The 56,560-nt window shown below is 63.6% G+C and carries 52 protein-coding genes and 1 pseudogene (2 of these 53 running past the window's edge); 32 read left to right on the top strand and 21 right to left on the bottom strand.

Annotated elements, in window-relative coordinates:
* From kdpC to CSQ92_RS17245, 4 genes are all read left to right on the top strand, one after another.
* On the top strand, positions 1-160 hold the end of the coding sequence (gene kdpC / locus CSQ92_RS17260; RefSeq protein WP_099394880.1) for a potassium-transporting ATPase subunit KdpC. It extends 416 nt beyond the left edge of the window; only the last 160 of its 576 coding nucleotides appear in the window; its start codon lies off the left edge, out of view; its stop codon occupies positions 158-160.
* A 152-nt stretch (positions 161-312) separates the two neighbouring features.
* Entirely contained in the window at positions 313-3,054 is a 2,742-nt protein-coding gene (locus tag CSQ92_RS17255) for a DUF4118 domain-containing protein (protein ID WP_099394879.1), read from the top strand.
* The gene (gene kdpE / locus CSQ92_RS17250) at positions 3,051-3,749 is read left to right on the top strand and encodes a two-component system response regulator KdpE (protein WP_034746496.1); all 699 of its coding nucleotides are present in this window, start codon (positions 3,051-3,053) and stop codon (positions 3,747-3,749) included. The genes CSQ92_RS17255 and kdpE overlap by 4 nt, the downstream gene beginning before the upstream one ends.
* 132 nt (positions 3,750-3,881) lie before the next feature.
* Positions 3,882-4,631: a TorF family putative porin gene (locus CSQ92_RS17245; RefSeq protein WP_099395090.1), complete on the top strand. Its 750-nt coding sequence runs from the start codon at positions 3,882-3,884 to the stop codon at positions 4,629-4,631.
* A gap of 55 nt (positions 4,632-4,686) precedes the next feature.
* Here the strand turns inward: CSQ92_RS17245 and CSQ92_RS17240 are convergent, their stop codons facing one another.
* Genes CSQ92_RS17240 through CSQ92_RS17230 form a run of 3 tightly spaced genes read right to left on the bottom strand, consistent with a single transcriptional unit; the run spans position 4,687 to position 6,549 of the window.
* Positions 4,687-5,229, bottom strand: a complete 543-nt coding sequence (locus CSQ92_RS17240; RefSeq protein ID WP_099394878.1) for a ParA family protein — start codon at positions 5,227-5,229, stop codon at positions 4,687-4,689.
* Positions 5,207-6,244 (bottom strand): 4-hydroxy-tetrahydrodipicolinate synthase, encoded by a 1,038-nt coding sequence (gene dapA / locus CSQ92_RS17235; RefSeq protein ID WP_099394877.1) that lies wholly within the window; start codon positions 6,242-6,244, stop codon positions 5,207-5,209. Before dapA ends, CSQ92_RS17240 begins: the two co-directional genes overlap by 23 nt.
* Entirely contained in the window at positions 6,241-6,549 is a 309-nt protein-coding gene (locus CSQ92_RS17230) for a hypothetical protein (RefSeq protein WP_225317423.1), read from the bottom strand. The genes dapA and CSQ92_RS17230 overlap by 4 nt, the downstream gene beginning before the upstream one ends.
* Before the next feature lie 212 nt (positions 6,550-6,761).
* On the opposite strand from CSQ92_RS17230, the gene CSQ92_RS17225 reads away from it, so the two are divergent.
* Together CSQ92_RS17225 and CSQ92_RS17220 are read left to right on the top strand one after the other, a co-directional pair.
* The gene (locus tag CSQ92_RS17225) at positions 6,762-7,769 is read left to right on the top strand and encodes a gamma-glutamyl-gamma-aminobutyrate hydrolase family protein (protein WP_176376516.1); all 1,008 of its coding nucleotides are present in this window, start codon (positions 6,762-6,764) and stop codon (positions 7,767-7,769) included.
* Entirely contained in the window at positions 7,766-8,845 is a 1,080-nt protein-coding gene (locus CSQ92_RS17220; protein ID WP_099394876.1) for an alginate lyase family protein, read from the top strand. The genes CSQ92_RS17225 and CSQ92_RS17220 overlap by 4 nt, the downstream gene beginning before the upstream one ends.
* Here CSQ92_RS17220 and CSQ92_RS17215 read toward each other — a convergent pair whose 3' ends face one another.
* From CSQ92_RS17215 to CSQ92_RS17185, 8 genes and pseudogenes are all read right to left on the bottom strand, one after another.
* A complete protein-coding gene (locus tag CSQ92_RS17215; protein ID WP_143450381.1) occupies positions 8,846-11,317 on the bottom strand; it encodes a TonB-dependent siderophore receptor in 2,472 nt (823 codons plus the stop codon).
* Positions 11,318-11,573: 256 nt separating this feature from the next.
* Positions 11,574-12,353, bottom strand: a complete 780-nt coding sequence (locus CSQ92_RS29430; RefSeq protein WP_244965494.1) for a FecR family protein — start codon at positions 12,351-12,353, stop codon at positions 11,574-11,576.
* 54 nt (positions 12,354-12,407) lie between these two features.
* Positions 12,408-12,890 (bottom strand): annotated as a pseudogene (locus tag CSQ92_RS29425) (sigma-70 family RNA polymerase sigma factor); the annotation flags it as partial.
* 354 nt (positions 12,891-13,244) lie between these two features.
* The gene (locus CSQ92_RS17205) at positions 13,245-14,375 is read right to left on the bottom strand and encodes a YbdK family carboxylate-amine ligase (RefSeq protein ID WP_034780287.1); all 1,131 of its coding nucleotides are present in this window, start codon (positions 14,373-14,375) and stop codon (positions 13,245-13,247) included.
* Complete coding sequence (locus CSQ92_RS17200) at positions 14,376-15,563, bottom strand: cation:proton antiporter (protein WP_034780723.1); 1,188 nt, start codon at positions 15,561-15,563, stop codon at positions 14,376-14,378.
* A gap of 311 nt (positions 15,564-15,874) precedes the next feature.
* Positions 15,875-17,044, bottom strand: coding sequence for a vWA domain-containing protein (locus CSQ92_RS17195; protein ID WP_070256030.1), 1,170 nt, complete (start codon positions 17,042-17,044; stop codon positions 15,875-15,877).
* Positions 17,038-17,688, bottom strand: coding sequence for a GNAT family N-acetyltransferase (locus CSQ92_RS17190; protein WP_099394873.1), 651 nt, complete (start codon positions 17,686-17,688; stop codon positions 17,038-17,040). Before CSQ92_RS17190 ends, CSQ92_RS17195 begins: the two co-directional genes overlap by 7 nt.
* Positions 17,689-17,697: 9 nt before the next feature.
* Positions 17,698-18,567 (bottom strand): AAA family ATPase, encoded by an 870-nt coding sequence (locus CSQ92_RS17185; protein ID WP_099394872.1) that lies wholly within the window; start codon positions 18,565-18,567, stop codon positions 17,698-17,700.
* Between the two features lie 234 nt (positions 18,568-18,801).
* On the opposite strand from CSQ92_RS17185, the gene CSQ92_RS17180 reads away from it, so the two are divergent.
* Together CSQ92_RS17180 and CSQ92_RS17175 are read left to right on the top strand one after the other, a co-directional pair.
* Complete coding sequence (locus CSQ92_RS17180) at positions 18,802-19,131, top strand: c-type cytochrome (protein WP_034746524.1); 330 nt, start codon at positions 18,802-18,804, stop codon at positions 19,129-19,131.
* 11 nt (positions 19,132-19,142) lie between these two features.
* Positions 19,143-19,484, top strand: coding sequence for a c-type cytochrome (locus tag CSQ92_RS17175; RefSeq protein ID WP_034780283.1), 342 nt, complete (start codon positions 19,143-19,145; stop codon positions 19,482-19,484).
* A 154-nt stretch (positions 19,485-19,638) separates the two neighbouring features.
* On the opposite strand, the gene norR is transcribed toward CSQ92_RS17175, so the two are convergent.
* Positions 19,639-21,195 (bottom strand): nitric oxide reductase transcriptional regulator NorR, encoded by a 1,557-nt coding sequence (gene norR, locus CSQ92_RS17170; RefSeq protein ID WP_099394871.1) that lies wholly within the window; start codon positions 21,193-21,195, stop codon positions 19,639-19,641.
* 150 nt (positions 21,196-21,345) lie between these two features.
* On the opposite strand from norR, the gene nirK reads away from it, so the two are divergent.
* The 3 genes from nirK to CSQ92_RS17155 are packed head-to-tail and all read left to right on the top strand — an operon-like array spanning position 21,346 to position 25,834.
* Entirely contained in the window at positions 21,346-22,830 is a 1,485-nt protein-coding gene (gene nirK, locus CSQ92_RS17165; RefSeq protein ID WP_070281580.1) for a copper-containing nitrite reductase, read from the top strand.
* A 26-nt stretch (positions 22,831-22,856) separates the two neighbouring features.
* Positions 22,857-23,534 carry an iron-sulfur cluster repair protein YtfE gene (gene ytfE, locus CSQ92_RS17160; protein ID WP_099394870.1) on the top strand — a complete coding sequence of 226 codons (678 nt, stop codon included), beginning with the start codon at positions 22,857-22,859 and terminating at the stop codon, positions 23,532-23,534.
* 14 nt (positions 23,535-23,548) lie between these two features.
* The gene (locus CSQ92_RS17155) at positions 23,549-25,834 is read left to right on the top strand and encodes a nitric-oxide reductase large subunit (protein ID WP_099394869.1); all 2,286 of its coding nucleotides are present in this window, start codon (positions 23,549-23,551) and stop codon (positions 25,832-25,834) included.
* 135 nt (positions 25,835-25,969) lie between these two features.
* Here CSQ92_RS17155 and CSQ92_RS17150 read toward each other — a convergent pair whose 3' ends face one another.
* From CSQ92_RS17150 to CSQ92_RS28790, 3 genes are all read right to left on the bottom strand, one after another.
* Complete coding sequence (locus CSQ92_RS17150) at positions 25,970-26,392, bottom strand: DUF1841 family protein (RefSeq protein WP_070281576.1); 423 nt, start codon at positions 26,390-26,392, stop codon at positions 25,970-25,972.
* 59 nt (positions 26,393-26,451) lie between these two features.
* Positions 26,452-26,919, bottom strand: a complete 468-nt coding sequence (locus tag CSQ92_RS17145; protein ID WP_099394868.1) for a DUF1203 domain-containing protein — start codon at positions 26,917-26,919, stop codon at positions 26,452-26,454.
* 139 nt (positions 26,920-27,058) lie between these two features.
* The gene (locus CSQ92_RS28790) at positions 27,059-27,256 is read right to left on the bottom strand and encodes a hypothetical protein (RefSeq protein ID WP_143450380.1); all 198 of its coding nucleotides are present in this window, start codon (positions 27,254-27,256) and stop codon (positions 27,059-27,061) included.
* 132 nt (positions 27,257-27,388) lie between these two features.
* Between CSQ92_RS28790 and mqo the strand changes: the two genes are divergently transcribed.
* A complete protein-coding gene (mqo, locus tag CSQ92_RS17140) occupies positions 27,389-28,987 on the top strand; it encodes a malate dehydrogenase (quinone) (RefSeq protein WP_034780274.1) in 1,599 nt (532 codons plus the stop codon).
* A 102-nt stretch (positions 28,988-29,089) separates the two neighbouring features.
* On the opposite strand, the gene CSQ92_RS17135 is transcribed toward mqo, so the two are convergent.
* Positions 29,090-29,722, bottom strand: a complete 633-nt coding sequence (locus tag CSQ92_RS17135) for an RNA pyrophosphohydrolase (protein ID WP_034780273.1) — start codon at positions 29,720-29,722, stop codon at positions 29,090-29,092.
* A 203-nt stretch (positions 29,723-29,925) separates the two neighbouring features.
* Between CSQ92_RS17135 and CSQ92_RS17130 the strand changes: the two genes are divergently transcribed.
* Together CSQ92_RS17130 and CSQ92_RS17125 are read left to right on the top strand one after the other, a co-directional pair.
* Entirely contained in the window at positions 29,926-31,665 is a 1,740-nt protein-coding gene (locus CSQ92_RS17130; protein ID WP_099394867.1) for a proline--tRNA ligase, read from the top strand.
* Positions 31,662-32,288, top strand: a complete 627-nt coding sequence (locus CSQ92_RS17125; RefSeq protein ID WP_099394866.1) for a lytic transglycosylase domain-containing protein — start codon at positions 31,662-31,664, stop codon at positions 32,286-32,288. The genes CSQ92_RS17130 and CSQ92_RS17125 overlap by 4 nt, the downstream gene beginning before the upstream one ends.
* 186 nt (positions 32,289-32,474) lie before the next feature.
* Here CSQ92_RS17125 and CSQ92_RS17120 read toward each other — a convergent pair whose 3' ends face one another.
* A complete protein-coding gene (locus tag CSQ92_RS17120) occupies positions 32,475-32,870 on the bottom strand; it encodes an SWIB/MDM2 domain-containing protein (RefSeq protein WP_071653383.1) in 396 nt (131 codons plus the stop codon).
* A gap of 77 nt (positions 32,871-32,947) precedes the next feature.
* On the opposite strand from CSQ92_RS17120, the gene CSQ92_RS28785 reads away from it, so the two are divergent.
* Complete coding sequence (locus tag CSQ92_RS28785) at positions 32,948-33,145, top strand: hypothetical protein (protein WP_139144128.1); 198 nt, start codon at positions 32,948-32,950, stop codon at positions 33,143-33,145.
* 161 nt (positions 33,146-33,306) lie between these two features.
* On the opposite strand, the gene ffh is transcribed toward CSQ92_RS28785, so the two are convergent.
* On the bottom strand, positions 33,307-34,674 hold the full coding sequence (ffh, locus tag CSQ92_RS17115) for a signal recognition particle protein (RefSeq protein ID WP_034780269.1): 1,368 nt from the start codon (positions 34,672-34,674) through the stop codon (positions 33,307-33,309).
* Between the two features lie 239 nt (positions 34,675-34,913).
* On the opposite strand from ffh, the gene CSQ92_RS17110 reads away from it, so the two are divergent.
* From CSQ92_RS17110 to CSQ92_RS17040, 15 genes are all read left to right on the top strand, one after another.
* A complete protein-coding gene (locus tag CSQ92_RS17110) occupies positions 34,914-35,423 on the top strand; it encodes a sigma-70 family RNA polymerase sigma factor (RefSeq protein ID WP_099376517.1) in 510 nt (169 codons plus the stop codon).
* Entirely contained in the window at positions 35,420-36,412 is a 993-nt protein-coding gene (locus CSQ92_RS17105) for a FecR domain-containing protein (RefSeq protein WP_180277044.1), read from the top strand. The genes CSQ92_RS17110 and CSQ92_RS17105 overlap by 4 nt, the downstream gene beginning before the upstream one ends.
* Positions 36,413-36,524: 112 nt before the next feature.
* Complete coding sequence (locus CSQ92_RS17100; RefSeq protein WP_099394865.1) at positions 36,525-38,723, top strand: TonB-dependent siderophore receptor; 2,199 nt, start codon at positions 36,525-36,527, stop codon at positions 38,721-38,723.
* Between the two features lie 116 nt (positions 38,724-38,839).
* Entirely contained in the window at positions 38,840-39,121 is a 282-nt protein-coding gene (locus CSQ92_RS17095) for a hypothetical protein (RefSeq protein ID WP_092607777.1), read from the top strand.
* Positions 39,118-40,821, top strand: a complete 1,704-nt coding sequence (locus CSQ92_RS17090; RefSeq protein ID WP_099394864.1) for a PepSY-associated TM helix domain-containing protein — start codon at positions 39,118-39,120, stop codon at positions 40,819-40,821. Before CSQ92_RS17095 ends, CSQ92_RS17090 begins: the two co-directional genes overlap by 4 nt.
* Positions 40,818-41,159 carry a DUF3325 domain-containing protein gene (locus CSQ92_RS17085; RefSeq protein ID WP_070281569.1) on the top strand — a complete coding sequence of 114 codons (342 nt, stop codon included), beginning with the start codon at positions 40,818-40,820 and terminating at the stop codon, positions 41,157-41,159. Before CSQ92_RS17090 ends, CSQ92_RS17085 begins: the two co-directional genes overlap by 4 nt.
* A 91-nt stretch (positions 41,160-41,250) precedes the next feature.
* The gene (locus CSQ92_RS17080) at positions 41,251-42,438 is read left to right on the top strand and encodes an efflux RND transporter periplasmic adaptor subunit (protein WP_052139997.1); all 1,188 of its coding nucleotides are present in this window, start codon (positions 41,251-41,253) and stop codon (positions 42,436-42,438) included.
* Between the two features lie 5 nt (positions 42,439-42,443).
* Positions 42,444-44,438 (top strand): MacB family efflux pump subunit, encoded by a 1,995-nt coding sequence (locus CSQ92_RS17075; protein WP_052139996.1) that lies wholly within the window; start codon positions 42,444-42,446, stop codon positions 44,436-44,438.
* 152 nt (positions 44,439-44,590) lie between these two features.
* Complete coding sequence (locus tag CSQ92_RS17070; RefSeq protein WP_373606049.1) at positions 44,591-45,580, top strand: ABC transporter substrate-binding protein; 990 nt, start codon at positions 44,591-44,593, stop codon at positions 45,578-45,580.
* Between the two features lie 229 nt (positions 45,581-45,809).
* Positions 45,810-46,613 (top strand): cytochrome C assembly family protein, encoded by an 804-nt coding sequence (locus CSQ92_RS17065; RefSeq protein ID WP_034780265.1) that lies wholly within the window; start codon positions 45,810-45,812, stop codon positions 46,611-46,613.
* Positions 46,610-46,870, top strand: coding sequence for a PP0621 family protein (locus CSQ92_RS17060; protein WP_034780264.1), 261 nt, complete (start codon positions 46,610-46,612; stop codon positions 46,868-46,870). Before CSQ92_RS17065 ends, CSQ92_RS17060 begins: the two co-directional genes overlap by 4 nt.
* A 111-nt stretch (positions 46,871-46,981) precedes the next feature.
* Entirely contained in the window at positions 46,982-48,052 is a 1,071-nt protein-coding gene (locus CSQ92_RS17055; RefSeq protein WP_099394863.1) for a sigma 54-interacting transcriptional regulator, read from the top strand.
* Positions 48,030-48,641 carry a 1,6-anhydro-N-acetylmuramyl-L-alanine amidase AmpD gene (gene ampD / locus CSQ92_RS17050; RefSeq protein ID WP_034780263.1) on the top strand — a complete coding sequence of 204 codons (612 nt, stop codon included), beginning with the start codon at positions 48,030-48,032 and terminating at the stop codon, positions 48,639-48,641. The genes CSQ92_RS17055 and ampD overlap by 23 nt, the downstream gene beginning before the upstream one ends.
* Before the next feature lie 391 nt (positions 48,642-49,032).
* Positions 49,033-51,996, top strand: a complete 2,964-nt coding sequence (locus CSQ92_RS17045; protein WP_099394862.1) for a ribonucleoside-diphosphate reductase subunit alpha — start codon at positions 49,033-49,035, stop codon at positions 51,994-51,996.
* Positions 51,997-52,114: 118 nt separating this feature from the next.
* Positions 52,115-53,266: a ribonucleotide-diphosphate reductase subunit beta gene (locus CSQ92_RS17040; RefSeq protein WP_034780261.1), complete on the top strand. Its 1,152-nt coding sequence runs from the start codon at positions 52,115-52,117 to the stop codon at positions 53,264-53,266.
* Between the two features lie 85 nt (positions 53,267-53,351).
* On the opposite strand, the gene CSQ92_RS17035 is transcribed toward CSQ92_RS17040, so the two are convergent.
* Both CSQ92_RS17035 and CSQ92_RS17030 read right to left on the bottom strand, forming a co-directional pair.
* The gene (locus CSQ92_RS17035; RefSeq protein WP_099394861.1) at positions 53,352-54,128 is read right to left on the bottom strand and encodes an SDR family oxidoreductase; all 777 of its coding nucleotides are present in this window, start codon (positions 54,126-54,128) and stop codon (positions 53,352-53,354) included.
* Positions 54,125-54,454 carry a nuclear transport factor 2 family protein gene (locus tag CSQ92_RS17030; RefSeq protein ID WP_180277043.1) on the bottom strand — a complete coding sequence of 110 codons (330 nt, stop codon included), beginning with the start codon at positions 54,452-54,454 and terminating at the stop codon, positions 54,125-54,127. The genes CSQ92_RS17035 and CSQ92_RS17030 overlap by 4 nt, the downstream gene beginning before the upstream one ends.
* Before the next feature lie 121 nt (positions 54,455-54,575).
* Between CSQ92_RS17030 and CSQ92_RS17025 the strand changes: the two genes are divergently transcribed.
* Both CSQ92_RS17025 and CSQ92_RS28780 read left to right on the top strand, forming a co-directional pair.
* On the top strand, positions 54,576-55,496 hold the full coding sequence (locus CSQ92_RS17025) for a LysR family transcriptional regulator (protein ID WP_070255965.1): 921 nt from the start codon (positions 54,576-54,578) through the stop codon (positions 55,494-55,496).
* Positions 55,497-55,554: 58 nt separating this feature from the next.
* Complete coding sequence (locus CSQ92_RS28780) at positions 55,555-55,884, top strand: hypothetical protein (protein ID WP_143450379.1); 330 nt, start codon at positions 55,555-55,557, stop codon at positions 55,882-55,884.
* A gap of 512 nt (positions 55,885-56,396) precedes the next feature.
* Here the strand turns inward: CSQ92_RS28780 and CSQ92_RS29080 are convergent.
* A protein-coding gene (locus CSQ92_RS29080; protein WP_180277042.1) for a hypothetical protein crosses the window boundary here: on the bottom strand, positions 56,397-56,560 show its 3' end. 832 nt of this gene lie beyond the right edge of the window; the window shows 164 of its 996 coding nt (coding positions 833-996); the start codon falls outside the window, past its right edge; the stop codon is at positions 56,397-56,399.

Raw genomic sequence — 56,560 nt, 5'->3', positions numbered from 1 at the left:
GTACCAGGCGCCGCGCGTGGCCCGCGTGCGCGCCATGCCGCTGGCGCAGGTGGAAAACGCCATCGCCAAGGTGCAGAAAACTGCGTATATCGGCTTTTTCGGCGAACCACGCGTGAATGTGCTGGAACTGAATCTGGCGCTGGATGCCATGGCAAAGTAAGCTGACAAAGGTTGGTTGGCCGGCGTAGGTCGGCGTAGGTCGGCTTAGCGCAGCGTAAGCCGACATCACCACCGGCCAGGCCAACGATGTCGTCGGATTACGTGCTAGCGCGCTAATCCGACCTACAATGCCCAGGAAGATTAAAATACAACATGCTCCCCAACGACAGCCAACGCCCCGACCCTGATGCCCTGCTGGCGCAAGTGCAGGCACAGGAAAAGAAAGCCGCGCGCGGCCGGCTGCGCATCTATTTTGGCGCCTCGGCCGGCGTCGGCAAGACCTATGCGATGCTGGCGGCCGCACGCAAATTGCTGGCCGATGGCCAGGACTTGCTGGTGGGGGTGGTGGAGACGCATGGGCGCCAGGATACGGCGGCCCAGCTTGACGGCTTGCCCGTGCTTTCCCTGAAGGCCATCGAGTACCGGGGCAAGACCCTGTTCGAGTTCGACCTGGACGAAGCGCTGCGGCGCGCGCCGGCGCTGATACTGATGGATGAACTGGCCCACTCGAACGTGGCCGGTTCGCGCCATCCGAAACGCTGGCAGGATGTCGAGGAATTGCTGGCGGCCGGCATCGACGTGCTGTCGACCGTCAACGTGCAGCACCTGGAAAGCCTGAACGACGTGGTGGGCGGGATCACGGGCGTGCGCGTGGCGGAGACTTTGCCCGACACGGTATTCGACCGCGCCGATGAGGTGGTGCTGGTCGATATCCCGGCCGATGAACTGCTGCGCCGCCTGAAGCAGGGCAAGGTGTATCAGCCGCTGCAAGCCGAGCGGGCATCGCAGCATTTTTTCCGCAAGGGTAACCTGATCGCCTTGCGCGAACTGGCCTTGCGCCGCACGGCGGACCGGGTGCAGGACGACGTGCAGGCTTACCGCGTCGAGAAATCCATCAATCCCGTGTGGAAGACGGGCGCCGCGCTGCTCGCCTGCGTGGGACCGCACGCGGGTGGCGAGCACGTGATCCGCAGCACGGCGCGCCTGGCCAGCCAGCTGAATGCGGAATGGCATGCGCTGTACGTGGAAACACCGCGTTTGCAGCGCCTGCCGGCGGTCCAGCGCGAGCGCATCCTGAAAACCCTGAAACTGGCGCAGGACCTGGGCGCGCGCACGGCCATTGTGCCGTCCGCCGACATCGCCGGCGCCGTGGTCGAGTATGCGCGCAACGCGAATATCTCGAAAGTCATCGTGGGCCGTGGCCGCGCCGGCACGCTGACGCGCCTGTGGCACACGCCGCCAGCCGCGCGCATGGCCAGCCTGGCACCCGATATCGATTTGATCGAGGTGGGCTTGCCGCCTGCCGATGCGGCGCCCCGGCGCGCGGCCGGCGAAGATGCGGAGGCGCCGCGCCGGCCCCCGCGCCATTGGCGCTACATATTGGCCGCCGGCGCCAGCCTGGCCACGGCGCTCGCCTCCGTCCCCCTGCAGCCCTATCTTGACCTGGCCAATATCGCCATGCTGTCCTTGCTGACGGTGGTGCTGGTAGCCGTGCGCCTGGGGCGCGGGCCGGCGGCATTGGCCAGCCTGGTGGGCGTGGCCTGCTTCGATTTCGTCTTCGTGCCACCGCGCTTCTCGTTTGCCGTGGGCGATTTCCAGTATGTGATCACCTTTGGCGTGATGCTGGCCGTGGGCCTGATCACGGGCCACCTGACGGCGGGCCTGCGCTTCCAGGCGCGCGTGGCCTCGCACCGCGAAGCGCGCGCCCGCGCCCTGTATGAATTCTCGCGCGAGCTGTCTGGCGTGCTGCAGACGGAGCAGATTTTCGACATCACGAAAAGCGCCATCGAACGGGCTTTCCGCGCGCGCGCCACCCTGCTGCTGCCCGATGACGAGGGCGGCTTGCAGGCCCCGAACGGCGGCGAGGCGCTCGATATCGGCATTGCGCAGTGGGCCTTCGACCATGCGCAGGCGGCGGGGACGGGGACCGATACCTTGCCGGCTTCGCCCGTTTTCTACCTGCCGCTGATCGCGCCGATGCGCACGCGGGGCGTGCTGGCGCTGCTGCCGCTCGATGGCGCGCAGCGCGGGCGCTGGCTGCTGGTGCCGGAACAGCGCCAGCACCTCGATACCTTTGCCGCGCTGGCGGCCATCGCCCTCGAACGCGTGCACTATATCGACGTGGCCCAGGGCGCGCTGCTGCAGATGGAGTCCGAGCGGCTGCGCAATTCGCTGCTGGCGGCCCTGTCGCACGACTTGCGCACGCCATTGACGTCGCTGGTTGGCCTGGCCGAATCGCTGGCCCTGTCGCGGCCCGCCTTGTCGCCCGCGCAGCTGGACATGGCGCGCTCGCTGCAGTCCGAAACCGTGCGCATGAGCGCCCTGGTGGCGAACTTGCTGGACATGGCGCGCATCGAGAGCGGACAGGTGCGCCTGAACCTGCAATGGCAGGCGCTGGAAGAAGTGGTGGGCAGCGCGCTGCGCGCCAGCGGTCCGCAATTGCAGCAGCATGCCGTGCAGACGCAGCTGGCGCCGGACTTGCCGCTGGTGCGCTACGATGCCGTGCTGGTCGAGCGCGTACTGTGCAACCTGCTGGAAAATGCGGCCAAGTACACGCCGCCGGGCAGCACCATCACGGTCGCGGCCGGGGTGCATGGCCAGTTCCTGCAGGTGGCGGTGTCTGATGATGGCCCGGGTTTGCCGCCGGGCCGAGAAGAAGCCATCTTTGAAAAATTTACGCGCGGCGAGCGCGAGTCGAACAAGCCGGGCGTCGGGCTGGGGCTGGCCATTTGCCGCGCCATCGTCGAAGCCCATGGCGGCACCATCCACGCGCAGCCGCACGCGCCGGGACAGGGCGCCGCCATCGTCTTCAGCCTGCCGCTGGGCACGCCCCCGGCGCCGCCGGAGACCGAGCTCGATGACGCCAACGACCATGAAACAGGAAAACCAACATGAACGAACCTTCCGCCACCGCCTTGCTGGTCGAGGATGAACCGCAAATCCGCCGCTTTGTGCGTGCCGCGCTGGAAGACGAGGGCTGGCAGATTTTCGAATCCGCCACCATGCAGCGGGGCCTGATCGATGCCGGCACGCGCCGGCCCGACCTGATCGTACTGGACCTGGGGCTGCCCGACGGTGACGGCATCGATTTCATCGCCGACATCCGCAAATGGTCGGCCGTGCCCATCATCGTGCTGTCGGCGCGGGTCGACGAGCAGGACAAGATCCGCGCGCTGGACGCGGGCGCCGACGATTATCTGACCAAGCCGTTCGGCGTGGGCGAATTGCTGGCCCGTGTGCGCGCCACCTTGCGCCGCCAGCGCCAGCCCGCCGCCAGCGACGATGGCGTGGTGCAGTTCGGCGACGTGCGGGTCGACCTGAAGGACCGGCTGGTGACGCGCAACAAGCAGCTGGTGCACATGACGCCGACGGAATTCCGTTTGCTGTCGGTGCTCGTGAAGAACGCGGGCAGGGTGGTCACCAATCCGCAGCTGTTGCGCGAAGTGTGGGGGCCGTCGAACAGTGAAAACGGCCATTACCTGCGCATCTACATGGGGCATCTGCGCCAGAAGCTGGAAGCCGATCCTGCCCAGCCGCAGTACCTGTTGACGGAAACGGCCGTCGGCTACCGGCTGCTGCTGCCGCTCTAATACCTGTCAATCCCCTGTTGGAAAACAGGCGCCGCGCGCGCCAGGGGGACGCTTTACCCAAAATTTTTGCAGCGGCGGGCCAGCTGCGCCATGTTGGCAAAGGCCCATACCACCAATGAAGAAGAAAAAACCATGAATAAAATGTTACTTGCACTTGCCGTCGCCACAGCCTTTACGGGCAGCCTGGCCCACGCGGAAGAGGCCAAGCCCGATAATGAAGTCAGCTTCAACGTGGCCGGCGTGTCCGACTACCGTTATCGCGGCATTTCGCAGACGCGTTTGAAACCCGCGCTGCAGGGCGGCGCCGACTATGTCAACAATCCGACGGGCCTGTACGCGGGCGCCTGGGCCTCCACCATCAAGTGGACCAAGGACGCGGGCGGCAGCGGCGACGTGGAAGTGGACCTGTATGCGGGCAAGCGCGGCCAGTTGACCAGCGACGTTGGCTATGACGTGGGCGTGCTGGCGTACGTGTATGCGGACAACGGCTTGAAGCATATCGCCGGCCTGGCCGATGCGGACACGCAGGAAGTCTACGGCCAGCTGTCGTATGGTCCCGCCTACGTCAAATATTCGCACGCCGTCTCGAACCTGTTCGGCATCGTCAACAGCAAGAACAGCGGCTACCTGGACATCGGCGCCACCATCGACCTGACGAACGGCTGGACCGGCAACCTGCATGCGGGCCATCAGAAGGTCAAAAACAACGACGCGGCTAGCTATACGGACTGGAAAGTGGGCGTCACGCGCGACTTCGGTTTAGTGACGGGCGCGCTGGCCGTGATCGGCACGAACGCGGACAAGTCCGCCTATGCCTCGCCCGTGAATGGCAAATTCATGGGCAAGACGGCGCTGCAGCTGACCGTCAGCAAGACGTTTTAATTGACAGGGAGGAGAGGCGGCGCATGCGCCGCCTTTTTTTACGTGATGCGCCAGGCTAGGCCGGCAGGTTGAAAACGGCGCAGTACAGCTGTCCCAGGCTGACTACGCGGGCGGCGGGAATCTGCGCGGCCAGGGCATGGGCGGGTGCAGCCTGCGTGTCCGTTGCCAGCAGGACGCGCAGGCCCGGATTGACGCTGCGCGCGTGCGCGATGCGGCGCGCCAAACCTGATTGCGCGGCGGCGTCGACGACACCGTCGAGCGGCACCACCAGTACGCGCGCGGCGATCAGGGCCGAACGGCTGCCCATGGAGTCGCGGCCTTCGCTGTCGATGACGATGTCATGGTAGCAGTGCACTAGGTGTTCCAGCTCCGGTTGCAAGCCCTTGGCGCTGATGGCGCGCGCCATCAGGCGCGGCCGCGTCAGGCTGCCGTGTATGGCGCCGTCGTGCATGTTCCTGGCTTGCGCCATGGCGCCCTGGCGCGGATCGGCATCGAGCAGCAATACCTTGCGTCCGGCCAGCGCGCGCGAGGCGGCCAGCCGCCCGGCCAGGATGGATTTCTCCATCCCCCCGCGTTCATCCGTGATGGCGATGATCATCTTGGCGTACGGCTGGCATGATGTTGGCAGGGGAGACCAGCTGCAGCAGACAGCCTTCGCGCGGCTCTTCCCTGTCGCTGGCCGTCCATGCCGGCAGCTGCATCAATGGATCGAGTGCCGCGGCCAGGGCGGCCTGGCCGGCGGAAGACATGGGCGTCATCGGCAGGCGCAATGCATCGCGCACCTTGCCCTGCATGGCCAGCGCCGCCTTGACGGGAGCGGGATTCGGTTCGGCAAACAGCAGGCGGATGACGGGCAACATGGTCTTGAACAGCGCGCCGGCGGCGCCGTGGCGGCCCTGTTTGACGAGGTGGTACAGCTGCGCATACAGGTCGGGGCGCACTTGGGCGGCGGCCGACATGGCGCCGTGGCCGCCCATGGACAGGCTGGCCAGCAGCAGCGCATCGTCGCCGCACAAGACGTCCAGGCGCGTGTCGAGCAGCAGTTCGCCCAGCTGCTGCAGCTTGCCGCCCGCTTCCTTGATGGCGACGAAGTGCGAGTCGCGCGCCAGCAGGGCCGCCGTCTGCGGTTCGATGTTGACGCCCGTGCGTGCCGGCACGTTGTACAGCACGATGGACTGGTCGGTGGTGGCGGCGATGGCCTGGAAATGGCGCACGATGCCATCCTGCGAAGGGCGCACATAGGCGGGTGCGGAGATGAGCAGGCCGGCCAGCGGATGGTCGTTGTAGCGCTGCACCGTGGCGACGACGCTGCGCGTATCGCTGCCGCCGATCCCTATCACGACGGGGAAGCAGGGGCCGACGGCTTCGAGCACGCTGTCGAGCAGCATGGTCTGTTCTGCGGCGCTCAGCATGGCCGCTTCACCCGTGGTGCCGCACACCACCAGGCCGTCGATGCCGCTGGCGGCCAGATCGCACGCGAGCTGCTGCGCCGCGTCGAAGTCGATTTCGCCATCGCCGTCACGGAATGGCGTGACCATCGGCACCCAGATGCCCTGGAAGTGCGCGGTGATGCGCGATGAAGACATCGCCTGTTCGCAGGCATACTGGTTCATAGCGATTTCCCCTGGCTGATACGGCCAAATTCCGCCGCCGGCAGCAGGCGCATGACGGCATCCATGGTCAGGCGCAGGGCCGGTTCCGTCACGCACAGCCAGACTTTCATGCGTTCGGCATGGTCGACTGCCTCGACGCGCATGAATGACAGCATGCCGCCGCAGGTCTTGACGACCAGCTGGCGCAGCTCGGCCAGGCAGGCTTTGTCGACCGTGATGTGCATGAGGAAGGTGGGCAGGCGGGGATGGCGGTGGGGCAGTGCTTGATGCGCTTGATGCGTTTGCAGGCGTGAATGGGGTTCCATGGTGGCTTTGCAGCGGTGGTTGAGGTACGTTCAAGATTAGCAGCGGGGGCGTAAAGATTCTCTAAAAAGCGGGGCCGCCAGCGTAAACGGGCCGTATGCGTTGAGCGTGTTGCGTGGATGCCCCGTGCGTATGCTTTTGTTACAAAATTGAATCGTGCTTTCGGGGGCAGGGGTTTATATTGAAAACGTCTCCGCTTTCAGTCAGCCCCGCCATGTCAGACGAAAAAGATCCCCAGCTTCCTCCTTTCACCGATCCCGCAGCGCCAGCATCACCGCCGTCGCGGCCTGACCGGGTGGGCCGCCGGGCACCCGATGATGAGCACCGTGCGCGCGACGCGGCGCCCCGCTACCTGAAGGACAACGATACGCCGCTGGCGCTGGCCTGGCGGGTGATCTCGTCGCGCTACCGCTCCATGCGCGACAAGGCCAGCCGCGATTTCATGCGGCGCACCCTGCGCATCGGCATCTCGGCACGCATTTTCCACCCCGAGCCGGGTGCCACTGGCCTGCGCAGCAAGAACCTGCAATACCTGGAAGAGTCGATCGCCCAGTGGGTCATGTCGCGCGACGTGCTGGTCTTCATGATCCCGACGGTCAATACCAGCGGCCAGCTACACCCGAGTAATATCACCTTGCGCCACTATGCGCGCCACCTGGACGGCCTGGTGCTGCAGGGCGGCGCCGACGTCTCGCCGCAGACGTATTCCGAGGCAGCCACGCGGCCCGAATGGAACGGCGACCGCGCGCGCGACCTGTACGAACTGGAACTGCTGCACGAATTCGTCGATGCGGGCAAACCCGTGCTGGGCATCTGCCGCGGCTGCCAACTCATCAACGTGGGCTTTGGCGGCACCCTGTACCAGGACATCGCCTCGGATGTGGAAGGCGCCACCTCGCACGTCAACGATCTGTATGACCGTCACCGTCACAGCATCGTCTTCCCGAAAGGCTCGTCGCTGGCGGGCATGTTCCCGAAGGCGGGCGAGGCGCTCGTCAATTCCATCCACCACCAGTCGGTCAAGGACCTGGGACGCGACATCACCGTGGAAGCGTATTCGCAAGGGGACAATATCGTCGAAGCCATCCGCTACCAGCGGGCGCGCTTCGTCATGGGCTTGCAATGGCATCCGGAATTCCATTCGGCGGGCGGCGTCGAGCTGCTCGATTGCACGCCCATCCTCGATAACTTTTTGCGCGCGGCGCGGGAGACGCGTTTTTGAGTACGCACCTGATCCGCCGGCGCACTGTGCTGGCGGCACTGCTGGCGTTGCCCCTGGCGGGCTTGCGCGCGGCGCCGCGCCCGCATGAGGGGCCGCTGGCGTTTGCGCTGACGTCCGCCGCGCGCGCCCGCACGCTCAAGGCGCGGGTGGCGCCGGCCATTGCCGAACAGGTGGTCAAGGCGGCACGCAAGGATGCGGCGCGGCCCGAGCACCTGATGGCCGAAGTGCGCACGGGCGGCTTGCTGAAGGGAGAGGGCGGACGCGAGACCAGCCAGCAGGCGCAGGAAGACTGGCGCCAGGCGCGCTTGCAGGCGCTGGCCTGGCGGCTGTCGGGCGAGATGGCGCATTTCGAGGCGGCGCGCCAGCTGCTGCTGGCCTGGAGCGGCAGCTATCAGCCCTCGTTCAGCCCCGTCGACGAGACGGAGCTGGCCAGCCTGCTGATGGGCTATGACCTGGTACAGGAACGCTTGAACGGCGTCGAGCGCGAGCAGGTGCAGGCGTTTTGCCGCACCCTGGCGCACGGGTATTTGAGTGATCCCATCAAGGTGGGCGGCCCGTCCACGGCGCGCAACAACTGGCACAGCCACCGCATCAAGATCGGCACGGCCGCCGCGTATGTCACGGGCGACGCCTTGCTGATCGCGCGGGCGAAGGAACGCTTCCTGGCGCACGTGCCGCGCAATATCGGCGCCGGCGGCGTACCCTTCGACTTCGAGCAGCGCGACGCCCTGCATTACACCACCTACAGCCTGGAGCCGCTGCTGACGACAGCGCTGATGGCGCAGGCGCATGGCGACGACTGGTATGGCGCGCCGGAAGCGCGGCGCCTGGCCGAGGCGCTGGCCTGGCTGGCGCCCTATGCGCAGGGCAGAAAGACGCACGAGGAGTTCGCGAAAAGCGCCGTGCCCTTCGACCGCAAGCGCGTGGCGGCCGGTGAAAAGGGCTTTACGGGGAATTGGGAGCCGAAGGGCGCCGCCAATGTGTACCTGCTGGCGGCGCGCTTCGATCCCGCTTGCCTGTCGCTGGCGCTGGAGTTGCGCCCGCCAGCCTGGGCGCTGGCGCTGTACGGAAGCTGATTAAAACTTCGTGCGCACGGTGAACATCACATTGCGCGGTTCGCCGTAGAAGCCCGTCTGGAACAGACCCAGTCCCGTCAGGTACTTCTTGTCCAGCAGGTTGTTCACGTTGAGGCTGGCCGTGACGTTCTTGCTGATCTCGTAGCGGGCCAACAGGTTGACCAGCGCGTAGCCGCCCTGCTTGATGCGCGAATAGTCCTCGATGGCGGGATTCCAGATATTGCCTTCGTAGCTGCTTTGCCAGTTGACGCCGCCACCGACTGTCAGCTTGTCCAGGCTGGCCGGCAGGCGCCACGTGCCTTGCACGCGGACCAGGTGGGCAGGCTGCGTCGTTTGCAGCATGGTGGAAAACACATCCTTGCCATCCGCGTCGCGCACGTGGGTGTAGGTGTAGCCGGCGCTCAGCTTCACATCCTTGGCCACTTCGCCCGTCACTTCCATTTCCACGCCGCGGCTGGTGACGCCGTCGATGGCTTTATACGCTTCTTCGCCGTTGACTTCGCCCACGGAACTGGCCACGTTGCTTTGACGGATCTGGAACAGGGACGCGCTGGCATTGACCTTGCCGTCGAGGTACTCCGCCTTCACACCCGCTTCCACGCCCTTGCCGCGCACGGGCGACAGGAAGTTGCGGTTGATGTCGCGGTTGCTCTGCGGCGCGAAGATGCTCGTGTAGCTGCCGAACACGGAATAGGTCTTGTCGAGGTCATACACGACACCCGCATACGGCGTGATGACGTTGTTTTCCTCGATACGCGAGGTGATGCGCGCGGTGCCGGCATCGAAGAAAGTGCGGTCCTGTTCCTGCTTGTAGTTGCTGACGCGCGCGCCGACGATGACGGACAGCGCATCGACGGGATGCAGGCGCACGGCGCCATACAAGCCGCTCTGGCGCGTGCTGTCGTTGTCGTCGCCCAGGCGCTTGAATGCCGGTTCCGCATACTGGCCGCGCCAGTCGAAATAGCTGCCTTCCACGGGAGGGTAGACCGATTCGTAGACGGGACCATCCTGCTTTGCCGTCGAACTGGAATAGCCGATCATCGCTTCATGCCGGCGGCCAAATGCCGTGAATGGACCGCTGGCATCCACGTTGACGGTGGTCTGGCGGCGGTCGCCCTTGTATTTGCCCATGAAGAAATACGTGCCTGCGCCCGTGACAGGCGCGGGATTGCCGCCGCTGGCCGAACCGAGCACGCTGTCATGCTTGCTGCGCAGCTGGTTGGCGCTCAATTTCACTTTCCATTCGTTGGCGAACGTATGTTCCAGCGAGGTAAACAGCGTGGTGTTCTGCATGTCGCGGCGGCTCCAGTCCGTGGCCGGGTTCCACGAGGTGGGGAAATCCGTGCGGGTGCCATCGGAAAGCAGGACGGGGAAGCCTGTCCAGGTCGAGCCGCGCGGCTTGTAATCCTGGTGCGTGAAGCCTGCCGTGAGCAGGGTGACGGGTGTCAGGTCCGCCTCGATGATGCCGTAGGCGACGGATTTCTGCTGCGTGTAGCGGTCCAGGTAGGAATGCTTGTCCTGGTAGGCGCCCACCAGGCGGCCGCGCACCGTGCGGCTGGCATTGAGCGGGCCGGAGACATCGGCTTCGCCGCGGTAGTTGTCCCACGATCCCGCGCCCAGGGTGGCCGAACCTTCGAAGCTGGCGGTGGGGCGCTTGCGCACCATGTTGACGGTGGCCGACGGGTCGCCCGAGCCGCTCATCAGGCCCGTCGCGCCCTTCAGCACCTCGATGCGGTCATAGATGGCCATGTCGCTGTTCGTCGTGCCCCAGTCGTAGACGCCGTCATAGATGGCCGACACGCCGTCGTACTGGAAATTGGTGACGGCAAAGCCGCGAGCCTGGAAGCTCCAGCGGTCGCTGTCGTAGTTTTGCACGCTCACGCCATTGACGTTTTTCATGACGTCGGAGACCGCGTTGCTGTTCTGGTCATCCATCTGCTGGCGCGTGACGATGGTCAGCGACTGCGGCGTTTCGCGTTGCGTCAACGCCAGTCCCGTGGCGCCGCTGGCGGGGCCGCCCGTATAGCTGCCAGTGCCGCTGGTGGCGGCGCTGCGCTCGGCGGCCGCTACCACCGTGACGCCGCTCATGATGGCCACGCCGCGGCTATCCGCCGAAGGGGCGCCGGCGCTGGCGGGGATTTTCTGCAGCAGGTAGCCGCCGTTCGATTGCGGTACTGCTTGCAGGCCGCTGCCCGCCAGCAGCACGCTGAAACCCTCCTGCAGGCTGTAGCTGCCTTGCAGGCCGGCGCTGCGCAAGCCTTGCGTGGCCTCGCTGGAGAACGACAATAAAATGGCGCTGTCGCTGCCAAAGCGCGTCAGCACGTCGCCCAGCGCGCCGGCCGGAATGCTGTAGGCGCGTACTTGCCGGGTTTGCGCCTGGGCCGATGCCGGCAGGGCCAGGGCCATGCCGATTTGCGACAGGGCGCAGGCCAGGACGGTGCGGGTAAGGAGGGAACGCGAAGCGTGGTGCATGGAATAAAACCTTTCGTGGATGCGCAAGATGGAGACTGCCTATCTAAGTAACCCTCAATAAGTTATTGTGTTTTTTGACTTGCATAGCCGGCGCTGTGCGGTGTTGCCCGCAGCTAGCAGTGCTCGCACTGCGTCGCTGCAGGCGCCTTGCACAGCATCCGGTTCTGTTCTTCATAAATTCACAATAATTTCCCGAGCATTACTTACCAAGTCACGCGAGCACGGCGAAACAGCTCACTTTGCAGAAAATATTTTTTCAGCGGGCCGCCAGTTCGATGCGCACCACCTGATGGCCCCAGAAGCGCGTGACGGTATTGCGCCGCAGTTGCAGGCTGGCGCTGACGGCGTCGAGGATGGCGCTGACATCGGCCAGCGGGTAGGAACCGGACACGCGCAGGCTGGCGACGGCGGGCGCGCAGGCCAGCGGATGGTCGCTGTAGCGCGACAGCTCGGCGAGGAAATCGGCCAGGCGCATGTCGCGCGCCACCAGCATGCCGTCCAGCCAGGCGCCGCCATAAGGCGCCAGCGCCTGGCGGTGCAAGCCGCTGCCGTCGAAATGGGCGCCTTCCCCGGGACGCAGTACCAGGCGCTGGCCGCCGTCGTCGGCCAGCACGGCGACGGCGCCTTCGAGCACGCCGGCGCTGGCATATTGCTCGTGCAGGCGCACCGTGAAACGCGTGCCCAGCGCCTGCAGGCTGCCATGCGGCGTGTCGACGAAGAACGGCCGCTGTGCCGCATCCTTGCCGGTGGCGATGAAGATTTCACCGGCCAGCAGTTGAATGCGGCGCTGTTCGCCGTTGTAAACGATATTGACGGCGCTGCTGGTGTTGAGCGTGAGCCGCGTGCCGTCATCGAGGGTCACGACGCGGCGCTGGTTGACGGCCGTGCGGTAGTCGGCCGTCAACCAGCGCCATGGGCCGCGTCGTTCGAATGCATACAGCGAGGTGCCGCAGGCCAGCAGCAGGGCCAGCGTCTTGACGGCATGGCGGCGCGGCGCATTCGCCAGCACGCAGGCGCGCAGCAGGGTCGCCTGCATGGCGGGCGGCAGGTGTTCATGCTGCGTTTGCAGCTGCTGCCACGCTTGCGTGGCGCTGGCGGCACGCTGCAGATGGCGTTTTACTGTCGCCAGCGAGATGCCGAGCTGGCGCGCAATGTCTTCCTGCGGCAGCTCGTCGAGCTGGCGCAGTAAAAAAGCCCGTTTCACGGGAGGCGGCAGGCCGTCGAGCATGCGGTCGAGTTCAAACACGGTGGCCAGCAGCAGCGACCGTTCCTCGGGCGATGGCGCATGCCGGGGCAGCAGTTGCGCCAGCACGTCGAGGTAAGCCTCTTCAAGTTTCTGACGGCGGTAATGGTTGAACAGCACGCGCTGCGCCACGGTGGCGAGAAAGGCGCGCGGCTCGCGCGCGGCGACGGCGTCTTCGCGGTCGAGCAGGCGCACGAAGGTGTCATGCGCCATATCGGCCGCGCACGCCGTGCTGCCGAGTTTTTTGCGCAGCCAGCCCTGCAGCCAGCCATGGTGGTCGGCATACAGTGTCGCAATGTCCTGGCGTTGTAGCGGCTCTGCCAGCGGCATCGCATTCCCCTTGCATGGCCGGCCCGGCCGGATCGGTGGATTTAAACAATAATAAGAATCATTCTCACTTATTGTAACAAGCGGGGGCAGGGGCTGTAAATGACGGGGGCGGCGGGTGTGGTTTTTTGGCTTTGCGCTGTTGGGGGAAACGTCACGATGACCGGCAAAACCGTCGCGAGCGGAAGGGAGAGGCGGCCAAGAAGACTGCAGGCCGGATTAGCGCGCAAGCGCGTAATCCGACGCCAGCACTGGCGCTAACAATATTGTCGGATTACGCCCTATGGGCTAATCCGACCTACGCTTCTGATTGCACCCCAAAAGCAAGATCCGGGGTTGGGGTGAACGGGCCAGCCCTCAATAATTCATGGGTTCGCCCCTGAAGCAGCGGATCGCCGAATCGACCATGCCCTCGGCGCTACCCTGCAGGCTGTGCTGCTTGCGCAGGTATTGTGCGTCGCTCCACTGCTTGGCCACGTCCGACAGGTGTTTCAGGGCTGGCGTGCTGCCCAGCGCCTCGGCGTGCGGTTCCATCTTGCGCAGGGTGGTCATGATGTCTTCGCGCAGCGACATCGTTTCGTAGGTTTTCGGGTGAGTGATGGCGCCATCGAGGCCGAAGCGGCAAGCCTGGAAGCGGTTGTAGTTATACACGAGGTAGTCGTCTTCCACCGGCGGCGTTTCGCGGCGTTCGAGCAGGTAGCGGCACAGGGCCTGCAGGTAGGCAGCCAGCGCGGCGGCCCGCTCCACCGTCAGCGGCGTGTCGCACACGCGCAGTTCGATGGTGCCGAATTCCGGCTTGGGACGGATATCCCAGTAAAAATCCTTCATGCTCTTGATGATGCCCGTGTTCTCCATCTTGGCGAAATACTCGTTGGAGAACTGGTCCCAGCTGAGGGTGAACGGCGCGCGCCCGCTCATGGGAAACGCGAACACGGAGTTCAGGCGGGCCGAATCGAACAGGGTGTCGCGTCCCTGCACGTAGGGCGAGGAAGCCGACAGGGCGATGAAGTGGGGGATGTAGCGGTTCAGCGAATGCAGCAGGAACATGGCGTCGTCGCCCGAGGCGCAGCCGATGTGCACGTGCTGGCCGAAGATGGTGAACTGCTTGGCCAGGTAGCCGTACAGTTCCGAGATTTCCTGGAAACGGGGCTTGGAAAAGATCTTTTGCGACGACCATTGCTGGAACGGGTGCGTGCCGCCGCCCGCGATGCCGATATTGAGCTTGTCGCCGGCCGTGATCAAGGTGTCGCGGATTTCCTGCAACTGCTCCAGCAGGGGACCGTGATGCGTGTGCACGCTCGAGTTGATCTCGATCATGCTCTCGGTGATTTCCGGCGTGACGTTGCCGGGGAACGGTTTTTTATTCAGCAGATGCAGCAGGTCGGGGCTGGCGGCCGTCAAGTCATAGTCCGACAGGTTTACCAGTTGCAGTTCGAGTTCGACGCCGAAGGTCAGCGCGGCCGATTGGCCAAAGGGTTCCAGCGGCATTTAGCGCTCCTTGATTTCGTGGGTTTCTTTGGCCAGCATCAGCACGCGCTGCACCAGCACGGGGCCGACCAGTTCCAGGCCCAGGGTGATGGCGGCCAGGGCGTTCAATTCGTCGCCGAAGTTCACGCCATGCTGGCGCGCGTGTTCCAGCAGCAGGATGATGAAGACGGAGACGGGCGTCAGCGCCACGCCCGTCAGCACGCCCTTGCGCCAGGAAATGCCGCTCACATGCGAAAACGCGGCCACGCCGACGACCTTCGTCAGCAGGCGTCCGCCGACGACGGCCAGCGCCAGGCCCGCGCCGGCTGCCACGCTGGCCCATTCCAGGGTCGAGGCGGCATACACGAACAGCAGCACCGTCAGCAGCTCGCCCAGCGCGCCGAAATTGCGCTGCGCCTGGCTGAAGGCGACGCGTCGGTGGCGCGCCACCAGGCCGAAGGTGAGGGTGGCCAAGAGCGGCGACAGGCTGGTGGTGTAGGTGAGGGCGACGAGCAGCATCACCGACAGCGCGAACGCCACGGTGGCATCCTGCGCCATATTGCCCAGGCGGCGCAGCATGGCCGGCACGACGATGCCGAAGACGGTGCCGGCGGCCACGGAGGCGGCCAGCACGGCGGCGCTGCTGCTGCTCGCCTCGATCAGGTCAGTGGAACTCTGGAACATCCAGAAGCCGACGATGATATTGAACGTGAAGACGGCCAGCACGCAATTGAGGGCGGTGAGGTGGACGATGCGTTCCGTGACCTGGCCCGAGCTGCGTTCCTCGTTGATGACGCGCATGATGGTGGCCGGCGACGTGGACATGGCCAGGGACGCCAGCAGAAGCGCCGTCATCGAAGTGCTGCCGAATTCGATGCCGATGAAGTAGACGACGGCAAAGGTCAGCAGGGATTCCACCAGGCCCGTGACGGCGATCCAGGGATTGTTCTTCAGCCAGCGCAGGTTGATGCGGTAGCCCACCTCGAACAGGATCAGGCCGAAGGCCACGTCGGCCAGCACCAGCATGGGGCCGGCGTCCGTCTGCGGCAGGATGCCCACCTGCGTCTGCGCGAGGACGAAACCGATCACGCCGTAAAAACTGATGCGCGGCAGGCCAGTCCAGCGGTGGCCGAATTCGCCCACCACCCAGGCCAGGGTAATGGCGAACGGCCAGGACAGGTCGGCGGCGATCGAGATCAGACTTTGCATGCTCATTCCTTTGAAAATGGCGCTGGCACCGGCCGGCAGCACGGGGCTGGCGCGGCAATGTCGTGGTGCAGCGATGGTGCATTGTTTGCGCAGAGCGATGCGCCGATTCTACCGGAGCAGAAGGCGCGCACGATGTGCGCAATCGAACAGTGTCGCGGCCATGGCGGCCGCGCACAGGATGCAGCAGGTTGGGCAGGGCTGGTATCAGCGTATGGTACCCGCCCGCAGCGGAGATGCTCCGCACGGTAGTGCCGTGTCGCAGTGTACGGCATGGCGGCCCCCTGCCGCCATGGACTTTTTGTTGCGTGCCTTTATTTACTGAGCAGACGCATGCCCCGTTCCAGCCCGTCGATCGACAGGGGGAACATGCGGTTGTTCATCAGTTGCCGCATCACGCCGATCGACTGGCGGTACTGCCATAATCCCTCCGATTCAGGATTGAGCCAGATGAATTTCGGGAACGCCTGGGTAAAGCGGGCCAGCCACGTCGATCCCGCTTCCTCGTTGTTGTATTCGACGCTGCCGCCCGGTTGCAGGATTTCATAGGGGCTCATGGTGGCGTCGCCGACGAAAATCAGCTTGGTGTCGGGCGGATATTTGCGCAGCACGTCCCAGGTGGGAAAACGCTCGGCGTTGCGGCGCCGGTTGTTCTTCCACAGGTAGTCGTAGACGCAGTTATGGAAGTAAAAGAATTCCATGTTCTTGAATTCCGTCTTCGCCGCCGAAAACAGTTCCTCGGTGCGCTCGATATGGTCGTCCATGCTGCCGCCAACATCGAGCAGCATCAGCACCTTGATGCGGTTCTTGCGTTCGGGCCGCATCCTGATGTCGAGATAGCCCGCGTTATTGGCCGTGGCGGCGATGGTGGCGTCCAGCGCCAGTTCATCTTCCGCGCCTTCGCGCGCGAATTTGCGCAGGCGGCGCAGGGCCACCTTGATGTTGCGCGTGCCCAGTTCGCGCTCGCCGTCGTAATCCTTGTAGCTGCGCGCTTCCCACACTTTCACGGCCGTGCGGTTGCCGCCCTTGCCGCCGATGCGGATGCCTTCCGGGTTCGTGCCGCCATTGCCGAACGGCGACGTGCCGCCCGTGCCGATCCATTTGCTGCCTCCCTCGTGGCGCTCCTTCTGTTCCTTCAGCAGCTCGTTCAGGCGGTCCATCAGCTTGTCGTAGCCGAATTTCTCCAGCTGCGCCTTCTGCTCCTCGGACAGCTCGCGCTGCATGCGTTTGAGCAGCCAGTCGAGGGGAATCGCCGCGTTCGTGTCGAAGGCCGCGTTGACGCCCTTGAAGTACTGGGCAAATGCGCGGTCGAACTTGTCGAAATGGGCTTCATCCTTGACCAGGGTCAGGCGCGCCAGATAGTAAAAATCGTCCATCGAAGCGTCGATGACGTTCTTTTGCAGCGCTTCGAGCAGGGTCAAGAATTCCTTGATCGAGACGGGAATCTTGGCATCCTTGAGCGTGAAGAAGAAATCGATCAGCATGGCGCTTCCTCTGGCCCCGCGTCTCCCGCGCGGGGCAGCGCGGCGATGGGGCGCTGCGCCAGCTTGTAGCGCAAATGGGCTGCAATTTCCGGCCACTCGCCGCGCGTGATGCTGTACATGACGGTGTCGCGCACGGTGCCGTCGCGGCGCAGCGCATGGTGGCGCAGCACGCCGTCCTTTTTCGCGCCCAGGCGCTCGATGGCCGCCTGCGAGGCATGGTTGAAATTATCGGTGCGCAGGCCCACCAGCGCGCAGCCGAGCGTGTCGAAGGCGTGCGCCAGCAGCAGCAATTTGCAGGTGGTGTTGACGTGGCTGCGCTGGCAGCGCTTGGCATACCAGGTGTAGCCGATTTCCAGGCGCCCGATGGCTGGCACCACGTCGTGGTAGCTGGTGGTGCCGAGCACCTCGCCGCTGGCCACGTCGATGACGGCAAAGGCGAAGCGCGAAGGGCGCATCTCGATGCCCTTGAAAATGTACTGGTCCACCTGGTCCGGCTCGGGCACGGAGGTGACGCGCAGATTCCACAGCTCGCCGTCCGTGGCCGCCGCGCGCAAGCCGGGCGCGTGGTGCGGCGCCAGCGCTTCGAGGCGGATGCCGTGCAGTTCCAGGGGGACGAAGACCTTGTCCGGGCTGATGTCGTTCACCGGCGCTCCTTAGCGGTTGGTGCGCGACATGAACATCAGGCGCTCGAACAGGTGCACGTCCTGCTCGTTTTTCAGCAGCGCGCCGTGCAGCGGCGGCACGACTGCCTTGTTGTCCTTGCTGCGCAGCGCGTCAAAGGGGATGTCTTCGGCCAGCAGGAGCTTGAGCCAGTCGAGGAATTCCGATGTCGACGGTTTTTTCTTCAGGCCCGGCACGTCGCGCACTTCATAGAAGGTTTGCAGCGCCTGCGCCAGCAATTCCTGTTTCAGGTGCGGGTAGTGGACGGAGACGATCTGCTCCATCGTGTCCTTGTCCGGGAATTTGATGTAATGGAAGAAGCAGCGGCGCAGGAAGGCGTCCGGCAATTCCTTCTCGTTGTTCGAGGTGATGATGACGAGCGGACGGTGGCGCGCCGTGACCATTTCGCGCGTCTCATACACATAGAATTCCATGCGGTCCAGTTCGCGCAGCAGGTCGTTCGGGAATTCGATGTCGGCCTTGTCGATCTCGTCGATCAGCAGCACCACCGGCTCGGGCGCCGTGAACGCCTGCCACAACACGCCCTTGACGATGTAGTTCTGGATGTCGCGCACGCGCTCGTCGCCCAGCTGCGAATCGCGCAGGCGCGAGACGGCGTCGTATTCGTACAGGCCCTGCTGCGCCTTGGTGGTCGATTTGATATGCCATTGCATCAGCGGCATGTTCAGCGCGGCGGCCACTTCCTCGGCCAGCATGGTCTTGCCCGTGCCCGGTTCGCCCTTGATCAGCAGCGGGCGTTGCAGGGTCAGCGCCGCATTCACGGCCAGTTTCAGGTCGGCGGTGGCGACATAGCTGTCGGAACCTTCGAAGCGTTGGCCTTGCTGGGTGTGCTGTGCTTGCATGAGCGGTCTGCCAAAGTAGGGAAATGGTGAGTATAAACAGAACTGTGGCGCACTGCCACGCGGACGGCCTGTGCCTGCCTGCCTACAATGCGGGTTTTATAGGTGGACTTGCAAGAATATCTTGGCTAGAATCGGCAAGCAGCAGATTAATTGTCAACCTTAATTGTCAATACATAAAATCAATAAAAAACCAGCTCTGGCGTTTCTCCGATTACCTTTGTTCACATTGCCACTATGAAAAAAATATTTGCACTTCTCGTGCTTGCCGGCATAGCAAATGCCGTCACAGCGGCTGACATTGTAGGAAACGCCAAGGCAGCCCCTGCCAAGGTGGAAATGTGTATCGGCTGCCACGGCATTCCCGGTTACAAGGCAACCTTCCCTGAAGTATTTCAGGTGCCGATGATCGGCGGCCAGCCGGCAAAATATATCGAGAATGCGCTGCAAGCCTACAAGAAGGGCGACCGCAAGCACCCCAGCATGAAGGGCATCGCCAGCAGCCTGTCGGACCAGGATATCGCTGATGTCGCCGCGTATTATGCGCAACAAGCCAAGACGAACTGAGGACCAGCCAGATGAAAAAACTACTCGCCGCCCTCGTTTGCGCCACCGTCTCGTTCGGCGCCAGCGCCGCCGGCAATATCAACACGGGCAAGGCCCTGGCCGAAAAATACAGCTGCGCCACCTGCCACGGCAAGGATTACGGTTCGCCCATCGATCCGTCCTATCCGAAACTGGCGGGCCAGCACAAGGACTACCTGGAACACGCTCTGACGGCGTATAAACGGGGCGACAAGCCCAATGGCCGCAACAACGCCATCATGACGGGCCAGGTAAAACCGCTGAGCAACCAGGACATCAAGGACCTGGCCGCCTACTTCCACAGCCTGCCGAGCACCCTGGTCACTCACCGCTGAGCGGTATCGCAGGGTCTACTAGTTGTTCTGATACCTGACAAAACCGTAGCGAGCGGCGATGAGTTGTGGCCGAGACGCGGAGCTGTGCGAATGCACGGGGCCGCCGAGGCAGTGAGCATCGGAGGCCGCAAATCACGACGCGCAGTAGGTTTGGTCAGGCTTTCAAGCCCACCCGGCGCGCCAGCTTATGTAAATTGCTGGCGTCCAGCCCCAGCTGGCGCGCGGCAGCGGCCCAGTTATCCTGATGCAGGACCAGCGCTTGCCGGATGGCCTGGCGCTGGCTCGCTTCCACGATCTGATGCATGGACAGTAGCGGCGCCGCTGGCGTGCCGCACGCGGCTGGCGCCACTTGCGGCGCGTCCGCACCGGCCGGCGCTTCCAGCGCATCGAGGTCGAGCATATCCGTTTCCAGGGTCACGATGTCCTTGCGGTCCGCGCCGCGGATCACGGCTTTCAGCGCGGCCCGGCTGATCACATGTTCCAGTTCGCGCACGTTGCCCGGCCAGCGGTAATGGCACAAGGCGTTTTCCGCCGCGGCGGACAGGCGCAGGCTGCGCAAGCCCAGGCGCGCGCGGTTCAGTTCCAGGAAACCACCGGCCAGCAGCAGCACGTCATTACCCCGCTCGCGCAGCGGCGGAATCGGCACGGGATACACGGATAAACGGTGGTACAGGTCGGCGCGGAACGAACCGTCGCGCACATGCTCGCGCAGGCTGCGGTTGGTGGCGGCAATCACGCGCACGTTGACCCTGCGCGGCCGGTCCGCACCCAGGCGCTGGATTTCGCCATTTTGCAAGGTGCGCAGCAGCTTGGCCTGTATCGACAGCGGCAACTCCCCCACTTCATCGAGAAACAGGGTACCCCCTTCGGCCGCCTCGAAACGCCCGGGCCGGTCGCTGACGGCGCCGGAAAACGCACCGCGTACATGGCCGAACAATTCGCTCTCGGCCAGGGACTCGGGCAAGGCCGCGCAATTGACATGGATCAGGGGCTTGCCGGCGCGGCGCGACAGGCGGTGCAGGCGGTGCGCGCACAGTTCCTTGCCGACGCCCGTTTCCCCCAGCAGCAGCACGGGCAGTTCGGAATCGGCGACCACCTGCAATTCGTGCAGCAAGTGCGTGATGGCGCTGCTCTGGCCGACGAAATCGTGTTCCTCGCGCGGCGCTTGCGCATCGGCCAGCATGGCGCCGCCCGACAGGCGCAGGGCGCGGATTTCCGCCTCCAGGCGCGTGACGCGTACGGCCGCCTCGATGGCGCAGGCCAGCTCGCCCAGGTCGCGCTGCGCCTGCGTATCGAAAGTGCCTACCTGCAGCGCGTCGAGCGTGATCACGCCCCAGCGTTCGCCCTCCAGATCCAGCGCCATGCCCATGCAGTCGTGCACGGGCAGCGGCTCGCCGGCCCGCTCGGCGATCAGGCCATCGTAGGGATCGGGCAAGGAACTGTCGTGATGGAAGCACAGCACGCCGCGCCGCTGCAGGATGGCGGCCAGGCGCGGATGGTCGGCGACGGCGAAGCGGCGTCCCAGCGCGTCGCTGGCCAGGCCGGCCATCGCCACGGGGCGCAAGTGCTCGCCATCGAGCTTGAGCAAGGCCACGGCCTCGCAGCCGAAGTGGGCGCGCAGGCTGCCGACCAGGCGCTGCAGGCGCACGGCCACGGGCAGGTCGGCGACCAGGTCGGTGAGCAGCAGCAGGTGGATGGCAGTGGTGGTCATAAGTACCATGCAGGGTACAACGGACCATGCTTTAAAAGGGTCATACCGACCCTGCAATTTTCAAATCGTTGATTTAAAACAAGTTTTTCCTGGCACGTCGTTTGCCTAGGTAAGGGGGCCGAACCGGCATACAAGACCAAGGAAAGCTTGATGAAAACGACTCCCTCTCTCCGCGCCATTGCCGCCGCCGTCTGCGTACTGGCCATGCCCCTGTCCGTGCAAGCCCAGGCGAGCCTGCCGGCCAGCGCTGCCGCCACTGCGGCCAAACCCGCCGCCGCCACGCTCAAGCGCTATGAACTGCAAACCAATATCGTCGACGGCAAGATGGTGTTCATCGATGCCAAGGGCCAGGTCAATCCCGTGCTGGCGGCCAAGGTGGGCGACACGGTCGAACTCGTGCTGAAAAGCGGCGAAGGCGCCGAGCACGACCTGCTGATCCCGGAGCTCAATGTGGCCTCGGCCAAGTTCAGCGCCAATAGCGGCAGCACCACCGTGCGCTTCAAGGTCACGCGCGCCGGCACGTTCACCTATTACTGCTCGATTCCCGGCCACCGCCAGATCGGCATGGAAGGCAAGCTGGAAGTGAGCGGCACCTCGCTGGCTGAAGCCGGGGCACCGAAGGCTGCTGGCGCCGGCAGCGCTGCCAGCGAATCGAGCCAGGCCGCCGCGCTGGCCCTGTACACGCCCGCACCGTCGCCGATGCGCGGTCCTGATCCATCGGCCGTCAGCGTTGCAGCCAATCCGGCCTCCGTGCCGGCCGCCATCGGCGCGCGCGCGCCGCAAACCCTGAAATACCGCATGGAGACGGTGGAACTGCCGGGCAAGCTCGATGACGGCACCAGTTTTACGTACTGGACCTTCAACCGGCAAGTGCCCGGCCCGATGCTGCGCGCGAAGGTGGGCGACACGGTGGAACTGACCCTGTTCAATGCCAAGGACAGCAAGATGATCCACTCGATCGACCTGCACGCCGTGACGGGCGGCCATGGCGGCGGACAGCACACGCAGGTGGCGCCGGGGCAGGAAAAAACAGTCACCTTCAAGGCGCTCAATCCGGGCCTGTACGTGTATCACTGCGCCACGCCCCTGGTGCCGCAGCATATCGCGGCCGGCATGTACGGCATGATCCTGGTCGAACCGGAAGGCGGCCTGTCAAAAGTCGACCGCGAGTATTACGTGATGCAGGGCGAGATGTACACGGGCCGTCCGCACGGCGCGCCCGTGCACCAGGAACCGAACCTGGAAAAAATGGCCAATGAACTGCCCGACTACTACGTCTTCAACGGCGAAGTGGGCGCCTTGAGCAAGACGCACAAATTGCAGGCGAAAGTCGGCGAGACGGTGCGCATCTATTTCGGCGTCGGCGGCCCGAACAAGATTTCATCGTTCCACATCATCGGCGAGATATTCGACAAGGTGTACAGCGAAGGCTCGATCAGCAGCCCGAAACACGACGTGCAAACCACCCTGGTGGCACCGGGCGGCGCGACCATCGTCGAACTCAAGGTACAGCATCCGGGCAGCTATCTGCTGGTCGACCATGCCTTGTCGCGCGCCGGCAAGGGCGCCGTGGGCGTGCTGGAAGTGACTGGCGAACCCGTGCCCGGCGTCTACCACGCGGGCGCCCGCCAATAAACCCTATTCATCATCAAGGAACTGTTATGGAAATGATCGACCAATCACTGGGCCAACTGGCTCGCCGCATCCCTGGCGCCACGCGCCTGTTCGATGCGCACCGCCTGGATTTCTGCTGCGGCGGCAACAAGACCCTGCGCGCAGCGGCCGAAGCGGCCGGCGTGGACACGGCGCCCATCGTCGAGGAACTGCGGCTGCTGGCAGGGCGCGCAGATACCAGCGGCGAGCGTGACTGGCAGGAAGCCTCGGCCACCGAGCTGGTGGAACACATCCTGGCGCGCTACCACGCCGTGCACCGCGAGCAGCTGCCCGAGCTGATACGCCTGGCACGCAAGGTCGAGCAGGTGCATGGCGAGCGCGCCGACTGTCCGCACGGGCTGGCGGAACACCTGTCGGCCATGGCGCAGGAGCTGGAAAGCCATATGCGCAAGGAAGAAGACGTGCTGTTCCCTATGATCGTGCGCGGCCAGGGGCCCCGGGCCGGCGCGCCCATCAACGTGATGCGCATGGAGCACGACGATCATGGCGTGGCCTTGCGCGCCATGGAGGCGATGACGAACGATATCACCGCGCCGGCCGGCGCCTGCACCACCTGGCGCGCGCTGTACACGGGCTTGCGCACCTTCCGTGCCGACCTGATGACGCACATCCACACTGAAAACAATATCCTGTTCGAGCGCTTTGCGCCGGCCGTGGTGCACTGACAAAGGAAAGACCCATGGGTCCCTACAAAAAACTCTGGTTCACCCTGATCGGTGTGCTGATCGTGACGTTTTCGCTGCTCGGCTACTACGGCACGGAAGTCTACCGGCAGGCGCCGCCGATCCCCGCGCAAGTGCTGGCGCAGGATGGCCGGCAACTGTTCGACCGCGAGGGCATCCTCGACGGCCAGACGGCCTGGCAATCCGTCGGCGGCATGCAGCTGGGCTCCATCTGGGGCCACGGCGCCTACCAGGCGCCCGACTGGACGGCCGACTGGCTGCACCGCGAACTGACGGCCTGGCTGGAACTGGCCGCGCAAGAGCTGCATGGCAAGGCGTACGCGGCGCTTGACGGTCCCGCGCAGGCGGCGCTGCGCGAAGCGCTCAAGATCGAATACCGCGGCAACCGTACCGATGATGCGCAAGTGCTGCGCCTGTCGCCGCGCCGCGTGCAAGCCATCGCCAACACGGCGCACTATTACGATCAGCTGTTCTCCGACGCGCCGGCGCTGCAAAAAAGCCGCGAGCATTTCGCCATGAAGGAAAACACCCTGCCCAGTGCCGAGCGGCGCGCGCAGATGACGCAGTTCTTCTTCTGGACGGCGTGGGCCGCCGCCACCGAACGTCCTGGCCAGAAAGTGACCTATACGAACAACTGGCCGCATGAACCGCTGATCGGCAACCAGCCCAGCGGCGAAAACCTCGTCTGGTCGGTCGCCAGCGTGGTGGTGCTGCTGGCCGGCGTGGGCTTCCTCGTCTGGGGCTGGGCCTTCTTGCGCGACCACGACGAAGCGCTGCCGGCCGCCGGTCCGCGCGATCCGCTCACCACGTTCGCCCTGACGCCTTCGCAGCGGGGACTGGGAAAATATCTGTTCCTGGTGGTGGCGCTGTTCACCTTCCAGGTCTTCATCGGCGGCTTTACGGCGCACTACACGGTGGAAGGGCAGCAGTTCTACGGCATCGACGTGTCGCGCTGGTTCCCGTATGCGCTCACGCGCACCTGGCATATCCAGGCCGCGCTGTTCTGGATCGCCACGGGCTTCCTGGCTGCCGGCCTGTTCCTCGCGCCCCTGATCAATGGCGGCAAGGATCCCAAGTGGCAGCGTCTGGGCGTCGATGTGCTGTTCTGGGCCCTCGTCGCCGTGGTGGTCGGCTCCTTCATCGGCAACTACCTGGCCATTGCGCAAGTGATGCCGCCCGAGTGGAATTTCTGGCTCGGCCATCAAGGTTATGAATATGTGGACCTGGGACGTTTGTGGCAAATCGGCAAATATATCGGCATCCTGCTGTGGCTGGTGTTGATGCTGCGCGGCGTGGTGCCGGCCCTGCGCAAGCCGGGCGGCGACAAGAATCTGCTGGCGCTCCTGACCGCGTCCGTCGGCGCCATCGGCCTGTTCTATGGCGCCGGCCTGTTCTACGGCGAACGCACGCATCTGTCGGTGATGGAATACTGGCGCTGGTGGGTGGTGCACCTGTGGGTGGAAGGCTTCTTCGAAGTGTTCGCCACGACGGCGCTGGCCTTCATCTTCTCGACCCTGGGCCTGGTGTCGGTGCGCATGGCCACGACGGCCAGCCTGGCGTCGGCCTCGCTGTTCATGCTGGGCGGGATACCCGGCACCTTCCACCACCTGTACTTTGCCGGCACCACCACGCCCGTGATGGCCATCGGCGCAAGCTTCAGCGCGCTGGAAGTGGTGCCGCTGATCGTGCTGGGTCACGAAGCGTGGGAAAACTGGCGCCTGAAGGAGCGCGCGCCATGGATGGAAAACCTGCGCTGGCCCATGATGTGCTTTGTCGCCGTCGCCTTCTGGAACATGCTGGGCGCGGGCGTGCTGGGCTTCATGATCAATCCGCCCGTGGCCTTGTACTACATCCAGGGCCTGAACACGACTCCCGTGCATGCGCATGCGGCGCTGTTCGGCGTGTATGGCTTCCTGGCGCTGGGCTTTACCTTGCTGGTGCTGCGCTATTTGCGGCCCGACTACCGTTTCAGCCCTGCGTTGATGAAGACGGCGTTCTGGGGATTGAACGCGGGCCTGGTGCTGATGATCTTTACCAGCCTGCTGCCGATTGGCATCATCCAGTTCCACGCCAGCGTGACGGAGGGCCTGTGGTATGCGCGCAGCGAGGCATTCATGCAGCAGCCGCTGTTGCAGAACCTGCGCTGGATACGCACCTTCGGCGACGTGGTATTCATCGTCGGCGCCATCGCCATGGCGCTGCAGGTGGTGCTGGGATTGCTGGGAAGAGGGCCTGCACAGGCATTGCCTCAGCGCATGAAGCAGGCGGCAAAACCGATGTGAGGTAGTACTGGCACAACACCTGGGAAAACCGTAGCGAGCGGCAGCGATTTGTGGCTAAGAAGCGCAACCGTACTCTAGTACGGTGAGCATCGCAGGCCGCAAAGCGCGACGCGCAGCAGGTTTTGACAGGTGTTCCTACCGGCGGCGCACGCAGTCGATATAGGCTTCAGTATCGGGCGGCAAGCCCGAACGTTGCGAAGCCCAGATCATCTGGCCCAGGCATTCCATCACTTCGTGCTGGGCGGCATGGGCCGAATCGAGGCGCTGGGTGAGCTGCTGGACGGCCGGGCGGATGCCGCGCGGCTGGTCCACCTGCACCTGCTCCGTGATCGACAGATGCATGGACAGGTGCAGGAAAGGATTGGCTTGGCCGCCTTCGACGGAGTAATCGCGCGCCAGCGCCGCTTCAACGTCGGAGAGCTCGTTCTCATACTCGGGGTGTTCCAGGATCCAGTCGAGCGCGATGGCTTCCATCGGCGTGAGGATTTCATGGGCGCGATGCTTGCGTAATGTTTCACAAAAGAAACGGCGCACATCGTCGGAAGAAGGGTTGAACATGGCTGAAGGACTATGGCTAAAGGGCAGCCGGCATTGTACCGCGTAGCCGTAATAAGTTCTCAGGCCCGGTCGATCCTGCCCGCATAACAACCACGTTTGGCATTGTGCACGTGGATATAGCTGACAGCCGGGTTCTCAAACAGCCGCGCGATCACGGTTTCAATGGCCGTGCCTTCCACCACATCGGCATCGACCATCATCCCACCTTCCGTATAGCCGCGCAGCGACAGCAGCCGGATGCGCATCGATTCCGGCACCTGGTCGACGGCGTCATAGGCTTGCGTGGCGCCCTCGCGGATAAAGATGGCGTGCGAGGCGCGGTAGGGCGTGTCCGCATCCTGGCAGACATGGTTCAGCAGCAGCACCGTGTCGCCGATCGCCGCGTCGCGCAGTTCGATGCGGTCCGGGTAACCGGGCTGGCTGTCGACCACATGGCGGATAATGCCCAGCGCGGCCAGTTCGGCGTCGGGCAGGCCGAAACAGGCCAGGAAAGGGGCGGGCGACAGGCCGCGGATACGAAAAGACATGGTCAGGCTCCGGTGTGGTCAAAGCGTTATCAGACCATGATGGATGGGGGCTCGCCATCCGTTTCTTGCTCCGTGCATTCCTGCACCAACTGGCTTTTTGACGCCTGGTTACTGCCAAATTAATACTCCACAGTAAGTGTTATCCACGATCCTGGCGGCCCGGCAAGGGCAAATAACGGTGATAAAATCGCTGTTCTTGATATTTGCTATAGACAATCGCCGTGTTGTGAGTTTGGCCCCGCGCGAGGGCAAAAACAGCAGCGGCGCCGTGTTTTCCTTGTCCGCACCATCGCCACTCCATCGCTGCCGCAAGCTGCGGCGCGGCGGCGGCATGCATGCGTCATCACCATCGTTGCCCCTTGATCCGGCCGTTCTTGCGCTGGAGGGATAGCCATTTTCCGATGATCTTGCGCTTGCCGCCCGGGTGGCCTGGAAGAACCAACCCTCAGTATTCATAACGGAGTTACCCATGCGTAAATCGCTATTACTTTTGATGTCGTGCCTGATCCTCGCGGCATGTGACAAGACCCCTCCGGCCTCGTCCGAAAAACCGGTCGACGTGCTGCTGATCGGCGCCGGCACCATGAGCGCCACCCTGGGCAGCATGCTCAAGGAACTCGATCCGTCGCTGACGATGGAAATGGTCGAGCGCCTCGATTCCGTGGCCGCCGAAAGCTCGGATGCGATGAACAACGCGGGCACGGGCCACTCGGCATTTGCTGAACTGAACTACACGCCGGAAGCGGCCGATGGCAGCATCGAGACCAAGAAAGCCGTTGCCATCAACGAGCAATTCGAAATTTCCAAGCAATTCTGGGCTTATCAGGTAGCCAACAAGCACCTGGGCGCGCCGCAAACCTTCATCAACAACGTGCCGCACATGGCCTTTGTCTGGGGCGACGACAATATTGCTTTCTTGAAGAAGCGCTATGCCGCGCTGCAAAAGGAAAACCTGTTCAAGGGCATGCTGTTCTCGGAAGACCAGGCGCAGATCGAACAGTGGGCACCGCTGGTCATGCAAGGGCGGGACAAGGGCCAGAAAGTGGCCGCGACACGCATGGAAATCGGTACCGACGTCAATTTCGGCAATCTCACGCGCGGCCTCGTGAAATACCTGACGGACAGCCATGGCATGGTCCTGCACCTGCGCCACCAGGTGGAAGACATCCAGCGCGGCGCCGATGGCGTATGGAACGTGACGGTGAAAGACTTGAACGCCGGCAAGGAAAAGACCATGCGCGCCAAGTTCGTCTTCATCGGCGCCGGTGGCGGTTCGCTGCCTTTGCTGGAAAAATCGGGTATTCCTGAAGCCAAGGGCTACGGCGGCGTGCCGGTCGGCGGCCAGTGGCTCGTGACGACCAATCCGGAACTGGTGGCGGCGCATGCGGCCAAGGTCTACGGCAAGGCATCCGTCGGTTCGCCGCCGATGTCCGTGCCGCATCTCGATACGCGCATCATCGATGGCAAGAAAGCCCTGCTGTTTGGCCCGTTTGCCACCTTCTCGACCAAGTTCCTGAAAAACGGTTCGTGGATCGATTTGCCTGCCTCGATCGGCACGGGCAATGTGAAACCCATGCTGCAAGCCGGCTATGACAATATTCCGCTGACGAAATACCTGGTCGAACAGGTCATGAACACGCCGGAAGACCGTTTGAAAACCCTGCGCGAATACTTGCCGAACGCCAAGATGGAAGACTGGACCCTGCAAAACGCGGGCCAGCGCGTGCAGATCGTCAAGGATGATCCTGTCAAAGGCGGCTTGCTGCAGTTTGGTACGGAAGTCGTCGGCGCCGCCGATGGCAGCATCGTTGCCCTGCTGGGTGCATCGCCAGGCGCCTCGACCGCGCCGCCGATCATGATCAAGGTGCTGCAAACGGCATTCAAGAGCCGCCTGGCTACGCCGGAATGGCAAGCGAAGATGGTGGAAATGGTGCCGTCGTACGGTCAAAAGCTGAACAATGATCCGGCTCTGGCCAACAAGATCCGCCACTACAGCAGCAATATCCTGGGTCTCAAAGCGATTACCCTGGACGTTCCCGCCGCTGCGCCAGCGCCGGCAGCAAACTAAGTCGGCCTGACCGGCAGGGGAGTTTCCTGCCGGCATGAAAAAAGGGGCAGCCTGTTCAGGCTGCCCCTTTTGCGTGGGAGAGTGCGTTCATGGTGCGGCGGACTACTCCTTGCCTGGCAAAATCAGCTCCGGCGTACACCCTTCGGCGGCAATGCCGTCGCAAGGCTTGGCCAGTGCCGTACCATCCTGTGCCCGTGGCGCATGGGGCTGGCGCAGGTAGCGCGACGTGTGGCGGTGCGCTTGCTGTGCGTTGCCATGCACGGGCCAGGTCAGGAAGCGGGACAGCTCCTGCAAGGCACGCTGGTAGACATCGCGTTTAAATTCAATGACGACATCGAGCGGGACCCAGTATTCATGCCAGCGCCAGGCGTCGAACTCGGGATGGTCGGTCAGGCGCAGATTGACGTCGTTATCGCGCGCGCACATTCTCAGCAGAAACCAAATCTGCTTCTGGCCACGGTAATGGCCACGAATCTCGCGCTTGATGAAGTGGTCTGGCACCTCATAGCGCAGCCAGTCGCGGGTGCGGCCGACAATTTTGACGTGTTCCTGTCTGAGTCCGATTTCCTCTTCAAGTTCGCGAAACATGGCTTGTTCCGGTGTTTCGCCATATTTGATACCGCCTTGCGGAAACTGCCATGAGTGCTCGCGCACCCGCTTGCCCCACCACACCTCGTTCTGGGCGTTTAGCAGGATGATGCCGACGTTGGGCCGAAACCCTTCACGGTCGAGCATAATGCACCTCAAACTTTCTGCGACAGTGCGTCTTTTTTACATAATTACCCACAACTTCGCAAGCCGGTGACCTTTTCGGGGTGCGAAAAGCGCCGGAATCGCACCAATTGAGCGCATTTGTGTAAAGTATGGACGCATCAGCCAGCTAATCCTTTAAAATTAGGTTGATTATAACCCTCTCTTTTTAAAAAGAATTCACCGTTATGCGCGCCTCCCGTTTTTTTATTTCCACACTTAAAGATGCACCTTCTGACGCGGAAATCGTCAGCCACCAGTTGATGATGCGTGCAGGCATGATCAAACGCCTCGGTTCCGGCATCTATACCTACATGCCGATGGGCTTGCGCGTGATCCGCAAGGTGGAAGCCATCATCCGTGACGAGATGAACAAAGCCGCCGGCATCGAACTGCTGATGCCGCTCGTGCAGCCAGCCGAACTGTGGCAAGAGACGGGCCGCTGGACCAAGATGGGCGACGAACTGATGCGCGTGAAAGACCGCCACGGCCGCGAATACGCGATCCAGCCGACATCGGAAGAAGTCATCACCGACGTCGTGCGCACAGAAATCAAGTCCTACCGCCAGTTGCCGTTGAACTTTTATCACATCCAGACCAAGTTCCGCGACGAGCGCCGCCCACGTTTCGGCCTGATGCGCGGCCGTGAATTCACCATGAAGGACGCGTACTCGTTCGACCGCGACCTGGCTGGCATGCAGGCGTCGTACAAGGTCATGTTTGACGCCTACACGCGCATCTTCACGCGTTTCGGCCTGCAATTCCGCGCCGTGGCCGCCGACAACGGCGCCATCGGCGGTTCCGGTTCGCATGAATTCCACGTCATCGCCCACACGGGTGAAGACGCGCTCGTGTACTGCCCGACGTCCGACTACGCCGCCAACATGGAAGCGGCCGAAGCGCTGCCGCCAGCGGGCGAGCGCCCAGCCGCTGCCCAGGCGCTGACGAAAACGGCCACGCCGGACACCGTCAAGTGCGAAACCGTGGCGGCCCTGCTCGGTATCGAGCTGGCGCAGACCGTGAAAACCATCGCCCTGACGGTGGAAACCGTTGGCAAGGATGAAAAAGTCACGAAACAGCATTTCATGCTGCTGCTGCGCGGCGACCATGAATTGAACGAGATCAAGGTCGGCAAGGTTGCCGGCCTGGCCGGCCACCGTTTCTCGACGGAAGCGGAAATCCTGGAAGTCTACGGCACCATTCCCGGCTACCTGGGCCCGATTGCCACCCGCGCCCCCGTCACCGTCGTGGTGGACCGCACGGTTGCCCACATGAGCGACTTCGTCTGCGGCGCGAATGACGCCGGTTTCCACTACACGGGCGCCAACTGGGGCCGTGACGTGGCCGAGCCAGCCATCGTGGCCGATTTGCGCAATGTCGTCGCCGGCGACGCGTCGCCGGACGGCCAGGGCGCACTCGCCATCGAGCGCGGCATCGAAGTGGGTCACGTGTTCCAGCTGGGCACGGCGTACTCGGAAAGCATGAAAGCCACCTTCCTCGACGAAAACGGCAAGCCTGCGCCGCTGCAGATGGGTTGCTACGGCATCGGCGTGACGCGCATCCTGGGCGCCGCCATCGAACAGAACTTCGACGACAAGGGCATTATCTGGCCAGCGTCGATCGCACCGTTTGAAGTCGTGCTGTGCCCGATGGGCATGGACCGCAGCGAACTGGTCAAGGAAGAGACGGAGAAGCTGTACGCGGCCCTGCAAGGCGCCGGCGTGGACGTCATCGTCGACGACCGCGGCTTGCGCCCTGGCGCCATGTTTGCTGACTGGGAGCTGATTGGCGTGCCGCACCGCATCGTTATCGGCGAACGGGGCCTGAAAGAAGGCAAGCTGGAATACCAGGGCCGCCGCGATGCGGAAGCCACCGGCGTGGCGCCGGAAGAGATCGTCGCCTTCATCCAGGGCAAAATGGCGCAGTGAAGCGCTTATCGCCAAGCAAAACGGCTGGCGCGCTCGCGCTGGCCGCTGGCCTGGCCTGCGCTCCCTTTGCGCAGGCCGGCAACCAGAAGGAGGAGGCGCTGGCCGACTCCGTCCGCCTGGCCCTGTCGCACGCGATCCGCGACGAGCGCCCGCCGCAACCCAAATTTGCCACTCCCGCCGACTTGCAGCGCTACCAGCAATGGCTGGCGCAGATGTCGCAACGTCTGCAGCGCAAGCTGCCGGATGCGCAGCTGCGCACGGAATTCCTGGAAACCGTCTGGTATGAAGCGCGCCGCGCGGGCCTGGAACCGGCCCTGGTGCTGGGCCTGATCCAGGTCGAGTCGGCTTACCGCAAATATGCCGTCTCGCTGGCCGGCGCGCGCGGCTACATGCAGGTGATGCCGTTCTGGACGGGCGTCATCGGCGACAGCGACCGCAGCAAGCTGTTCCACATGCAGACGAATCTGCGCTACGGCTGCGCCATCTTGCGCATGTACCTGGACATGGAAAAGGGCGACTTGTACCTGGCGCTGGGGCGGTATAACGGCAGCCGGGGAAGGCCCGAGTATCCGAATGCCGTGCGGGCGGCGTGGCGGCAGTGGGAGTTCAAGCCGGCAGGGTGATGGTTTGAGGTCTGACCTTGTGGGACCGTCCTCGTCTGATCTCGGTATGTGCCGGGTTTTATGCGTTTTTAAACCCACCGCAACGGCCGGGGTCAGACCCGACAGGGTCTGACCCCAAAAAAATGCCCCGCTCGCAGTGATGCGGCGGGGCACTCACACGGCGCGGAACGCCCTGTGCGTATCTGATTATTTCAAATGATCGGAGATCAGTTTCGTCATTTCAAACATGGAGACTTGGGCTTTGCCGCCGAAAACTGCTTTCAGCTTGTCGTCCGCATTGATCATGCGGCGGTTGGCCGGATCTTGCAGATCGAGTTTTTTGATGTAATCCCATACCTTTTTGGTCACTTCCGTGCGCGGCAGTGGTGCTGCGCCAACAACGGCGGCCAGCTCTTTCGATGGCGTCATTGCTTTCATGAATGCTGCGTTTGGCTTGCGTGGTGTTGCCGGTGCTGCCGCTTTCTTCGCCGCTGCTGGTTTAGCTGCTGCTTTGGCTGCGGGTGCTGCTTTCTTGGCGGCTGCAGGCTTGGCTGCTGCTGCTTTGGCTGGCGCTGCTACTGGGGTTTTTTTGGCTGTTGCCATCTTCGAGCCTCCTTAACAAACACATGGGAAATTGCGCAATTAATCGCACGGCTAATATTGGTGTGGATTTACCTTGTATGCAAGTGTTTTTCACGTTTTCACGAGGAAAAAGCAGGGAAATGACCATGCTGTCGCCCGGGCGCACCGCTTGGGGGCGCAGAACGGCGTTTTTGCCCGTAAATGGCATGGTTGCTGGCTATGCGGGGAGGGGTACTGCGGGGAGGGAGGAAATGATGCCGGACGCCATGAAAATGCAATCCGGCATGATTTTATAACGGTGTTTCTTGACTTGAACTACATCTCACGCGGCGTAAAAAAGGCCTTCAAAATCGCAGCGAGCGGGGATGATTTGTGGTCGAGAAGCGCAAGCGCACTCTAGTGCGCTGAGCATCGCCGGCCGCAAAGCGCCCCGCGCAGCGGATTTTGAAGCCTTCCACTACCTCATGCCGGGCATCATGCCCTTCATGGAGCGCATCATCTTCATCATGCCGCCGCCCGACAATTTCTTCATCATCGTCTGCATTTGCTCGAATTGCGTCAGCATGCGGTTCACTTCCTGCACTTGCACGCCGGCGCCGGCGGCGATGCGGCGTTTGCGCGTGGCCTTGATCAGTTCAGGCTTGGCGCGTTCCTGCGGCGTCATCGAGTCGATGATGCCGCACATGCGGCGTACCTGCTTGTCGGCCTGGTCCATGTTCTTGCCGCCTGCCGCCTGCTGGAACTGGGCTGGCAGCTTGTCCATCAGGTTGGCCATGCCGCCCATTTTCTTCATCTGGCCCAGTTGCGCCTTGAAATCGTTCATGTCGAACTTGCCGCCGACCTTGATCTTTTGCGCCAGGTCGGCCGCCGCCTTGCTGTCGACGCCCTTGCGCGCCTCTTCCACCAGGGCGAGGATGTCGCCCATGCCCAGGATGCGGTTGGCCATGCGGGTCGGGTCGAACGCTTCCAGGCCGTCGAGTTTTTCCGAGACGCCGGCAAACTTGATCGGTTTGCCCGTGATGTGGCGCACCGACAGGGCCGCACCGCCGCGCGCATCGCCATCGAGCTTGGTCAGCACGATACCGGTCAGCGGCAGCGCATCGTTAAACGCTTTCGCCGTGTTGATGGCGTCCTGGCCCAGCATGGCGTCGACGACGAACAGGGTTTCGATCGGTTTCACGGCGCCGTGGACGGCGGCGATTTCGCGCATCATCTCTTCGTCGATACCGAGGCGGCCCGCCGTATCGATGATCAGCACGTCGTGGTAGTGCTTTTTCGCCCAGTCCAGCGCGGCCAGGGCGATATCGACCGGCTTGTCCGTGCTGGAAGACGGGAAGAAGTCGGCGCCTACCTGGGCGGTGACCGATTGCAGCTGGGCGATCGCGGCGGGACGGTACACGTCGGCCGAGACGGTCAGCACTTTCTTCTTCTTTTCTTCCTTCAGGTATTTCGCCAGCTTGCCGACGGTGGTGGTTTTACCCACACCCTGCAAACCGGCCATCAGGATGATGGCGGGCGGCTGCTGCGCAAAGCTGATCTGCGACGCTTCCGGTCCCAGGTCTGCGCCCATCAGGGCGGCCAGCTCGCGCTGCACCACGCCAACCAGGGCCTGGCCTGGCGTGAGCGAGGAAATGACATCCTCGCCCATGGCTTTTTCTTTGACTTTGGCGATGAATTCGCGCACGGCGGGCAGGGCGACGTCGGCTTCGAGCAGCGCCAGGCGCACTTCGCGCAGCATGTCGGCGGTGTTCGCCTCGGTCAGGCGCGCCTCGCCGCGCATGGTCTTGACGACTTTGGCAAGCCGTTGGGTGAGATTATCTAGCATGATGAACCTGCAATGAAAAGCTTGGGAGTGGGCGGCGAAAGCCGGACGATGGCCGTCATTTTACCTTATCGCGGTTGGCTGGCGGTCCTGCGCTGCATCGCCTGACGGTTGGCCTGCTTTTGAATTAGTTGGTATTTCTGGCAATGCCGCGATTGCATGAAAGTCAAAAACACGGTTAAAATGAGAATAATTCTTATTTACATTCTCGGGTGCCGCACGCCTGAGCGGAAAGGGATGCCATGTCGGCCGCCGATTTTGCACAGCAACAAGACCTGCACGCGCTCTACAGCAGCCATCATGGCTGGCTGCAGGGCTGGCTGCGGCATAAGCTGGGCAATGCGGGCGACGCGGCGGACCTGGCGCAAGACACCTTCATCAGCGTGCTGACGGCCGATTCCGCGCCGCAGATCCGCGAAGCGCGGCCGTTTCTCGCTACCATCGCGCGCCGCCTGGTGGCGCACCGCTACCGCCGGCAAGTGCTGGAAGACGCGTATCTGGAGGCGCTGGCCTGCCTGCCGCCCGAGGTGGCGCCCGCGCCCGAAGAACGGCTGTTGGCGCTGGAAGCCTTGCAGGAAATCGACCAGGCCCTCGACGGCTTGCCGGCGCCCGTGCGCACGGCGTTCCTGCTGGCGCAACTGGAGGGCCTCAGCTATGCCGAGATCGCCGCGCGCCTGAACGTGTCGGCCAGCTCGGTCAAGCAATACCTGACGCGTGCCAACCGCCAGGTGTTTTTCTCCCTGCCGGCATGAGCACGGTGGCAGAACCCGCAGCCCCGGCAGCCATCCGCGAGGACGTGCAGCAGCAGGCGGCCGAGTGGCTGACCGTGCTGATGTCGGACGAGGCCAGCAAAGCGGAACACGCCGCCTGGCAGCGCTGGCGCGAGGCCGACCCGGAACACGAACGGGCCTGGCAGCATATCGACGCTGTCACGCAACGGATCAACGGCTTGCACCGCGGTGCGGCCGCGCAGGCGCTGGCCGGCACGCAGCAGAAAGCCGTCAACGGCAAGCGGCGCCAGTTGCTGGCGTGGCTGGGCGTGGCGGCCGGCGGCGGCATGCTGGCCGCGCAGACGGATGCCTGGGATGGCGTGCGCGTCCTGCGTGCCGACTACCGCACGGCCACGGGCGACAGGCGCGAGATAGTGCTGGACGATGGCAGCGTGCTCAGCCTGAATACGGCTTCGGCCGTGAACGTGCGTTTCGACGCCAGCCGGCGCCTGATCGAGCTGCTGGCCGGCGAAATCCTCGTCACCAGCGGCCACGGCGCCGGCAGCGACGCGCCTTTGGTGGTGGCCACGCGCGAAGGCCGTGTGCGTGCACTGGGCACGCGCTTTGCCGTGCGCCAGCAGGATGGCTACAGCACCGTGGACGTGTTGGAAAGTGCCGTTGAAATCCTGCCCCGCGACGGCAGCGGCGCGCCCTTGCTGCTGGCGGCCGGCCACGGAGTGGCGTTTTCCCGTCAGGCGCCAGACGCGCCGCACGCCATCGATGCGTATGCGCACGCCTGGTCGCGTGGCCAGCTGATCGTCGACGACGTGACCCTGGGCGATTTCCTGGCCGACCTGGCCCGTTACCGCCCCGGCGTGATCGACTGCGCGCCGCAAGTGGCCCAGCTGCGCCTGTCGGGCGTGTTCCCGCTGGCCGACACCCAGCGCATTTTGAACATGCTGCCCAACTCGCTGCCGGTGCAGGTGCGCAGCCGCACGCGGTATTGGGTGACGGTCGAACCGGCGCCGTAGCACCCTACAAAAAATATTTGCAGCCGGACTGCCCGTTTTTCGTTTTCGCGGCACCTACAGGGTAGGGCGGCTGTTTTTTACCGTCTCATGACGCCACTTTTCAGGATTTTTCATGCAACAGGTTTCGCATCTTGTCAATTTCGTATCGCATCGTCCTCAGCGGCATCCGCTGGGGCTGGCCGTGACGGCCTTGTGCCTGGCCGCCGGTACCTCCGCGTTGGCGCAGCAGGTGCCAGCCACGCCCGCCACCGAGCAAACCATGCTTGGCGTGTCCGTCACGGCAGGTCGCGAGGCGACGACGGAAGGCAGCGGATCGTATACGACGGGCATGAGCAATACGGCAACCAAGCTGAACCTGTCGCTGCGCGAGACGCCGCAGTCCGTCAGCGTGCTGACGCGCCAGCAGATCGACGACCTGGGCATCACCACCCTGGATGACGCCGTGCAGTCGATCACGGGCCTGGTCATGCAAAAGGGCAACTTTACGGGCGATTCCGGCAGTTTCAGCGCACGCGGCTTTCCAGTCGACAACATCCTGTTCGACGGCTTGCCCACCAGCCTGGGCGCGAACGGCACCTTCAATGGAGACAATGACGACCTGGCCATCTATGACCGCATCGAAGTGGTGCGCGGCGCCACGGGCTTGATGACGGGCAGCGGCACGCCCAGCGCCGCCATCAACCTGGTGCGCAAGCGCCCGACGGCCACGCCGCAAGCGTCGTTCTCGGCCAGCATCGGCAGCTGGAGCAACTACCGCCTGGAAGCCGATGCGGCCAACGCGCTCAACGAAGCGAAGACCCTGCGCGGGCGCATCGTCGCGACGGTGCAGGACAAGAAGGATTTTGTCGACGTGCTGCATGGCCGCAATCACCAGCTGTACGGCATCATCGAGGCCGACCTGCGCCCCGATACCACGTTGACCCTGGGCGCCCACTACCGCAAGACGGATAACGACGGCGTCACCACGGGCGTGGTAACGGCCGCCGACGGCACTTTTTTGAACTTGCCCCGCTCGACTTATCTGGGCACCGACTTCGATGGCTGGCGCCAGACGGACAAGACCATCTTCGCGGAACTGGAACATCGCTTCGCCAACGGCTGGAAGGCCAAGCTGGCGGCCACGCGCAAGACGCCCGAGATCGACACGACGTTTTCCGGCATCAGCCGCCGCGGCGACACCCTGCGCTTCAATTCGCAAAGCTACCGCGCCGAACTGGCCAACACCAGCTATGACGCGTATGCCACTGGCAGCTACAGCCTGTTCGGCCGCGAGCACGAGCTGACGGTTGGCGCCAGCCACCGCCGTTCGTCGAAAAACAGCTATGGCGGCTGGGCGCCGTACAGCTGGGGCGCGGCGGCGCCGGTGCTTGACCCGTTCAACTGGGATACGGGCAGTGTGGCGCGTCCCGTCATCAATTACGCGCAGTGGCGCACGGCCAGCATCACCGAGCAAAGCGGCGTGTATGCGGGCACGCGCATGCGCCTGGCCGAGCCGCTGTCGCTGGTGCTGGGCGGGCGCGTAAGCTGGTACAAGGACGATGCCGGCTACTCGGTGGCGCGCGAATTCACGCCGTACGCCGGTGTCGTGTATGACCTCGACAAGCAGCATTCCGTGTACGCCAGCTGGACTGAAATCTTCCAGCCGCAGGCTTCCACCGACGCCAATGGGCAGCCCTTGAAGCCGATCAGCGGCACCAACTATGAAGCGGGCGTGAAAGGCGAATACTTTGGCGGTGCCCTCAATGCCAGCGCGGCCGTGTTCCAGATCCGCCAGCAAAACCGGGGCGTGGACGACCTGGCTGGCCCCAATCCCTGCCCCGGCAGCACCTGGGGCTATTGCCAGCGCGCGTCGGGCGAAGTGCGCAGCGAAGGCGTGGAGCTGGACGTGGCGGGCGCGCTGACGCCCGACTGGCAGCTGTCGGCCGGTTTTACGTATGTGAAGGCGCAATTTACGCGCGACAGCGATCCGGCCAATATCGGCAAGGATTTCAACAGCCGCTATCCGCGCCAGCAGCTCAAGCTGGCCACCAGCTACCGCCTGTCCGGCGCCGCGCAGGGCTGGCGCGTCGGTGCCTCGCTGTACGGGCAGGGCGCGACCGAGTCGACGGACGGCAGCTACCATCTGCGCCAGGGCCGCTATGCGATCCTGGGCTTGAATGCGGCGTGGCAGATCGACAGCCGCGCCGAGCTGCGCCTGAACGTCAACAATGCGCTCGACAAGCACTATTACCAGAGCATCTATTCCGATGTCTTCGGCAATCTGGTGGGCACGCCGCGCAACCTGATGCTGACCTTGAACTACAAACTGTAAATAATCACTTTTGAATGACCTATCTTGATGAAGGATGCATGGCTTATGAATGTGCAGTTGAATCTGGCCCACGCCAGCAATGGCGTGAGCCAGCGTGTGCCGCAGGGAGCGCCGCGATGATGAAATCGGCCAACATGATGTTGTTCTCGCGCGTGCTGGCCGCCATTTTTGGCGGCTATGCGCTTACGTCCGGCGTGGCCGTGCTGCTGTCGGCCGTGCTGCCGCTGTCGCGCGCCGAAGCCGTGCTGACGGCCACCCTGAGCGCCTTCGTCGTATATACCTGCGCCGTGATCTGGGTCTTTGCCGTGCAGGACCTGCGCCGCGTCTGGCTGGGCATGCTGCTGCCGGCCATCGCCTGCGGCGGCATCGGCATGCTGCTGTCGCGAGGTGCCGCATGAACGCCGTCAAGGTAGACAAAGTGGTCAAGACGCCACAGCAGGGCGGCTTGCGCCAGGCCATGGCCTGGCTGCATACGTGGAGCGGCCTGTGGATTTCCTGGCTCCTGTTTGCCATTTTCCTGACCGGCACCCTGGCCGTCTTCGACGACCCGATCGGCCACTGGATGACGCCCGAGCACGCACTGGAAGAGGCGGCGCATGCGAACGATCCGCCGCTGCCGAAGGTCACGGACCGCGCGCACCGCCTGGAACTGGCGCTCGATTTCATGGCGAAGGAGCACCCGAAGGCGGACATGTGGGAAATCTGGCCCGTGCAGCGTCCCGGCCACGGCCTGTCCGCCTACTGGTTCCAGCCCAGCGGCGGCTATGGCTCGGCGGACCTCGATCCGCTGACGGGCGCCGTCATCGAGCATGCGCGCGAGGCAACGGAACGGGAAACCATCGGCGGCCACCATTTCGTCGATTTCCACTACGAGCTGCACGCGGGACGCATCGGCGTGTGGATCGTCGCCATCACCACCATGATCATGCTGGTGGCGCTGGTGAGCGGCGTCATCACGCACAAGCGCATCTTCAAGGATTTCTTCACCTTCCGCCCGGCCAAGGGCCAGCGCTCGTGGCTCGACGCGCACAATGCGGTGGCCGTGCTGACCTTGCCGTTCCAGTTCATGATCGCCTACACGGGCCTGGCATTCTTCAGCGATGACTATGTGCCGGCCCCCGTGGTGGCGCAATACGGCATGGACAATCCCAAGAAGGCCTTCCTGGCCGACTGGAACGATGCGGGCAAGCCTGCGCGTTCGGGCCAGCCTCTGGCCATTCCCGCGCTGGAGTCGTTTGCGCAGCGCGCCGAACAGGCCATTGGCCAGGAAATCCGCGCCGTGGTGCTGGACAATCCGAACGATGCCTCCATGCGCGTCTGCATGTACGGCTGGAATGAAGACGCGGAACTGCTCACGCGCCTTAGCGCCAATTCGGGCAGGGCCTGCTACGCGCTGGCCACGGGCGAGCAGGTCGCCGTGCGCCGGCCGGGCGAGTCGGACACGGGCGGCGCTGGCCTGACGCGCTCCGTCATGTCGAACCTGCACATGGTGGGCTTTGGCGGCACGCCGATGCGCTGGCTGTACTTCTTCTGCGGCCTGGCCGGCACGGCCATGATGGGCACGGGCGCCATCCTGTTCATGGTCAAGCGCCGCCAGAAGTCCGGCGGCGAGTTCGGCGCCTATACGCAGCGCGTGTACCGCGTCATCGAATGCCTGAACGTGGCGGCGATTGCCGGCCTGGCCATCGCCTGCGTGGGCTTCCTGTGGGCCAACCGTTTGATCCCCGTCGGCATCGAGCAGCGCGCCGGCTGGGAAGTGCGCGCCTTCTTCGGCGTGTGGTTCCTGATGCTGGTGCACGCCTGCCTGCGCGGGGAAAAGCGCGCCTGGATCGAGCAACTGGGCTTGCTGGCCGCCCTGTGCCTGCTGCTGCCCGTGCTCAATGTCTTGAGCACGGGTGACAACCTGGTGGCGCAGATCGCGCGCGGCGACTGGGAAAGCGCCGGCGTGGAACTGGGCAGCATGGCCTTCGGCCTGCTGGCCGCCAGGGGCGCGTGGAAAGTCCACAAGCGCAAGGAAAAGCCGGCCAGGAAGGGCGCGGCCAGGGAAAGCGCTGCGCCCTCGGCCAGCCTGCAAGTCAATACGGAAGGACAGTCATGATCAATACCATCCTCTGTGCGCTGGGCCTGTCGTATGCGGGCATGGCCAGCCTCTCCCTGGCGATGGACCGCCATCACGGCCAGGTCTGGGGCAGGGACGCGGCGCCGAACGTGCGGCGCGCGCTGCAACTGGCCGGTGCCGTCCTGCTGGCGCTGGCCATCTGGCCTTGCGTGGCTGGCTGGAGCGCCACCGTCGGCGTGGTCGCCTGGCTGGGTTTCATCGGCGCGGGAGCGCTGCTGGTGGCCCTGCTGCTGCCGTACGCCCCCCGCTTGCTGTTTCGTAGTTCCCTGCTGGCAGCCGTCGCCGCGCTGGCAGGTCTTGTGACGTTTCTGCAGTAATTTTGACTGCCATTTTCAAGGATAGACCGATGCACTTTTCACGCCTGGCGACACCGATTGATGTTTTGAATGTACTGAAAGTGGTTTCCTGATGGCGGCCCGCCTGCCTTCCCGCCGCGCCCGCATCCTCGGCGGCGTGGTCTTGCTGGCGCTGTTTGGCGCCGGCGCACTGTGGGCCACGCGTGGCCCGGCCACCGTATTCGACACGGCGCCCGTCAAGCGCGGCAATATCGAGGCCAGCGTCACGGCCATCGGCACGCTGCAGCCGCAAACCTATGTCGACGTGGGCGCGCAGGTGTCGGGCCAGATCACGCGCCTGCACGTGCAGCCGGGCAGCGCCGTGGAAAAAGGCCAGCTGCTGGCCGAGATCGACCCCAGCGTGCAGCAAGCCACCGTCGATGCGGGCCGCGCCGCGCTGGCCGGATTGCGTGCGCAGCTGGCCGACCAGCAGGCGCAGCACCGCCTGGCGGGCCAGCAGCACGTGCGCCAGAAGCAGATGGCCAAGTTCGACTCGACGCCCTTGGCCGACCTGGAAACGGCCGAAGCCACCCTGGCCTCGGCCGGCGCCAAGATCGACCACCTGAAGGCACAGATCGACCAGACCCAGGCCAGCCTGAAGGCGGACGAGGCGCGCCTCGGCTATACGCGCATCTATGCGCCGATGGCCGGCAAGGTGGTGGGTCTGGACGCGAAGGAAGGGCAAACCCTGAACGCCACGTACCAGACGCCGAATATCCTGCGCATCGCCGATCTGTCGGCCATGACGGTGTGGACGGAAGTGTCGGAAGCGGACGTGCGCCGCGTGCGCCCGGACATGCCCGTGTACTTCACCACCCTGGGCGGCGACCAGCGGCGCTGGAGCGGCAAGGTGCGGCAAGTGCTGCCGGCCCCGCCGGTGCCAGGCGGTTCTGCCGCCGGCACGGCCCTGGCGCCGTCGACCAGCAAGGTGATTTTATATACCGTGCTGTTCGACGTGGATAACGCCGATGGCGAATTGATGCCGCAGATGACGGCGCAAGTGGTATTCGTCACGGCCGCGGCGAACAATGTGCTGGCCGTGCCCTTGCCGGCCCTGAAACCCTCGACGCAAGAAGGCGCCAAGCCGGGGCAGTTTACGGCCCGCGTGATGGATGCGGACGGCAAGGTCGATACGCGCACCGTCACCGTGGGCGTGCGCAACCGCCTCAGCGCGGAAGTGCTGCAAGGCTTGCGCGAAGGCGAATTGCTGGTCACGGGCGAGCAGCCGGCCGGCAGCGGCAGCAGCAGGTTCCAGCTGTGAGCGCCATGAGCGAGGCCGCGTCGCTCGGGCAACCCGGGCAGCCGGAGCAGGCGGCGCCGTTGATTGAACTGCAAGGCATCCGCAAGCGCTATGGCGGTCATGACGGCGCGCCGGCCGTGGAAGTGCTGCGCGGCCTGACCTTGTCGATCGGCGCCGGCGAATTCGTCGCCATTGTGGGCGCGTCCGGTTCCGGCAAGTCGACCCTGATGCATTTGCTTGGCTGTCTTGACCGGCCCAGCGACGGCACCTACCGTTTCGCCGGCCAGGACGTGGCCAGCCTGAATCCCGATGAACTGGCGTGGCTGCGGCGCGAAGCGTTCGGCTTCGTCTTCCAGGGCTATCACCTGATCGCCACCGAATCGGCGCGCGAAAACGTGGAAGTGCCGGCCCTGTACGCGGGCATGCCTGCCGCGGCCCGCCATGCGCGCTCGGAAGCGCTGCTCAAGCGCCTGGGCCTGGGCGAGCGGCTCGATCACCGGCCAAACCAGTTGTCGGGCGGGCAGCAGCAGCGCGTGTCGATCGCGCGCGCCCTGATGAATGGCGGGCGCATCATCCTCGCCGATGAACCGACGGGGGCGCTCGACAGCAGCAGCGGCGCCGAAGTCATGGCCCTGCTGGGCGAACTGGCCGACGCGGGCCACACCATCATCCTGATTACGCATGACCGCAAGGTGGCGGCACAGGCGCGCCGCGTGATCGAGATCAGCGATGGCGAAATCATCGAAGACTCGGGCGCCGTCGCCATTCCCGCCACGTCGACGGCCCTGCCGCCGCTGGACATGTCGCGCGCCGCCCATGACACGGGCGCGTCGCTGGGCACGGAATTGCTCGACGCGGCGCGTGCCGCCTGGCGCGTGTTGTGGATCAACCGCTTCCGCACGGGCTTGACCCTGCTGGGCATCGTCATCGGCGTCGCTTCCGTGATCGTCATGCTGGCCATCGGTCTGGGCACGCGCCAGCAAGTGATGGCGCAACTGGGCGCATTCGGCTCGAACCTGCTGTACATGGCGTCGCGCGGCGAAAGCTCGCGTATCCCCGGACGCAGCATCACCCTGGCCGACCTCGATGCGCTGAAAGACGTGCCGGGCATTACCCACGTGCTGCCGAATGTCACGGGCAACAAGGTGATACGCCACGGTAACCTCGACGTGCAGACCTATGTGCGCGGCACGGGGCCGGCCCTGCCGCAGATCCAGACCTGGCCGGTGGCCAAGGGCGGCTTCTTTACCGAGGAAGACGAGCGCGAGATGGCCACCGTGGCCGTGCTGGGCGCCCACCTGGCGGAAAAGCTGATGCCCGACGTGGCCAATCCCGTGGGGCAGAGCATCCTGATCGGCAACGTGCCTTTCCAGGTGATCGGCGTGATGAGCGCGAAGGGCGCGCTGACGGGCGAGAAGGATGAAGACGACGTGCTGCTGCTGCCGTTTTCCACGGCCGGCATCCGCGTCTTCGGCCAGCGCGAGCCGACGTACACGGTGATGGCGGTGGCCGACGTCAAGCGCGTGACGGAGGTGGAGGCGGCAGTCGACGCCACTATGTTCGAGCGCCACCGCATCCGCGACTACGGCATCAGCAACGCGGCCGCGTCGATCGCCGCCGAAGCGAAGACGCAGGACAACATGACCATGATGCTCAGCCTGATCGCCGCCGTCTCCCTGGTGGTGGGCGGCATCGGCGTCATGAACGTGATGCTGATGACGGTGCGCGAGCGCACGCGCGAAATCGGCATCCGCATGGCGACGGGCGCGCGCCGGCGCGACATCCTGCGCCAGTTCCTCACCGAAGCCGTGCTGGTGTCGGTGGTGGGCGGCGTGGCCGGCATCGTGGTCGGCGTGACGGTGGCCGGCCTGCTGCTGGTATGGGACGTGCCGGTGATCTTTTCCCTGAGCGCCATCGCCGGCGCGTTTGCCTGCGCCGTGGTGACGGGGCTGGTGTTTGGCTTCATGCCGGCGCGCAAGGCGTCGGGACTCGACCCCGTGGTGGCGCTGGCGGGACAGTAGCAACAGACGGTCGTCATAACGCCGGCAGCGTGGCTGCCGGCAAAAAAATGTTGCCCTGGCTCCAACACGCGGTACTATCTCTTGATAATAAGAGCAGTGTTTCGCGTAGCTTTGCCCTTGCGGGCATACACCAACCACCACAGGAGAACCCGATGCAGAAAAAATCAACCTTGAAGACCGGTATTGCCGCCGCCCTCATGCTGGCCTTCGGCATGGGCGCTGTCCAGGCACAGGCGCAGGAAGTCGTGCGCCTGGGTAACTTGAAATTCGCCCATTACGGCGCCGTGTCGTACATCAAGGAAATCGCGCCCAAGTGCGGCATCAAGGTCGAAGAGCATATCTTCGCCAAGGGCCTCGACGTGATGCAGGCGATTATCGCGGGCGAACTGGACGTGGGGGCGACGGCGTCCGAAGCGGCCATTTCCGGCCGCGCCGGCGGCGCGCCCATCTACGTGGTGGCCGGTTTTGCCAAGGGCGGCGCGCGCCTGGTGGGCGGGGCGGGGCAAAAGATTGCCAGCGTCAAGGAACTCAAGGGCAAGCGCGTGGGCGTGACGCGCGGCGGCATCCAGGAAGTGCTGCTGCTGGCCGAGCTGTCGCAAGCTGGCCTGACGTATTCCGAAACCAAGGGCAAGGATGTGCAACTGGTATTCCTGGCCTACGCCGACTTGAACCAGGCGCTGATGGGCAAGAATATCGACGCCATGATGCAGTCCGAGCCGCAATCGTCGCAGGCCATCAACAAGGGTTTCGGCACCGAAGTCATCAAACCGTACGACACGCCGATCGGCGAACCCGTGCGGACCATGGTGATGACGGAAAAGTTCTACAAGGAACGCCGTCCCGTGGCGGAAAAATTCATGCGCTGCTTCGTCGAAGCCACCAAGACCTTTATCGACAACAAGGCGACGGCGGAAAAGTATGTGCGCGAAGTGGTGTTCCGCGGCCAGATCACGAAGGATGACTTCGACGACGCGATCAGCAATTCGCCGTATTCGTATGACATCTCGCCCGAGCATATTCAGACCACCACGGACGTGATGGTGAAAACGGGCGTGGGCCGCATGACGAAACCGCCCGTGGCCAAGGACTGGGTCAAGACCGACTTGCTGGAGCAGGCGAAAAAGAGCCTGAACGTGAAGTAAACCGGATATTGGCAATGCCCGATGGCCCGCTTAAGCGGGCCATCATTTTTTTGCGGCATACTAATATATACAGGTAGCGTGAAAGATTGCCGAAATCTTGAGGGTGCGCCACCCCGTCATGCCTCAGGCGCGATATCATGGCAGGCTTGCGGCATTGGATGGCGGCGTCGTGCCTGTCACCGGGCTGTCGCCTGAATCGCGCTTGTCGGCTATGGTGTAAACTTAAACTATGCAGATCTATTTCTTTTTCATCGCCGCGCTGTTGTACGCGGCGTGCGCGGTGCTTCCCTCGTCCCGTGCCCGGCTCATTGCCGGCCTGACCGGCGTTGCCTGGCTGGCGCACGCCGCCACCTTGTGGTTCGACCTGATGGCGCCGGGCACCTTGCGCTTCGGTTTTTCCGCCATGCTGTCGGCCGCGCTGTGGGTCTCGGTGGGCGCCTACTGGATAGAGAACCGCAATTTCAGCCTGGATGGACTGCGCCGCATGGTCATGCCCAGCGCCGTCCTCGCCATCGGCCTGGCCTGGGCCTTTCCTGGCAGCCAGGTCAACATGGAAGGCAAGTCGGCCGTCTTCGGCTGGCACATTGCCGTGGCCGTGCTTGCCTACAGCACCTTGACGATTGCCGCCTTCCACGCCGTGCTGATGGCGCTGCAGGAATCGCGTTTGCATACGCGCAGCGAAAGCCGCGGCTTCATCGGCACGGCGCTGGACCAGTTGCCAGCCCTGCTGACGATGGAAAAACTGCTGTTCCGCATGATCGGCCTGGGTTTCATCCTGCTGAGCCTGACCGTGCTGTCGGGCATCGTGTTTTCTGAGCAACTATTTGGCAAGGCCCTGAACTGGGATCACAAATCCGTGTTTACCATGCTGTCGTGGCTGTTGTTTGCCGCGCTGCTGGCAGGCCGCCGCTTTCGCGGCTGGCGCGGCAAGACGGCCCTGAGTTTTACCCTGGCCGGTTTCGCCACCTTGCTGCTGGCCTATGTCGGCAGCCGTTTTGTACTGGAAGTGGTTTTACACCGAGGATTCGCATGACACGTGTTTTATTCTGGCTGGCGCTGGTATTCCTGGTGCTGTTCGCTATCCGCAGCAAGATCCGGAGCATGCAGCAACGGGCCCGCGCGCAGCAGCAACAGCAGCCGAATCCGTTTGCGCCGCCGGGCCGGCCGCAGGAATTGCCTGATGCCGAACTGATGCTGTGCTGCGCCCATTGCGGCGTGTACTACCCGGCCTCCGAAAACGTGCAGGCCAAGGGCCACGATTACTGCAGCCACGCGCACGCCACCTTGTAAGGGCGTGCCGGCGCGCGTTGCTCATCCGTATCGTAACGGCCTCCGGCATCCGTCCGGCGTAGCATCTGCAGCAGGCGGTTCGTCGCCGCCATTGCAGAAAGGCGCGCTCCCATGTCCCGTCCCAGCCCGCAGACCGTCACCGTCACCGCCGCCGGCATGCCGCCGGCGCCGCAACTGAGCGGCAACTCGCTGCCCATGCAGGCACTGCGCGCGCAGATCGGCCGCATCGCCCGCTGTGGCGCGCCGGTGGCCATCCGCGGCGAATCGGGCACGGGCAAGGAACTGGCGGCGCGCGCCATCCATGCGCAGGGGGCGCGCGCCAGCTTCCCGTTTATCGCCGTCAACTGTGGCGCCATTCCCGAAGCGCTGATGGAAGCGGAATTCTTCGGCTGCCGCCCGGGCGCCTATACGGGCGCGCTGCACGAACGCCAGGGCTTGTTCCAGGCAGCCCACGGTGGCAGCCTGCTGCTCGACGAAGTCGACGACCTGCCGCTGGCCATGCAGGTGAAACTGTTGCGCGTGCTGCAGGAGCGCCGCGTGCGCAAGCTGGGCGGCAGTACTGACGAGGCAGTCGACGTGCGCATTCTGTGCGCCAGCCAGCATGGCCTGGGGCGCGGCGTGGCGGCCGGGACGTTTCGCCAGGACCTGTTCTACCGCCTGAATGTAATCGAGCTGGCACTGCCGCCGCTGCGCGAACGGCGCGGCGATCTGCAGGTATTATGTGAGGTGATCCTCGCGCGCCTGTCGCCGCGCCGGGCCGTGAGCCTGGCGCCGCCCGTGCTGGCGGCCCTGGCCGCGTATGCGTTTCCCGGCAATGTGCGCGAACTGGAAAACGTGCTGGAGCGGGCGCTGGCCTTTGCCGACGGCGGCGTGATCGCGCTCGAGGGGCTGGCCTTGCCGTCGGCGGCGGGCAGCATGCCGTCGCGGGCGCCGCCGGCCTTGCCGGAGCGGCAACTGTGCCTGCCCGGCATGGCGGCGTATGGCGTGCCCCCCGTCTTGCCGCTGGACATGTATTTGCGCCAGGCCGAGCGCGACATGATCATGCTGGCGCTGGTGCAGGCGCGCTACCACCGCGCGCGGGCGGCACGCCAACTGGGCCTGAGCGTGCGCCAGTTGCGTTACCGCATGCAGAAATTGACGATACAGGAAGCCCTATTTGATGAGCGCATGGACGATAGATGAAGACGGCTGGTGCGATGGCGCGCTGCGCTATGACTCCCAATACTACGATGCGCGACCGGACGGCGCGCAAGTCGATTTGCTGGTGATCCATAACATCAGCTTGCCGGGCGGCCACTTTGGCGGACCGCATGTGTCGGACTTGTTTACGGGCCGGGTAGATTATAATGCCGATCCTTCTTTCGCCGACCTGCGTGGCTTGCAAGTCTCAGCGCACTTTTTTGTGCGGCGCGATGGTGCGTTGCTGCAATATGTTTCTGCTGATAAACGTGCCTGGCATGCCGGCGCGTCCACCTTCGAGGGACGTCCGCAGTGCAATGGCTATTCCATCGGTATCGAAATGGAAGGCGCGGACGATGTGCCCTTCCAGCGGCGGCAATACCATGTCCTGGCGGCGCTGACGGTGGCGCTGGCGGCGCGCTACGGGCTGTCCCAGGTGCGCGGCCACGAGCATATCGCGCCGGGAAGGAAGACGGATCCGGGACCGTTTTTTGACTGGCATTTTTACCAAGTATGCTGGCTGGAAACCTTGCGCGGGCAGCCTGCGTTAGCGCTTACTTCGCGGGGATTGGGCTTTCCATCCATGCCCTGAAAAGTCAACCGAAATCGTATAAGAAAAGACAAAAAATTACGCTGGCGGATGCCGGAAAACTATTGCATCACCCTTCGATGGGTACTACAATTAGTGTAGAAGTTGGATGTAAAGACTATATCTAGTGCCATCACAGACGTTTTCAGAATTATTGTCAAAGCTATCCGGATTGCTGATAAAGCACTGGAACTGGCGGTTTATCACCCTTGATCGTGTTTCGCGCCAGCCGGGCAGTGCGGTGTGGCGAGATGGATACTGAGCTGTTTTATGCACTATGAATTTACTATTTAGCAACAAATACCTGAAGAAACCCTGACCATCGGGCGTTCTATTCAACAACACACGCGGCAGCAAAACTGCAGGCTGACTTTAGCTGACAACGGGAGCTTCAATGCAATCACCACAAGATATTTCCATCCATCCAACGCCAGTATCGCCAGCGCCAGGCGCGGCCAACAGTGTGGCGAGCACGGGCGCGGCATTGGGCGACTATCGCATCATCCGCCGCAACGGCGCGGTGGTGGCATTTGAGCCTTCGAAGATCGCCATCGCCATGACCAAGGCGTTTTTGGCCGTTAACGGCGGCCAGGGCGCAGCCTCGGCACGCATCCGCGAACTGGTGGAACAATTGACCGACGGCGTCGTCGCCGCGCTGGTGCGCCGCCATCCGGGTGGCGGCACCTTCCATATCGAAGACGTGCAAGACCAGGTGGAACTGTCGCTGATGCGTTCGGGCGAGCACGACGTGGCGCGTGCCTACGTGCTGTACCGCGCCAAGCACATGGAAGAGCGCCGCCTGCAGAAGGAAGCGCAAGGCGCCTCCGCGCAAGTTTCCGCACCCCAGCTGAACGTCACCGACAACGGCGTGCGCCGCCTGCTGGACATGCAGGAAGTGCGCGACCTGATCAACGCCGCCTGCGCCGGCCTGGAAAAGCACGTCGATGCCGACGCCATCCTGGCTGAAACAGTGAAAAACCTGTACGACGGCGTGCCCGTCGAAGAGCTGCACAAGTCGGCCATTCTGGCGGCGCGCGCGCTGATGGAAAAAGACCCGGCCTACAGCCAGGTCACGGCCCGCATCCTGCTGCACACGGTGCGCAAGGAAGTGTTCGGCAAGGAAGTGCCGCAAGCGGCCGCTGCCGCCGAATACCTGACGTATTTCCCGCAATACATCGCCAAGGGCATCGCCGCCGAGCTGCTGAACCCGGTACTCGCCAGCTTCGACCTGGAACGCCTGGCGAAAGCCATCGTGGCCGACCGCGACTTGCAATTCGGCTACATCGGCCTGCAAACCCTGTATGACCGCTACTTCCTGCACATCCAGGACGTGCGCATCGAAATGCCGCAGGCGTTCTACATGCGCGTGGCCATGGGCCTGGCGCTGAACGAGGCGGACCGCGAAGCGCGCGCCATCGAGTTCTACAGCCTGCTGTCCTCGTTCGACTTCATGAGCTCGACGCCGACCCTGTTCAACTCGGGCACCCTGCGCTCGCAGCTGTCGTCGTGCTACCTGAGCACCGTCTCGGATGACCTGGAAGGCATCTACGACGCCATCAAGGACAACGCGCTGCTGGCCAAGTTCGCAGGCGGTCTGGGTAACGACTGGACGCCAGTGCGCGCCCTGGGCGCCCACATCAAGGGCACCAACGGCAAGTCGCAAGGCGTGGTGCCGTTCCTGAAAGTGGTGAATGACACGGCCGTGGCAGTCAACCAGGGCGGCAAGCGCAAGGGCGCCGTCTGCGCCTACCTGGAAACCTGGCACATGGATATCGAGGAATTCCTCGACCTGCGCAAGAACACGGGCGACGACCGCCGCCGCACGCACGACATGAACACGGCGAACTGGATTCCCGACATGTTCATGAAGCGCGTCATGGAAAAAGGCGAATGGACCCTATTCTCGCCGTCGGACACGCCAGACTTGCACGACAAGGTCGGCAAGGCTTTTGAACAGGCTTACGTGGGCTATGAAGCCAAGGCCGCCGCCGGCGAAATCCGCGTCTTCAAGAAAATCCAGGCGCTGGACCTGTGGCGCAAGATGCTGTCGATGCTGTTTGAAACGGGCCACCCATGGATCACGTTCAAGGACCCTTGCAACATCCGCAGCCCGCAGTCGCACGTCGGCGTCGTCCACAGCTCGAACCTGTGCACGGAAATCACCCTGAACACCAGCAGCGATGAAATCGCCGTCTGCAACCTCGGTTCCGTGAACATGCCGGCGCACATGAAGGAAGGCAAGCTCGATCACGTCAAGCTGGCCAAGACCATCCGTACCGCCATGCGCATGCTCGACAACGTCATCGACATCAATTACTACGCCGTCGACAAGGCGCGCAATTCGAACATGCGCCACCGTCCGGTCGGCATGGGCGTGATGGGCTTCCAGGACTGCCTGCACATGATGCGCATCCCGTTCGCCTCGGACGCCGCCGTGTCGTTTGCCGACACCTCGATGGAAGCCGTTTGCTACTACGCCTACCTGGCGTCGACGGAACTGGCCGAAGAGCGCGGCCGCTATGAATCGTATGCAGGTTCGCTGTGGGACCGTGGCATCCTGCCGCAAGACTCGGTCAAACTGCTGGCCGAAGAGCGCGGCGGTTACCTGGAAGTCGATTCCTCGTCGGCCATGGACTGGACCCCGGTGCGCGAACGCATCGCCAAGTTCGGCATGCGCAACTCGAATTGCGTGGCGATCGCCCCGACGGCGACGATTTCGAACATCATCGGCGTCTCGGCCTGTATCGAGCCGACGTTCCAGAACCTGTACGTGAAATCGAACCTGTCGGGCGAATTCACCGAAATCAACGGCTACCTGGTGCGCGACCTGAAGGCGCGCGACCTGTGGGATGAAGTCATGATCTCGGACCTGAAGTACTTCGACGGCTCGCTGGTGAAGATCGACCGCATCCCGCAAGACCTGCGCGATATCTATGCCACGGCCTTCGAAGTATCGCCAAGCTGGCTGGTGGAAGCGGCTTCGCGTCGCCAGAAGTGGATCGACCAGGCCCAGTCGCTGAACATCTACATGGCTGGCGCATCGGGCAAGAAACTGGACGAAACCTACAAGCTGGCATGGCTGCGTGGCCTGAAAACCACTTATTACCTGCGTACCATCGCCGCTACCCACATGGAGAAATCGACCTCCAAGACGGGCGCCCTGAACGCCGTGGCAGTCGACGGTGGCATGTCGGCCAGCGCCCAAAGTGCACAAACCAGCGCCCAGGCAGCCGTCGTGGCGGCAGCCGCAGTGGCCGTGGCGCCGGTAGTGGCAGCGGCAGCGGACGACGCCGATGGCGAAGCCTGCTACCTGCGTCCGGGTGACGATGGCTTTGAGGAATGCGAAGCCTGCCAGTAAGATTTTAGTTGTCAGCCCGGCACGGCCGGGCTGATTCAATGTTGTCAATGTCCGCATTGTCCGATACAACGGGCCTGTTGCGGATCGCCGGCTCGCCGGCATGGAAAGGAAGAAGAATATGTCGTTGTCTTGGGATGATGAAACCACGTCGGCAGCTGTGCCGCGTCCGGCGCAGCAAGCGCCACTGGGAAATACCGAATTGAACCTGCCGGCAGGTGCCGAGCCGTCCGAAGCGAACGCCGAGCAAGTGGCGCGCCGCGTGAATGCCGACGACAAGCGCATCATCAACGGCAAGACGGACGTCAACCAGCTGGTGCCGTTCAAGTACAAATGGGCGTGGGACAAATACCTGGCCGGCTGCGCCAACCACTGGATGCCGCAGGAAGTCAACATGCAGCGCGATATCGAGCTGTGGAAGAACCCGAATGGCCTGACGGACGACGAGCGCCGCCTGGTCAAGCGCAACCTGGGCTTCTTCGTGACGGCCGACTCGCTGGCCGCCAACAACATCGTGCTGGGCACCTACCGCCACATCACGGCGCCGGAATGCCGCCAGTACCTGCTGCGCCAGGCGTTCGAGGAAGCGATCCATACGCACGCCTACCAGTACATCGTCGAATCGCTGGGTCTGGACGAAGGCGAGATCTTCAACGCCTACAACGAAGTCAAGTCGATCCGCGACAAGGATGAATTCCTGATTCCGTTCATCAACACCCTGACCGACCCGGCGTTTGTCACCGGCACGGTGGAAAACGACCAGAAACTGCTGAAGTCCCTGATCGTGTTTGCCTGCCTGATGGAAGGCCTGTTCTTCTACGTCGGCTTCACGCAGATCCTGGCGCTGGGCCGCCAGAACAAGATGATGGGTGCTGCGGAGCAGTACCAGTACATCCTGCGCGATGAATCGATGCATTGCAACTTTGGCATCGACCTGATCAACACGATCAAGATGGAAAACCCGCAGCTGTGGACGGCCGCCTTCCGCGAAGAGATCAAGGATCTGTTCATGAAGGCCGTGGAACTGGAATACGCGTACGCGGAAGACACCATGCCGCGCGGCGTGCTGGGTCTGAATGCGCCGATGTTCAAGGGCTATCTGCGCTTCATCGCCAACCGCCGCGCGCAGCAGATCGGCATCGAGCCGCTGTTCGCCCAGGAGGAAAATCCATTCCCATGGATGAGCGAGATGATCGACATGAAGAAGGAACGCAACTTCTTCGAGACGCGCGTGACGGAATACCAGACCGGCGGCGCGCTGAACTGGGAATAAACCAGCCGATAGCGTTACCAGTCATGTCACAAAGGCCTCGCGGATGCGGGGCCTTTTGCCATGTGGCGAGCTTGTTGCAGCGGGCTTAGACGGTCGGGATGGTGCCGCCGTCGATCACATACTCGGCGCCGTGGATCGACGCGGCGCGGTCCGAGGCCAGAAAGGCAACCAGTTCGGCCACTTCTTCCGGCTTGCCCGGGCGGCCGATGGGAATGCCGCCCAGCGTCTGCATCAGCTTCTGGCGGGCCGCATCTTCGGTGATGCCGGCGTGGCCGGCCCAGCGCCGTATCATCGCGTGGGCCGCCGTGGTTTCGATGAAGCCCGGCGAGACGGTATTGATGCGGATGCCCTGCGGGCCGAATTCCTTCGACAATCCCTTGCTGTAGTTGCTCAGCGCAGCCTTGGCGGCCGCATACGCCAGCGTCGACTCGTACAGCGGCAGGCTGCGCTGGATCGACGAGATGTGGATGATCACGCCATATTGGCGTGCCACCATCGCCGGCAGCAGGGCGCGGTCGAGGCGCACGGCGGCAAGCAGGTTGCCATTGAGCGCGTCTTGCCAGGCATCGTCGTCCAGGGCCAGTGCGCCGCCGCCCGCGGCCGTCGAACCGCCCACGTTATTGATCAGGATATCGACCCCGCCCAGGCTGGCCAGCGCTTCCCGGATCAGCGTGTCGGTTCCCGCGCGGGTACGCAGGTCGGCCGCGATGAAGTGCACGCCGGCCGGCAAGCTGCCGCTGGCGGCGCGCGCCGTGGTCGCCACGCGCGCGCCGCGCTCGAGCATCAGTTTCAGCGTCGCCCCGCCCATGCCCTTGGTGCCGCCCGTGATCAGCACGCGCTTGTCTTTGAAATCGGCATTCATGCGCTGATCTCCAAGGTCTGGATGCGGTTGCTGGCGAGCGTGAAGGCAAAGCGCAGCTCCAGCGGGCTGCCGGGGAAATTGCCACTGACGCTGCTGGTGACCACGCAGAGTGCGCCCCGGGTGTCGGCCGAGGTGGGGCTGACGGTGGCGCCGTACTGCTTGCTGCCAGCTTCCTTCCAGGCCTTGATGGCGGCATGGCCCGCGTGCGCATGGCCGTCGTCATGCACGACGCCATCGGCTGCGAAGCACTGCGCCACGGCGTCGCTATCGTGATGGTTTTCAGCGGTAAAGTAGTCGCCGACGATTGCCGGCATGAGGAGAGACATGGTGCTTCCTTTGGGGGAGAGGTAGGGAGCGACCATCATATGGCGTTCAATTGCAGAGAAATAGTATGGCAACGGTGATAGGCTTTAAACTTCAGGTTCATTATTGACTGCGTGAGCGCGCATGAAAAATAACTCTCTCGATGGTATCCGTACCTTTCTCGCGGTCGCCGAGCGCAAAAGTTTCAGCGCCGCGGCACTGCAGCTTGGCGTGACGGTGACGGCCGTCAGCAAGGCGGTCAAGGTGATGGAGCGCCAGCATGGCGTGCTGCTCTTCAAGCGCAATACGCGCAATGTCGCCTTCACCGAAGCCGGCGCGGGCCTGTACGCCAGCCTGGCCGGCGCTACCCGGCAGATCGATGACGCCTTCGCGGCGCTGACCATGTTTCGCGACCGGCCCGCCGGCCATCTGCGGCTGACGGTGCCGCGCGCGCTGGGCGCGCTGGTCATGCGCGCATTGATACCGCGTTTTCGCAGCAGCTATCCTGACGTGACCATCGACCTGTCGCTCGACGATGGCGCGGTCGATCTGCTGGCGCATGGTTACGACGCCGGCATCCGCCTGGGACAGTCCGTGGAGCAGGAGATGGTGGCGGTGCGCCTGACGGGGGACTTGCGCTGGTCCGTGGTTGGCGCGCCCGGCTACTTCGAGCGGAAAGGGCAGCCGCTGATCCCGGAAGACCTGGTGCGCCACGACACGCTGGCCTACCGCTTCCACACTTCCGGCGCCTTGCACCGCTGGCGCTTCGTGCGCGATGGCGAGGAATTTCTGGTGGAAACCGGCGCGCCCCTGGTCGTCAACGACACCACGCTGATCGCCGATTTCGCCCGCTCGGGTCTGGGCCTGGCGTATATGCCGGACGTGGAAATCGAAGGTGACCTGGCAAGCGGCAGCTTGCTGCGGGTGCTTGAAAACTACGTGCCGCCGACGAGTGGATTGTTCCTGTATTTTCCTGCCCGTACCCAGAGCCAGCCCAAACTGCGCGCCTTCATCGATACTGCGCTGGCCCTCTCCCGGCTCGCGTCGTCCAATGACGCGCGCTAGCCTGGCCTGTTTTTATCCAGCCCGCCGCCATCGTTCTGGAGACAGGCGGCGGCATCGCATGCCGCTTTTTGTTAGCCGCTTTTTCGTGGCGCGCAGCGGCGCGGCGGCGCATGTGCATCGCGTGCGGCGGCACAGAAAAGTGCGGCCATTTTTTCGCCGCATGACGCGCGCCGCGACGCATTTTTTTGACGGCGCCACTGCGCGCGAGACAGCTGGTAAATATCGTTTCCGGACACGCTGGCGGCGGCATTTGGCGCGCGATTGTGCGATAGCACGCGTAACGTGCAAAAAAGCGGGCGAAAACGTGTCGTGCCGGTTGCGCATTGACAAGGTTTTCGTGTACTTTATGAGATTGCAAATGCGAGCGTTAGAATGCGGGGTTTTTTAACCAGCGCGGTAGCGAAAAAACCTCGCAAAACAGGGATACAGATTTACACGGATATGCACAAAACCACACCGTTTTCGTCTGCCGCCGTGCCCGAATTTTTTCAGGCATGGCGGTTTTTTATTTGACGCATCGGTGTTGTAGCGAGCGCGATGCGAGGAGCGAAAAAACGCACGGCATCGAAAACGAATGACCGAATTCAGACTTTGCCACCAGCTGCGAGATAAAGCAGGGTGGCACCGACGATGGCTGAAGTGCTGCAAACGTGAGGAGTTGCAGCAGTTCAGCTGGTGCCGAATTCATTAGCGCAAACGACCGTTTGCGCCGATGAATAATTCGCCTGGCCTATCCCTGTGGTGGGTCGGACGGGTTTAAATCTTGTAGCTTAAATTTCTCATCTCAGATGAAGGAGAGACAAATGGCAACAGCCGCTAAGAAATCAGAAGTAAAGAAACCAGCCGCCAAGGCTGCTCCTGCCGCGAAGAAGCCGGCAGCCGCAGCAAAGACGGTTGCCGCTAAACCAGCTGCCAAAGCAGCAGCGAAACCAGCCGCAAAACCAGCCGCCAAAGCCGCAGCCAAGCCTGCAGCAAAAGTGGCTGCCAAGCCAGTAGCGAAAGCCGCAGCGAAACCAGCGGCCAAGGCAGCAGCAAAACCGGCAGCGAAACCTGCAGCCAAGGCA

Origin of the sequence: Janthinobacterium sp. BJB446, from assembly GCF_002735655.1 — a bacterium.
Classification (GTDB): Bacteria; Pseudomonadota; Gammaproteobacteria; order Burkholderiales; family Burkholderiaceae_D; genus Janthinobacterium; species Janthinobacterium lividum.
The sequence above is the reverse complement of the archived record's forward strand: the minus strand, read 5'-3'. Positions and strand labels throughout refer to the sequence as shown.

Bases quoted from the DNA above. Each gene is read 5' to 3' on its own strand.
- CSQ92_RS17025 (WP_070255965.1), top strand. From the start codon at position 54,576: ATGAAAAATAACTCTCTCGATGGTATCCGTACCTTTCTCGCGGTCGCC.
- CSQ92_RS17045 (WP_099394862.1), top strand. From the start codon at position 49,033: ATGCAATCACCACAAGATATTTCCATCCATCCAACGCCAGTATCGCCA.
- CSQ92_RS17230 (WP_225317423.1), bottom strand. From the start codon at position 6,549: ATGGAACCCCATTCACGCCTGCAAACGCATCAAGCGCATCAAGCACTG.
- CSQ92_RS17085 (WP_070281569.1), top strand. From the start codon at position 40,818: ATGATCAATACCATCCTCTGTGCGCTGGGCCTGTCGTATGCGGGCATG.
- CSQ92_RS17175 (WP_034780283.1), top strand. From the start codon at position 19,143: ATGAAAAAACTACTCGCCGCCCTCGTTTGCGCCACCGTCTCGTTCGGC.
- CSQ92_RS17060 (WP_034780264.1), top strand. From the start codon at position 46,610: ATGACACGTGTTTTATTCTGGCTGGCGCTGGTATTCCTGGTGCTGTTC.
- CSQ92_RS17035 (WP_099394861.1), bottom strand. From the start codon at position 54,128: ATGAATGCCGATTTCAAAGACAAGCGCGTGCTGATCACGGGCGGCACC.
- CSQ92_RS17065 (WP_034780265.1), top strand. From the start codon at position 45,810: ATGCAGATCTATTTCTTTTTCATCGCCGCGCTGTTGTACGCGGCGTGC.
- CSQ92_RS17040 (WP_034780261.1), top strand. From the start codon at position 52,115: ATGTCGTTGTCTTGGGATGATGAAACCACGTCGGCAGCTGTGCCGCGT.
- CSQ92_RS17245 (WP_099395090.1), top strand. From the start codon at position 3,882: ATGAATAAAATGTTACTTGCACTTGCCGTCGCCACAGCCTTTACGGGC.
- CSQ92_RS17055 (WP_099394863.1), top strand. From the start codon at position 46,982: ATGTCCCGTCCCAGCCCGCAGACCGTCACCGTCACCGCCGCCGGCATG.
- CSQ92_RS17110 (WP_099376517.1), top strand. From the start codon at position 34,914: ATGTCGGCCGCCGATTTTGCACAGCAACAAGACCTGCACGCGCTCTAC.
- CSQ92_RS17195 (WP_070256030.1), bottom strand. From the start codon at position 17,044: ATGCTGATCGATTTCTTCTTCACGCTCAAGGATGCCAAGATTCCCGTC.
- CSQ92_RS17130 (WP_099394867.1), top strand. From the start codon at position 29,926: ATGCGCGCCTCCCGTTTTTTTATTTCCACACTTAAAGATGCACCTTCT.
- ffh (WP_034780269.1), bottom strand. From the start codon at position 34,674: ATGCTAGATAATCTCACCCAACGGCTTGCCAAAGTCGTCAAGACCATG.
- CSQ92_RS17080 (WP_052139997.1), top strand. From the start codon at position 41,251: ATGGCGGCCCGCCTGCCTTCCCGCCGCGCCCGCATCCTCGGCGGCGTG.
- CSQ92_RS17180 (WP_034746524.1), top strand. From the start codon at position 18,802: ATGAAAAAAATATTTGCACTTCTCGTGCTTGCCGGCATAGCAAATGCC.
- CSQ92_RS28790 (WP_143450380.1), bottom strand. From the start codon at position 27,256: ATGCATGCCGCCGCCGCGCCGCAGCTTGCGGCAGCGATGGAGTGGCGA.
- CSQ92_RS17225 (WP_176376516.1), top strand. From the start codon at position 6,762: ATGTCAGACGAAAAAGATCCCCAGCTTCCTCCTTTCACCGATCCCGCA.
- CSQ92_RS17200 (WP_034780723.1), bottom strand. From the start codon at position 15,563: ATGCAAAGTCTGATCTCGATCGCCGCCGACCTGTCCTGGCCGTTCGCC.
- CSQ92_RS17145 (WP_099394868.1), bottom strand. From the start codon at position 26,919: ATGTCTTTTCGTATCCGCGGCCTGTCGCCCGCCCCTTTCCTGGCCTGT.
- CSQ92_RS17205 (WP_034780287.1), bottom strand. From the start codon at position 14,375: ATGCCGCTGGAACCCTTTGGCCAATCGGCCGCGCTGACCTTCGGCGTC.
- dapA (WP_099394877.1), bottom strand. From the start codon at position 6,244: ATGAACCAGTATGCCTGCGAACAGGCGATGTCTTCATCGCGCATCACC.
- CSQ92_RS17090 (WP_099394864.1), top strand. From the start codon at position 39,118: ATGAACGCCGTCAAGGTAGACAAAGTGGTCAAGACGCCACAGCAGGGC.
- CSQ92_RS17075 (WP_052139996.1), top strand. From the start codon at position 42,444: ATGAGCGAGGCCGCGTCGCTCGGGCAACCCGGGCAGCCGGAGCAGGCG.
- mqo (WP_034780274.1), top strand. From the start codon at position 27,389: ATGCGTAAATCGCTATTACTTTTGATGTCGTGCCTGATCCTCGCGGCA.
- CSQ92_RS17240 (WP_099394878.1), bottom strand. From the start codon at position 5,229: ATGATCATCGCCATCACGGATGAACGCGGGGGGATGGAGAAATCCATC.
- CSQ92_RS17070 (WP_373606049.1), top strand. From the start codon at position 44,591: ATGCAGAAAAAATCAACCTTGAAGACCGGTATTGCCGCCGCCCTCATG.
- norR (WP_099394871.1), bottom strand. From the start codon at position 21,195: ATGACCACCACTGCCATCCACCTGCTGCTGCTCACCGACCTGGTCGCC.
- CSQ92_RS17105 (WP_180277044.1), top strand. From the start codon at position 35,420: ATGAGCACGGTGGCAGAACCCGCAGCCCCGGCAGCCATCCGCGAGGAC.
- CSQ92_RS17100 (WP_099394865.1), top strand. From the start codon at position 36,525: ATGCAACAGGTTTCGCATCTTGTCAATTTCGTATCGCATCGTCCTCAG.
- kdpE (WP_034746496.1), top strand. From the start codon at position 3,051: ATGAACGAACCTTCCGCCACCGCCTTGCTGGTCGAGGATGAACCGCAA.
- nirK (WP_070281580.1), top strand. From the start codon at position 21,346: ATGAAAACGACTCCCTCTCTCCGCGCCATTGCCGCCGCCGTCTGCGTA.
- CSQ92_RS17095 (WP_092607777.1), top strand. From the start codon at position 38,840: ATGATGAAATCGGCCAACATGATGTTGTTCTCGCGCGTGCTGGCCGCC.
- CSQ92_RS17255 (WP_099394879.1), top strand. From the start codon at position 313: ATGCTCCCCAACGACAGCCAACGCCCCGACCCTGATGCCCTGCTGGCG.
- CSQ92_RS17155 (WP_099394869.1), top strand. From the start codon at position 23,549: ATGGGTCCCTACAAAAAACTCTGGTTCACCCTGATCGGTGTGCTGATC.
- CSQ92_RS17185 (WP_099394872.1), bottom strand. From the start codon at position 18,567: ATGCAAGCACAGCACACCCAGCAAGGCCAACGCTTCGAAGGTTCCGAC.
- ampD (WP_034780263.1), top strand. From the start codon at position 48,030: ATGAGCGCATGGACGATAGATGAAGACGGCTGGTGCGATGGCGCGCTG.
- CSQ92_RS17120 (WP_071653383.1), bottom strand. From the start codon at position 32,870: ATGGCAACAGCCAAAAAAACCCCAGTAGCAGCGCCAGCCAAAGCAGCA.
- CSQ92_RS29430 (WP_244965494.1), bottom strand. From the start codon at position 12,353: ATGCAGGCGACCCTGCTGCGCGCCTGCGTGCTGGCGAATGCGCCGCGC.
- CSQ92_RS28780 (WP_143450379.1), top strand. From the start codon at position 55,555: ATGCCGCTTTTTGTTAGCCGCTTTTTCGTGGCGCGCAGCGGCGCGGCG.
- CSQ92_RS28785 (WP_139144128.1), top strand. From the start codon at position 32,948: ATGCAAGTGTTTTTCACGTTTTCACGAGGAAAAAGCAGGGAAATGACC.
- CSQ92_RS17150 (WP_070281576.1), bottom strand. From the start codon at position 26,392: ATGTTCAACCCTTCTTCCGACGATGTGCGCCGTTTCTTTTGTGAAACA.
- CSQ92_RS17215 (WP_143450381.1), bottom strand. From the start codon at position 11,317: ATGCACCACGCTTCGCGTTCCCTCCTTACCCGCACCGTCCTGGCCTGC.
- ytfE (WP_099394870.1), top strand. From the start codon at position 22,857: ATGGAAATGATCGACCAATCACTGGGCCAACTGGCTCGCCGCATCCCT.
- CSQ92_RS17030 (WP_180277043.1), bottom strand. From the start codon at position 54,454: ATGTCTCTCCTCATGCCGGCAATCGTCGGCGACTACTTTACCGCTGAA.
- CSQ92_RS17135 (WP_034780273.1), bottom strand. From the start codon at position 29,722: ATGCTCGACCGTGAAGGGTTTCGGCCCAACGTCGGCATCATCCTGCTA.